Below are 50015 nucleotides of genomic sequence, written 5' to 3' on the forward strand. Positions count from 1 at the left end.
GGCTTTCCGGATAATTACACACCAACACAGGATGAACGCAATCTTTCATTGATTGTGCATCTGGTCACCTTTGTTTCTTCCTTTATTGCGCCACTGATTATTTATCTAGTAAAGAAAGATGAGTCCATGGTGCTGGCGGACTTCTCGATGGCTTCGATCACCTGATCCAGGATCTCGGTCTTGACGGCGGCTTCGATCTTCACCTTGGGCAGAAAATCGACCACGTATTCGGCACCACGGTACAGCTCGGTGTGCCCCTTCTGGCGACCAAAACCCTTGACTTCGGTCACGGTGATTCCCTGCACGCCAATGGCGGACAGTGCTTCGCGCACTTCGTCGAGCTTGAAGGGCTTGATGATGGCAGTTACGAGTTTCATGGCTGGGTTCCTCAGGCAGACGGCCGGAATTCGACCGTCCTGCGGTTGCGGGAATTAGAAGCTGCGGGTCACGGACAGAACCACACGGTCCTTGCCCAGATCCTTGCCAAGAAGGTTGGTGTACCAGGCGCTGCTGGCATTGGTGGTGATGTAGCTGAGACCCAGCACGGTGCCGCTGAAGTCCTTGGTCACGCCCAGTTTCCAGTCGGTGTAGGAGGCACCCTCGGAGGTCGAGCCGGCAACACGCTGGCGACCCACGTGACCCACCAGATTCAGGGTCGGAACCAGCTCATAGGCGGCATTGAGTTCCAGATAGCCGGAGTTCTTGCTGCCGACCCAACCGAACAGGTCGCTGAAGGAATGGGAATACTTCAGGGTCAGGAAGGAATAGCCGGCCGACACATAGCCTTCCAGGGTGTTCGGGTTGTTGCCGTAGCCGGTACCCGGGTAGAAGTACTGCAGCAGACCCACGTCGTAGCTGAAGTCACCGGCGGTGCCCTTGAAGCCACCGTAGAAGTCCATCTCGATGCTGTTGCTGACAGTGGAATTGCCATCCGTCAGCCAGGACACGTTGGAAGCCCAGGTGCCGAGGTACAGGCCGCTGGAGTGCGCGTAGTCGAAGCCACCCTGCACCGCCGGCTTGCGGTTGGTCTGACCGATGCCGCGATAGATGTACTCGGATGCCAGCGTCACGTTGCTGGTGAAGGTGTGCTCCGGCGTGGCATCGGCAGCGGTGGCCACGGACGGCAGAACAGCACTGGCAGCAATCAGGGCGGAGGCAATGACGGTCTTGCGCATGATAGGGTTTCTCCTCGTAATCAAAAGTTGGCGAAGTCCATTAAGCAACACATGTGCCAATTTGAAATATCCTTTTTTTTCAGCCCACTGCGCGAACTGACCGGGTTTTGCTGCGGCGCAGGGAAATTCCAGTGCGCACCAACTTGGTATCATGCACCAATACAGGGCGCCACTTTGGTGCATCAACCCCGCCGATCAATGGGCGGTGGCGGTGCTAGACTTTGATCACAGGGGTTTCGTACCCTACCCTTCCCAAATTCTGAGGTAGCTACCATGGCCAACCCGAAAATTCTCGACGACATCGGCTCAAAGGTTTCCGAACTCCTCGCCAGCAGTCCGGCCAAGGACATCGAGAAGAATGCCCGCGCGCTGCTTGCCAGCGGCTTCTCCAAACTGGATCTGGTGACCCGCGAGGAATTCGACATCCAGCGCGAAGTGCTCGCCCGCACCCGCGAAAAGCTGGCCGACCTGGAAACACGCGTCGCTCACCTGGAGGCGGAACTGGCTTCCCGGCCGGCGTCTCCGGCTGACTGAACCCCGCGATTTGTCCGTTGTCCCAGCGAGGGCGCCCCGGCGCCCTCGTTTGCTTCCTGCCCCTTCTGCGGAGACTCCCTTGAAGAAAGCCCTCGCCCTCCTCGCCTGCGTCGCAGCGCCCGCCCTGGCCGCACCCGTCAATTACACCATCGACGGCAACCACACCTTTCCCGTCTTCGAAACCGACCACCTGGGTTTCTCCACCCAGCGCGGGCGCTTCAACAAGACTAGCGGCAAGATCACCCTCGACGTGGCCGCCCGCAAAGGCAGCGTGGAGGTGAGCATCGACGCGGCCTCCATCGACATGGGCTTTGCCAAGTGGAACGAGAACATGCGCGGTGAAGGCTTTTTCAACACCGAGGCCTTCCCGACCATCACCTTCAAGGCCGACCGACTGCAATTCGACGGAGACAAGCCGGTTTCCGCCGAAGGCAGCCTGACCCTGCTGGGGGTGACCCGGCCTGTCTCCCTGACCCTGACCCGCTTCCACTGCGCCCCCCACCCCCTCAACAAGCGCGAAACCTGTGGCGCCGACATCACCGCCCGCCTCAAGCGCTCGGAATTCGGCATGACCAAGAACATTCCCTCGGTGGGCGATGAAGTCCGCCTGGTGATCGGTGTCGAGGCTTTTCGCGACGCGCCATGACGTAGCCATACCGCCGGAGGCTTCCTGAGGTTAGACTCGCGATTTACCCAAACCGGATAAACCGTGAGTCTGGCTACCCTGACAAGTCGCGCCCTCGTCGGCCTCCTCGCCCCTGAGGTCAAGGTGGAGGTTCATCTCGCCAACGGGCTCCCGGCCTTCACGCTGGTGGGGCTGCCCGATGTCGAGGTGCGCGAAGCCCGCGATCGGGTGCGCGCCGCGCTGCAGACCTCCCAGTTCGAATTTCCCCAGCGACGCATCACGGTCAATCTGGCCCCCGCCGATCTGCCCAAGGAAGGTGGCTGCTTTGATCTGCCCATCGCCCTCGGTATCCTCGCCGCATCCGGCCAGATCCCGGCCGAGGGCCTGGCACGCTACGAATTTGCGGGCGAGCTCTCCCTCACCGGCGAACTACGTCCGGTGCACGGCGCTCTGGCCCTGGCCCGACAGGCCGCCAGCAGCGGGCGCACCTTGATCCTCCCCGCCGCCAATGCCCCCGAAGCCGCCCTGGTGCGCAGCGTCGCCCTGCTGCCGGCCACCAGCCTGCTGGCGGTGGCCGCCCACCTGTGCGGGCACACGCTGCTCTCACCCTATGCCGGCCCGCCCCTCGTGGCGCCCCCCAACTACCCCGATCTGGCCGACGTGAAGGGCCAGACCCAGGCCCGCCGGGCCCTGGAAGTGGCGGCCAGCGGGCAGCATTCCCTGCTGCTCTTCGGGCCGCCGGGCACTGGCAAGTCCATTCTCGCCCAGCGCTTGCCCGGCCTGCTCCCGCCGATGAGTGACGACGAGGCCCTTGAGAGCGCCGCCGTGCAGTCGGTGGAGGGCAGCTTCCGGCCGGAACACTGGGGAACTCGGCCCATAAGGGCACCGCACCACTCTGCGTCGACCGCAGCCCTGGTGGGGGGCGGTGGAACCCCGCGCCCCGGCGAGATCAGCCTGGCCCACAACGGCGTGCTGTTCCTTGATGAACTGCCGGAGTTCGAGCGTCGCGTCCTCGAAGCCCTGCGCGAACCCCTGGAAAGCGGCGTGATCACCACCTCCCGCGCCGCGCGCCGGGCCGAATTCCCCGCCCGTTTTCAACTGGTGGCAGCCATGAACCCCTGCCCCTGCGGCTATCTGGGGCACCCGGACGGGCGCTGCCGGTGTTCGCCCGACCAGATCGCCCGCTATCGCAACAAGCTCTCTGGCCCACTGCTGGATCGCATCGACCTGCTCCTTGAGGTGCCCGTCCTGCCGGCCTCCGACCTGCAGTCAATCCATCCCGGCGAGTCCACCGCCACCGTGCGCGAGCGGGTTGCGCAGACCTGGGCCCGCCAGCTCACCCGCCAGGGCAAACCCAACGCACGCCTCTCCGGCAACGAGATCAACCGCTGGTGCCAACCCGATGGGAAGGGTGCACAACTGTTACAAACCGCCATCGATCGCCTCGGTCTTTCCGCCCGCGGCTACCATCGCATCCTGAAGGTCGCGCGTACAATTGCCGACATGAACGGCGCCGATACTGTGGGCGCCTCCCATGTGGCGGAAGCCATCCAGAGCCGCAGGGGCCTCTGAATCACCGTCCAATCCCTTCAGGAGTTTCTTCAAGTGGCATCCACCCCGTCAGCGGGCGCGCCCCGCGCCAAAAACTGGCTCGTCTGGTTCATCGGTTTCATTGTTCTGCTCCTGGCCCTGTTCGCCGGTTACACCTGGCTGGTGCTCAACTGGAGCTATTCGACCGGCGAACGGGCCGGTTACGTCCAGAAGTTTTCCCAGAAGGGCTGGCTGTGCAAGACCTGGGAAGGCGAGATGGCCATCGTCGCCATTCCCGGCAGCCTTCCCGAGATCTTCAAGTTCACCGTGCGTGACGACGGGGTTGCCGCGATCATCAACAGTCATATGGGCAAGCGCGTCTCCATCGCCTACGAGCAGCATGTGGGTATTCCCTCCACCTGCTTCGGCGAAACAGGCTACTACGTGGGCAAGATTCACGTCGTCGAGTAAGAACCCTCTCCCGCCGGGCGTGTCGAACCGCGCTCCCCCCCACCGGACCCTTCCATGCCCTACATCCAGCTGGCGGCACTGCTTGCAGCGCTCGCCACCGTCGGTCCGTTCTCGATCGACACCTACTTGCCAGCCCTTCACGCCATTGGCGAGGAGCTGAACGCCGCCCCCATCGAGGTGCAGCAGACCCTAACCGCCTATATGCTGCCCATGGGGGCCATGGTGCTCTGGCACGGCGCGTTTTCCGACGCCTGGGGGCGCAAGCCGGTGATCGTCGTCTCCATGCTGCTCTTCGCGCTGGCCTCCCTGGTGTGCGTGTTTGCCGGCAGCATCGAAACCTTGCTGGTGGGCCGGGCTCTCCAGGGCATCAGCGCCGGCGCGGGCATGGTGGTAGGCCGGGCGGTGGTGCGGGACATCATGGAAGGGCCCCGGGCCCAGCGCCTGATGAGCCACGTGAGCATGGCCTTCGCCCTCGGGCCGGCCATCGCCCCCATCCTCGGCGGCTGGATCCACACGGCCTTCGGCTGGCGCGCCGTGTTCGTCTTCCTGGCCCTGCTGGGGCTGGCATTGGCGGCGTTGAGCGCCTGGCGGCTCTCCGAAAGCCACCCGATCGAGGCACGCCACCCGCTCCACCTGCGCCCCCTGGCCCGCCGCTACCGGGCCGTGTTCGCCTCGCCGGGCTTCCTGCTGCTGAGCATCGCGGTGAGCCTCAACTTCAACGGCTTCTTCATTTATGTCCTGTCGGCCCCGGTGTTCCTGATGCGGCACCTTGGCCTCGGCGAAACCGAGTTCGGATGGATGTTCATCCCCGGGGTGATCGGCATGATGGCCGGATCGGCCCTGTCCGCCCGCCTCGCCGGGCGCCTGTCCCAGGCCCGCACCATCCGCCTGGGCTTCGCCCTGATGCTGGGTGCTGCCGGCCTCAACCTGGCCGTGAGCTACCTGCTCCCAGCCGGCCTGCCCCAGTCGGTACTGCCCATCATGGCCTACAACTTCGGCATGGCCATCGCCATGCCCAGCCTGACCCTGCTGGCGCTGGATCATTTTCCCACCCACCGGGGGCTGGCCTCCAGCTGCCAGAGCTTCGTGCAGATGGTGATCAGCTCGATCACCGCCGGCCTCGTGGCACCAGCCCTGTGGGGCTCGGTCGGCAGCCTCGCCTTCGGCATGACGGCCATGCTGCTGCTCGGTCTCGGCTGTTTCACCGCCTGGTGGTGGTTCTTTCACCGCCGCCCTCATGATGGAGGTCCGGCATGAACTGGGCCGAGAGCATTGACCTGTACTGTGAGCGCACCGACGCCAGCCTGTGGTCTGAGCCCCTCAACGCAATCAGCAATCTCGGCTTCCTGCTGGTCGCGGTCCTGCTCTGGAAACAGGCGAGCGGAAAAGGGCGGGATCTGCATTACCTCGCCGGGCTGGTCTTCGCCATCGGGCTGGGCAGCCTGGTCTTCCACACGGTGGCCACCCGCTGGACGGCACTGCTGGACATCGCCTTCATCGCCCTGTTCGTGCTGATATTTCACCAGCGCTTCCAGGTTCGCGTGCTGGGTACCGGCGACGGGAAGGCCTGGGCGGGGACGGCCGCGTTCGTGGCACTGGCGGCCCTCTTTGTGGCGGCCACACGAGGCCTGCCACCGCTCCCCCTCAACGGCTCGGAGATCTACCTGCCCCCCTTCGCGCTGCTGCTTTGGTGCGCGCGGGCTGCCCGGCGGACTCAACCGGCCAGTGCGCGCTGGCTGACCCGGGCCGCGGGACTGTTCGTCATCAGCCTGGTCTGCCGGACCAGTGACACCTTGCTCTGCGGCATCTGGCCCGTCGGCACCCACGTGGGCTGGCACCTGATCAATGCCGCAGTGCTGTACTGCTGCATGTGCGCCCTGCTGCTCAACCCTCTCTCAACTCCCGCTCGGCCCAGTACAGGGCGGTGATGGTCTTGGCGTCGGTGATGCGCCCGTCAAACACCGCCTCCCGCGCCTCGGCCAGGCTCAGGGTCAGGATCTCCAGGAATTCGCCCTCATCCCAGGCATGCCCCACATGCTTCAGGCCGCGGGCGATGAAGATCTCGATGCGCTCGTTGGAGTAGCCGATGCACGGGTGCATCACCCCCAGGTAACGCCAGTCCTCGGTGACATGGCCGGTCTCTTCCTGCAGCTCGCGCTGCGCGCAGCGCAGGATGTCCTCGCCCGGATCGATCTTGCCGGCCGGCAGTTCGAGAAAGGCCCGCCCCACCGGGTAGCGGAACTGGCGCTCGAAGACGAGGCGGCCATCGGGCAGAACCGGGATCACCACCACTGCGCCGGGGTGCTTGACGTACTCCCGCAGGCCTTCCTTCCCATCGGGGAGGCTGACCCGGTCCCGGAATACTTTCAGCAGGCGCCCCTCAAAAACGGCTTCCGACGACAGGGCTTCTTCATGCAAGGGGTCCTTCATCCCGTTCTCCATTCCTGATCTCGCTCAAAACACAAAGACCGCAGCATGGCATCTGCAAGCCTTGGCTGACCAGTCATAATCGCGCCACCTTGCACCGGAAAACGGACCGTGCGCGACCCCTTCCCCACCCTGCGTGACCATCTGTTCGACCCCAGCGGTGGCATGACGTACCAGTTGCGCGCCCTCCGCTACCGCCGCGGCTTGTGGGCCGGCTTCCACGCGACCGTGGCCGGCTGGCTGAGTGACTGGCAGCCAAACGCCCGCACCTTGGTGATTGTCGGCCCGAACGCCGGTCATGCCTTGCCGCCGGGCTTCCTGGAACGCTTCGACCAGGTCATCGCGCTGGAGCCGGACCCCATCGCGCGCCACCTGCTGGCACGGCGGCCCGATGCCCGCCGGCTACGCTTCGACAAGCTCGACTGCCTGAGCACCCCGGATGGCCTGGCCCTGCTGGCGGCGCGCTTTCCCGACGCCGCCTTCCTTTTTTCCAATGTACTCGGGCAGGTCGCCGCGCCAGGCGGGAGCTGGACGGCCCTGCTCTCACGCCATCTGCAGGCACGGCACTGGGCGAGCTATCACGATGTGCTGTCCACGACCCGGGCACCGGACCGTCATGCCCCGGTGCACAGCGCCGACCCCCTGAGCCTGGAAGCCCTCCTGGCGAATTTCTGGACGCTGGGCGAAGTCACCGTGACCGACCACGAAACCCTGCACCTGGGCGGGCGCGGCCCCTTCTGCTATGCCCTGTGGCCGATCACGCCGGCACGCTGGCAGGTGGTGGAGTGGGTGGTGAATCAGGCGTAGGTGTCGAGGGCCGAGCCCGTCGCCGACACATGGCCCCCGGTCTCCGCCACCCGGTAGGCCCGGGCAGGGCCGGCGGCACCTTCATCACGGGCCCGGGTGGCCAATTCGACGCGGGCCTCGGCCGCCATACTGGCGGCACGGGCGGCAATCTGGCGGTCCTGACCCGACGGGTCGACAGGCGCCAGGGCGGCAGCGCGGATCTTCTCGGCCCGGCTCAGGGTTTCTTCGGGCGTGCGCCCGGGGGACACATTGATGCCCACCTCGCCACCCACCGCATAGCGGCGGCCGTCGGGGCCGGTCTCGAAGGAATAGCTGGCGCCGCTGGTCACCACCCCCGCCCCGGCCGCCACGTGGGCCATCTCGTGGGCACGGACCTCCCGGTCACGCTGCTTGAGTTGTTCCACCTGTCGCAGGTCGGCCTCGCTCAAGCCTTGAGCGTTGCCCTGAGGCTTGCCTTGAACTTCGCCTTGCGCTTCGCCCGGACGCACCCCTGCTCCGCCGGCCCGACTGGTGGGTGCAGCGAACGACGGACTGAATGACGAGGACGAACCAACCGAGGAAACAGACATAAGCAGACACCTGCAAGCCTTGCTTTTCAGCCTAGACGCTCAAACCCCTTCCGTCAGCCCGGTTACATCACCAAATGCCAACAAGTCCTCACTCGCCCAGATAGGCGGCCCGTACCTTCGGATCGGCCAGCAGATCCGCACCCGAGCCACTGAGGGTGATCGCCCCCGACTCCATCACGTAGGCCCGGCTGGAAAATTCCAGGGCGAGGGTAGCGTTCTGCTCCACCAGCAGCACGGTGACGCCTTCGGCTGCCACCGAGGCAATGACCTCGAAGATCTTCTCCACCACCAGCGGCGCCAGGCCCATGGAGGGCTCATCCAGCAGCAGCAGCCGGGGGCGGGACAGCAGTGCCCGGCCGATGGCGACCATCTGCTGCTCACCGCCCGAGAGCGTGCCGGCCACCTGCTGCAGACGCTCCCTGACCCGCGGCAGCATGCCGAAGATGCGCTCCATGTCGGCTTCCACTGCCTCGTCGTCACGCCGGCAGTAGGCGCCCATGCGCAGGTTCTCCTCCACCGTCAGGCGGGTGAAGATGCCCCGCCCTTCCGGCACCAGGGCCAGGCCCTGGCGCAGGCGCTTGTGGGCCGGCAGCTTGTCGATGGCCTGACCGTCGTAGAGGATTTGCCCGCCGGCCGTGCCCAGGGTGCCGGCGATGGCGTTGAGGGTGGTGGTCTTGCCTGCGCCATTGGCCCCGATCAGGGACACCAGCTCGCCCGGGGCCAGTTCCAGGCTGATGCCCTTCACGGCCTCGATGGCACCGTAGGCCACCCGGGTGTCGCGCAGTTGCAGGATGGGAGCGGCGTTATCAGTCGTGCTCATGCCGCAGCTCCTGCCTTGCGGGTGCCATGGCCGCCCAGGTAGGCGGAGATCACGGCGTCGTTCTTCTGCACCTCGGCGGGCACGTCCTCGGCGATCTTCTTGCCGAAATCCAGCACCGCCAGGCGGTCGCAGAGGCCCATCACCAGCTTCACGTCGTGCTCGATGAGCAGCACGGTGACGCCGTCGTGGCGGATGGTCTGGACCAGCTCGCGCAGCTTGCCGGTCTCGGTGGCATTCATGCCCGCCGCCGGTTCGTCGAGGGCCAACAACTGGGGCTCGGTGGCCAGGGCGCGGGCAATCTCCAGACGGCGCTGATCGCCATAGGAAAGGTTCTTCGACACGGTATCGGCAAAGCGCTCGATGCCCACGTAGCGGAGCAGTTCGAAGGCGCGCTCGGTGATGAGGCGCTCCTCCTCCCGGGCATGCTTGGTCTGCAGCAGGATGGAGAAGGGGTTGGCCCGGGAGCGGATGTGATGGCCGGCCATCACGTTCTCCAGGGCGGTGAGTTCCCGGAATAGACGGATGTTCTGGAAGGTGCGGGCAATACCCGCGGCCACCACTTCGTGGGGCTTGCCGGTGGGCAGCTCGGTGCCGTTGAAGACGATCTCGCCTTCTTCGGGCACGTAGGCGCCGGTAAGCACGTTGAAGAAGGTGGTCTTGCCCGCGCCGTTGGGGCCGATCAGACCATACACCTCCCCCTTGCGGATGGTCAGGGAGACATCGGACAGGGCCGTGAGGCCGCCAAAGCGCTTGGTGACGTGCTTCGCTTCGAGCAGGGTGATCACTTGGCCGCCTCCGCCGGTGCCGGCTTGCCGACCACCAGTTCGGGGCGCGAATAGCGGCTGTGGGCCGGGATCAGGCCCGCCGGGCGCAGCAGCATCATGAAGATCATGGCCAGGGACAGCAGCAGCATGCGCAGCACTTCCGGGTCAAGAATGACCTGGTTGAACACCGCCTGCTGCACCGGCACGGCCACGTGGCGCAGGATCTCGGGCAGGGCCGTGAGGGCCAGCGCGCCCACCACCACCCCGGCCAGATTGCCCATGCCGCCGAACACCACCATGGTGAGCACGGCGATGGACTCCATCAGCGAGAAGCTCTCGGGGGACACGAAGCCCTGGAAGGCCGCAAACAGCCCGCCGGCCACGCCGCCAAAGGTGGCCCCCAGGGAGAAGGCCAGCAGCTTCATGTTGCGGGTGTTGATGCCGATGGCCTTGGCCGCCAGCTCGTCGTCACGGATCGCCGCCCAGGCCCGCCCGACCCGGGAGATCTGCAGGCGCTGGACCAGGATGATGGACAGCACCACGAAGGCCAGGAAAACGTAGTAATACAGGAACAGGGAGTTGATGGTGATGTCTTCCCCGATCTTCAGGGGCCGGGAGATGTCCCAGCCGAAAAGCTCCAGCGGGTCGATCATGTTGATGCCCTGGGGCCCGTTGGTGATGTTGATCGGGTGGTTCAGGTTGTTCAGGAAAATGCGCACGATCTCGCCGAAGCCCAGGGTCACGATGGCCAGGTAGTCACCGCGTAGGCGCAGGGTGGGCAGGCCGAGGATGATCCCCGCCACCGCCGCGAAACATGCCCCCAGGGGCAATACCAGCCAGAAGGGCAGGTGCAGTTCGAAGTGGGGCGAGGCCAGGAAGGCGAAGGTGTAGGCCCCCACGGCGTAGAAGGCGATGTAGCCCAGGTCGAGCAGGCCGGCAAAGCCCACCACCAGGTTGAGGCCGATGGCAAGCATCACGTAGAGCAGGGCGAAATCGAGGATGCGCACCCAGGTCTTGCCGAAGAGCATGGCAATGAGGGGCGCGCCGAGGGCCAGGGCCAGCACCACCCAGCGGGCCGCCGCCGGGTTGCGCTTGCCAAGCCAGGGGATGGCGAGGGCGAGTTCGTTCATGTGAGATCCCTCAAGCGCGGTCGGCGACGCGTTCACCCAGCAGCCCGGTGGGCCGGAAGATGAGCACGATGCCCAGGATGATGAAGGCGAAGATGTCCTGATAGCTGGAGTTGAGGAATCCGAAGCTCATATCCTCGATGTAGCCGGCGCCGATGGACTCCACCAGCCCCAGCAGCAGCCCGCCGAGCATGGCGCCACCCAGGTTGCCGATGCCGCCCAGAACCGCCGCGGTGAAGGCCTTGAGGCCCGGCATGAAGCCCATGGCGTAGTGGGCGATACCGTAATTGGACGAGAACATCACCCCGGCCACGGCGGCCAGGGCCGAACCGATGATGAAGGTGGCGGCGATGATCTTGTTGGTGTCCACGCCCATCAGGCTGGCCACCTTGTGGTTCTCGGCGGTGGCCCGCATGGCGCGGCCGAGGCGGGTCTTGTTAACCAGCAGCACCAGGGCCACCATCAGCACCGCCGACACCACCAGGATGACGATCTGCACCGGGGTGATGAAAACACCGGCGACGGGCTCCAGGGGCGTGGTGGACACCAGCTGCGGGAAGGTGTGGTAGTTGCGGCCCCAGATGATCATGGCGATGGTCTGGAGCAGGAAGGACACGCCGATGGCGGTGATCAGGGGCGCCAGCCGGGGCGCATTGCGCAGGCGGCGATAGGCGGTACGTTCAATGGTATAACCGAGGATCATGCACACCACCACCGAGATCGACAGTCCGGCCAGCAGGGTCGGGACGAGGCCGAGGTCCGGCGCATATATCTGGAGCAGGCGGATGGCCTCGAGGGCCACCAGGGCACCGACCATCAGGATGTCGCCGTGGGCGAAATTGATGAGGCCGAGAATGCCGTAGACCATGGTGTAACCGAGGGCGACGAGGGCATACACGCTACCCACGACGAGGCCGTTTACGGTTTGCTGGAGAAGGGTTTCCATGGAAACGACCGGAAGAGGTTAATGGGGCAGGACTGCCTGCAGGACGATGTAGGGGCGGCTTCAGCCGCCCTCGGAACTTGGAACCGTGTCACCGGTTCGGCTACCGCGGGCGGCTGAAGCCGCCCCTACAAAATCAATTACTGCAAGGCCTCCCACTTGCCGGCCTTGAACTGATAGACCGTCACGGCGCCGTCCTTGATGTCGCCCTTGGCGTCGAAGGCAACGGTGCCGATCACGCCCGGGAAGTTGACCTTGGCGATGCTGCCGGCGTACTTGGCCGGGTCGGCGCTGTTGGCGGCCTTCATGGCCTCGATGATGGCCGAGGCGGCGTCGTAGGAATACGGGGCGTAGATCTGCACGTCGGCATTGAAGCGCTTCTTGAAGCGTTCGTTGAAGTTCTTGCCGCCCGGCATCTTCTCAAGGGGCAGGCCCGGCTGGGTGCAGTAGGTGTTGCCGCTGATCGCATCACCAGCCAGCTTGATCACTTCTCCGGTACAGCCGCCGTCACCGGTGATGAACTTGGCGTTGATGCCCAGTTGCTTGATCTGCTTGAGCATGGGGCCGGCCTGGGTGTCCATGCCGCTGTAGACGATCACGTCGGGGTTCTGGGCCTTGATGCGGGTCAGGATGGCCAGGAAGTCGGTGGCCTTGTCGCTGGTAAACTCGCGCCCGGTGAGGCTGCCGCCGTTGGCCTTGACGGCCTTCTCCACCTCGTCGGCGAGACCCTGGCCGTAGGCAGTGCGGTCGTCGATCAGCGCAATCTTCTTACCCAGCTTGGTGGCTGCGTACTTGCCGATGGCCAGCCCCTGCTGCACGTCATTGGCGATGGTACGGAAGGTGGCCTTGAAGTTCTGCTGGGTCAGCTTGGGGTTGGTGGAGGCGGGAGAAACCTGGGGCAGACCCGCTTCGTTGTAGATGCGCGAGGCCGGGATGGAAGCGCCGGAGTTGAGGTGCCCGACCACGCCCTTCACGCCACTGTCGGCCAGACGCTGGGCCACGGTGGTGGCCGTCTTGGGGTCGGCCTGATCGTCCTCGGCCTGGACCTCAAACTTCACCTTCTTGCCGCCGAGGGTCACGCCCTTGGCGTTGTACTCCTCGATGGCCAGGCGGACACCGTTCTCGATGTCCTTGCCCAGGTGGGCCTGGGTTCCCGTGAGGGGCGCAGCGACGCCCAGCTTGATGACTTCCTGGGCGTGGACAGCAGATGCACCAAGACCGAGCACGGCAAGGGCGACAAGGCGGTATTTCATGCGGGTTTCTCCTCTGGTTTGTACGGTACGACGCTGACTAGCAACTTTGGGGCCGGGCTGCGCAACAGCCCTCCTGTCACGATGTGACATCCTCCCCAAGGGAGGGACGCCCTCTTCTTCAGGGCCGGGCTTCCCACTTTCCGGCATTGAACTGGTAAAGCGTCACGCCCCCCTCACGGCTGTCGCCGCTGGCATCGAAGGCGATATTGCCGGTCACACCCTTGAAACTCAGCTTCTGCATCTGGGGCAGATATTTGGCCGGGTCGGAAGAGCCAGCCGCCTTCATGGCCTCGATCAGGGCCGTGGTGGCGTCGTAGCTGTAGGGGGCGTAGAGCTGCACGGGCACGCCGAAACGCTTCTTGAAGCGCTCGTTGAACTCCTTGCCACCGGGCATCTTGTCCATGGGGATGCCAGCCTGGGTGCAGTACACATCGCTGCTCATGGCCGCGCCGGCGATCTTGATCATCTCGGCGGTGCAGGCGCCGTCGCCCCCCAGATACTTGGCGGTGATGCCGAGCTGCTTCATCTGCTTGAGCAGCGGCGCCCCCTGGGCATCCATGCCGCCATAAAAGATGGCGTCGGGCTGGGCCGCCTTGAGCTTGGTGAGGATGGCCGCAAAATCGGTGGCCTTGTCGGTGGTGAACTCGCGCCCCACCGGCGGGGTACCAAGTTTCTTCAGGCTATCCACCAATGCGTCGGCCAGGCCCTGACCGTAGGCGGTACGGTCGTCGATCACGGCGATGCGTTTGGCCTTCAGCACCTCCGTGGCAAAGCGGGCCATGGCAGCGCCCTGCTGCAGGTCGTTGGCAATGACCCGGTAAGTGGTCTTGAACTTCTGCTGGGTCAGCTTGGGGCTGGTGGAAGACGGGGTGATGGCGGGGATGCCCGACTGCTCGTAGATGCGCGAGGCCGGAATCGACGCACCCGAAGTGACATGGCCCACCACGCCCTTCACGCCGGCATCGGCCAGACGCTGGGCCACCGTGGTGGCAGTGCGCGGATCGGCCTGGTCGTCCTCGGCCTGCAGCTCGAATTTCACCTTCTGGCCACCGATGCTCACGCCCTTGGCGTTGGCGTCGTCGAGGGCCAGCTGGGCGCCGTACTGCTCATCCTTGCCCACGTGGGCAATCGGGCCGGTCAAAGGGCCGGCAAAGCCGATCTTCACCACTGCCTGGGCCAGGCTTGCAGAGCTGCCCGCCACCATCACACCGGCCAGGGCCAGCTTCATAACGCAGTGTTTCACCTGTTCATCCTCCGCAAAGGGTCTTCGTGCCAGAATGGGCACTCGACTTTTCCGCCCACAATGAGGTGGATTGTAACCAAGCCCGGCCGCTTTGGCGGGATACGGGCCCATCCGGAGAATCCCCAATGCGCAGGCTGTTGTCCCTCTTCGCGGCTACCGTCACCGTGGCCGGACTGGCCGCCTGCGACGCGGTCACCCTGAATGAACTCAAGCCGGGCATCTCCACCGGTCATGAGGTGCGCGACAAGCTGGGCAAACCCGGCATCGAGTGGCGGAATGACGACGGCAGCGTGACCTGGGAATACACCCGTCAGCCAGAAGGGACGGAGTGCTTCATGGTGACGGTGGGCCCCGACAATGTCCTGAAGAGTATCGAGAACGTGCTCACACCCCAGAACTTCGCCCGGGTTCAGCCCGGCTGGACCAAGGACCAGGTGCGTCGCCTGCTGGGCAAGCCACGTTCGGTTCAGGTCTTCGCCCTGAAGAAAGAGGAAGTCTGGGACTGGCGCCTGCCCCCCGAGGTCAGTGCCGAAGTGTTCTTCAACATCCACTTCGGTGAGAACGGGCAGGTCAGCACCACCAGCCGCACGGTCCAGCCGCAGCGCTGATCCGGGGCACCGTCCCGCGGCGTACCGGCGAGAAATCCCTCAAGCCAGACGCTCCGGGGCCGATAGATAGGGCAACGTCATGCCCTGGAAGCTGTCATGCGTCAAAATCTGCCCGTCACATCGAACGAATACCCCATCGCCGACGGCGCCGCCATCATCAGCCGCACCGATCTTGCCGGCAACATCACCTACTGCAATGAGGAGTTCGTTGCAGCCAGCGGCTTCACCCGCGAGGAGGTTATGGGCAAGCCCCACAACATCCTCCGCCATCCGGACATGCCCTCCGAAGCCTATCGGGATATGTGGGCCACCCTGCAGCGGGGCCGGCCGTGGAGCGGCATCGTCAAGAACCGGCGCAAGAACGGCGACTTCTATTGGGTCCGCGCCACGGCCACCCCCATTGCCGACCGCTCGGGCTACATGTCGGTGCGCATCAAGGCGAGCCGCGATGAGATCGCGGATGCCATTGCCCTGCATGCACGCATGCGCGAGAAGCCGGGAATCCGCCTGGCCGAGGGGCAACTGGCCCCCACCGGGCTGGCCGCCACCCTGACACGCCTGCTTCCCCCCAGCACCCTGGGAACCCGCATCGCCCTGATCAGCGGGGGCCTTGCCGCACTCTGCGTGTTTGCCGGCGTTGCCGGGCTGCATGCCGCCAGCCAGAGCCGGTACGCCATGGACGCGCTCGTGCAGGAGCAGGCTCGCCTCCTGGTGCAGATCCCCCCGGACGACCCCGCCCGCCCTTTTCTGAAACAGCTCACCGATGCGGGCAACACCTCGCTCGCCGCCCAGGATGCCGACCAGGCCCATACCCAAAGACTGCTGTTCGTCCTGATCGGGGGCGGGCTGAGCCTCGCTGCACTGGCCTCCGTTCTGCTCATCCGCCGCCTGCACCGTTCCGTCGAGGCAGGCAAGCGCGCTGCAGCCGCCATCGCAGCCGGCGACATGCTGCAGCCCCTGCCGCCCGCAAGCGAGGATGAACTGGGCAGCCTGATCGTGCATATGGCGGTGATGCGCAACAACCTGCACGAACTGATCGCCTCGATCCGGAATGAGGTCAGGATCCTTCTGGGCAACGCCAGTGGCCTGAGCGCCACGGCGGGAGAGACCCGGATGCTGGCAGAGACCCAGTCGGAGTCTGCAGCGGCAATGGCCAGTGCGATTGAGCAGCTCTCCGTTTCCATCGACCACATCAGCGACCATGCCCGGGAGTCCCGCGAACTGTCGGAGCATTCCCGCAGTCAGGCCGCCCTGGGCGCCCGGGTGATCGGCGATGCCCTCTCCGAAATGCAGGTCATTGCCGACTCGGTCAATCAGACCGCCCGGTCCGTGCGCAACTTGGAGAGCCTGTCCGGAGAGATCTCCATGATCGTCGGGGTGATCCGCGAGATCGCCGACCAGACCAACCTGCTGGCCCTGAATGCCGCCATCGAGGCCGCACGTGCCGGTGAATCGGGCCGGGGCTTCGCCGTTGTGGCCGACGAGGTGCGCAAACTGGCGGAACGCACCTCCAGCTCCACCTCGGAAATCGCCGCCATGATCGAACGCATCCAGGCTGCCACCCGCAGTGCCGCCGCGGACATGGATGGCGGCGTGGAGCGGGTGACCCGCGGACTCGCCCTCGCCGACGAGGCGGGCAGCACCATCCGGCACCTGCAGGAGGGCAGCAGTCAGGTTCTCGGCGCGGTAGAGGGCATCACCCTTGGCCTGGGCGAGCAGTCGGCCGCCGCCCGGGACATCGCCCAGCGCGTGGAGCAAGTCGCGGGCGCCTCGGAATCCAATGCGGCGAGTGCCGCACGCATCACCCGGGCGGCAGGCGAACTCGAAGACCTGGCCCGCACGCTGGAAGCCCTTTCCGCCCGCTTCCGCATCGCCTGAGAAGACTGGGCGTGGCACCCGGTGCTCCATCGTGCACTTCGCATGGAGCAACTGTTCAATTTCGATACACATCACCCAATTGGTTGCCGCAATGCACCAATCTCGAGCAGCCAGCACAAGGGATTGATAAAGATAGACTTTCTAGCGATAGATGTGACTGATCACCCTCTGGCACGCCACCTGCTGATAGGAGACAACGCTGCGCGAAGCGTTTTCAATCCAAATCCAGGAGGAGACTTCCATGCTGTATGCACTGCCCGGTTCCGCCGACGCCAAGATCCAATACAAGTCCAAGTACGACAACTTCATCGGTGGCAAGTGGGTCGCCCCGGTCAAGGGCGAGTACTTCGACGTCATCACCCCGATCACTGGCAAGGCATACACTCAGGCCGCCCGTTCCGGCGCTGAAGATGTGGAACTCGCCCTGGATGCCGCCCACGCTGCCGCCGACAAGTGGGGCCGTACCTCCGCTGGCGAGCGCGCCGGCCTGCTGCTGAAGATCGCCGACCGCCTGGAAGCCAACATCGAACTGCTCGCCTACGCCGAGACCGTCGATAACGGCAAGGCCATCCGCGAAACCCTGAACGCCGACATCCCGCTGACCGTCGACCACTTCCGCTATTTCGCCGGCTGCCTGCGTGCCCAGGAAGGCGGCATCTCCGAGATCGACGAGAACACCGTCGCCTACCACTTCCACGAGCCCCTCGGCGTGGTCGGCCAGATCATCCCCTGGAACTTCCCGATCCTGATGGCCGCCTGGAAGCTGGCCCCCGCCATCGGCGCCGGTAACTGCGTGGTGATCAAGCCCGCCGAATCCACCCCGATCTCCATCCTGATCCTGGTCGAACTGATCGCCGACCTGCTGCCGCCGGGCGTGCTCAACGTGGTCAATGGCTACGGCCGTGAAGCCGGCATGCCGCTGGCTACCAGCCGCCGCATCGCCAAGATCGCCTTCACCGGTTCCACCGCCACCGGCCGCGTCATCGCCCAGGCCGCTGCCACCAGCCTGATCCCCGCCACCCTGGAGCTGGGCGGCAAGTCCCCCAACATCTTCTTCGAAGACGTGATGGCTGCTGACGACGCCTTCCTCGACAAGGCTGTCGAAGGCATGGTGCTGTTCGCCTTCAACCAGGGCGAAGTGTGCACCTGCCCGTCCCGCGCCCTGATCCAGGAATCGATCTACGACCGTTTCATGGAAAAGGTCATGGCTCGCGTCAAGGCCATCAAGCAACTCAGCCCCCTCGACACCGACAGCATGATGGGTGCCCAGGCTTCCCAGGATCAACTCAGCAAGATCATGTCCTACATGGAAGTCGGCCGCCAGGAAGGCGCCGAGTGCCTGATCGGCGGTGATCGCACCCACATGGACGGCGAACTGGCTGGCGGTTACTACATTCAGCCGACCCTGTTCAAGGGCCATAACAAGATGCGCGTGTTCCAGGAGGAAATCTTTGGACCGGTGCTGGCCGTGACCACCTTCAAGGACGAAGCCGAAGCCCTGGCCATCGCCAACGACACCCCGTACGGCCTCGGCGCCGGCGTGTGGAGCCGTGACGGCAGCCGCGCCTACCGCATGGGCCGCAACATCAAGGCCGGCCGCGTGTGGACCAACTGCTACCACGCCTACCCGGCCCACGCCACTTTCGGCGGCTACAAGGAATCCGGCATCGGCCGCGAAACCCACAAAATGATGCTCGACCACTACCAGCAGACCAAGAACCTGCTGGTCAGCTACAGCCCGAACGCACTGGGCTTCTTCTGATCCAAGTGTCGTAGTCAGTGTAAGGCAAGGTGTTACGGGGCGAGGTCACTCGCCCCTTTTTTTCGTTTACCTCATCCGAGGACACGACCATGGTTGATCGCGTCACCGCCACCGAGGCGGCCCTGCAGTTCATCGAAGAACTGCGTGCCGAATTCGGCCCCCTGATGTTCCTCCTTTCCGGAGGCTGCTGCGACGGCAGCGTCCCCAACTGTTACAAGGTCGGCGAAGTCGTGCCCGGGCAAACGATGATCCTGCTCGGCCAGGTCGGTGGCGCCGATTTCTATCTCGGCCATCAGGAGTTCCAGTATTACGAGAACAGCCAGCTGGTTCTCGACGTCCAGCCCGGCAACGGTGGAGACTTCTCCCTTGATTGCGGGCGCGGCAAGGCCTTCACCACGCACTCCCGCCTCTTCACCGATATGGAGCAGGCCACACTCAGGCCCATCGACGTGCCTTGAGAGGTCGTGATCAAGCCTGCTGGGCCGCGCCGTCTCATACCTTTGCAGGCCGCCCGGCCCCCAGGCACCGACACTACTCGGGAACGACCACCAGAGATCCGTCGGGCAGGCGGTAGGCCGTCCCGGCACGGACCCCGCCCTCAACCGAGGTCGTTGCCCCCTCGCCCTGAAAGCGCTCGACCTTCTTCGCTTCCGCTACCCGGCGCGATGCCCCGGAGGCGGGGTCTCGCGCCACCGCCAGCAGCAGGGCAGCCACCAGGACCAGGAACACGTCGATCAGGTTGACCAGGGACAACAGGGGGTCGTCGTCCCCTTCATCGTCAAGGCGCTGGCGGATCCGGTTCATCGCGACACCTCGCCCTTTTCGAGGGTCAGCAGATCGCTGGCATACCAGCGCCGGCGCACGTTGACCACCCAATAGCCGAGTGCTGCGGCGATCAAAGCCAGGATCACTGCCGAGAAAGCCACCATCAGGCTACGCGACACATCCCCCAACTCCCCGTCCCCCAATGCCTTGAGCGCCGGCCCCATGGGAATCATGGTGGCAGCCAGACCGAGCATCGGCGCCACCCGGGTTGCAATGCGGGCGAACTCCAGGCGGGCCAGCGCGAGTGCCTCCAGGTCAACAATCCGCAGGCCGGGATCCCGGCGGCGGGCTTCGATCAACTCAAAGCCGGCCGCAAGCCCGACCCTGCGTTGTCGGGCTTGCCAGAGAAAGGCGCCGAGGGCGTAGAAGGCGTGCAGGAAGAGCACGCCGATGGCCAGCAGCACCGGTATCAAAAACAACTGACTGGCGGCGTACATCAGGCCTTCGATAACTTGGTTCATGGATCAGGCTCCAAAGGGAAGGAAGGGGGGCCGCCCGCGCTGCTGGCGCAAGGCGCCAACCAACACCAGGGTCAGCAAAAGGGCGGAGAGCGTGGCAGGCTGCGTCCAGGTCGGCGCAGAGACACGGGGAGGGGGCAGCAGGCGTTGCCCCACCACCCGTTGCGGCGACAACGGAATCGACGGCGCCGCGGGTTCGGCCGGGGGCGCCACGACGAGACGACGGGCCATCGGCGCAGGAGAAGGCGTGGCCATGGGCGGCGGGCGGCCGGGTGCGGCAGCCTCCTCCAGCAGGACACCGGGCAAGGGCACGGCACCAGCGACCGGCGGTGCCGCCCCCACCCCACGGGCCTGACCATCCCGGTCCCCCACGTGATAGCCGGTCTGCAGGAACTCGATGGCGTCAGGGTTGCCCTCTGCGGCAGCAGCCTCAAACCAGGTACGCGCCGCCGCCACGTCCCGGGGCACCCCCTTCCCCTCGTGCAGGGCACTCGCGTAGTGGAGCTTTCCGAGGGTGGCATAGGGTGAGTCGCCGGCCTCGGCTGCGCGGCGCATCAGCGCGGCGGCGGCAGGCAGGTCGGGCTTGCCTAGAGCGCCGTCCTGCAGCATCAGGGCCTTCCAGATCATGGCGCCGATGTAGCCCGCCTCGATACAACGGTCGAAGATGCGCATGGCGGTCTCGTGATCACCGCATTTCTCGAACAGATAGCCCTTGCTGCACACCATCAGGCTGGCGGGCTGATCCGCCATGTATTCGAGGGTCTGGTCACCGACCACGTGGGCCAGATCGGTAGGTTCGTCCGTCTGCGGTACAGGCCCACCGCAAAAAAGGTTGCTCGCCAGCGCCGTGCCGGATAACAGGGCCATGGTCAGCAGTGCCGCCATTGAGGGTATTCGCATGCTCGTTCCCGGTGGAAGGCGGACGGGGCCGACCGACCCGTCCTTGCACCCCACTGTAAGACGCCCACCCCATCCGTTCAGCGGCATCCTGCCCCGAAAGGCGCAGGCAATTTGCCCGACGCACGCTTCCGCTGAAAGGCGGGAGAAATGCCCGCCGCTTCGCGGGCAGCCTGACCTCGGCACGGCCTCGCCACACGGTTTCTACTGGCGTCAGCCATCCGGCTCAACCCACGGAGACACCCATGCCCCAGCACTTCGACGCCAACACCATCCCCTGGCAGCCCTTCGGCGACTTCCCCCACTTCGCCTTCACCATCCTGCAGGTGGACATGCAGCAGCGCATTGCCGACGTGCTCTTCCGGTTCGACGCAGGGCAGCAGATCGTGCTGCATCGCCACAAGGCCCTCAACCACACCTTTGTGGTGCAGGGCGAGCACCGCTTGTACGAGATGGATGGACGCCTGCGCGAAACGCGCCCCACCGGCAGCTACACAATCTCGCCCGCCAGCGAGACGCCCCATCGGGAGGGCGGCGGCGCAACGGATGCCATCGTCCTGTTCAGCATGCGGCCACAGCCGGGGGAGATCCTCTACGAAATCCTGGATGATGCCGGGCAGCCCATCGCGGAGATCACCCTGGAAACCCTTCAAGCCATCTTCGAGGCGCAGAGACAAGCGGCCTGAGCAAGCCGACGCGAATGGTGGAGACGGGGCCGGCAGCCCCGTTCCGCTGCGGGAGGCGCCGCCATGAAAGGGGCGCTGAGATCAGGCTACGCAGCGCCCCGCGCTTACCCTCAGATCAGACCCATGCGCAGGGCCAGACGGGTCAGCTCGATGTCGCTGCGCACACCCAGCTTGCTCTTGATCTGGTAGTGGCAGTTCTGCACGGTCTTGGCAGAGATGGACAGGCGCACGCCGATCTCGTCGGCGCTGCAGCCATCCAGCAGCAGGCGCAGGATCTCGAACTCCCGCGGGGCCAGTTCGGCAAGGCGCTCCCGAGGTCGGTCGATGAGCGCCAGGGCGAGTTCAGGTGCGATGTCCGGGCTGATCACCTGGCGCCTCGCCGCAACCTGGTAGACCGCATTCACCAGCACCTCCGGCGGGCTGCTCTTGGTCACATAGCCCAGGGCGCCGGCACGCAGGGCCTGGGTGGCGAAGAGCGGCTCGCGGTGCATGGTGAACACCAGGATGCGCGCGGCCGGGTCACGCTGCAGCAGGCGCCGGATCAGCTCGACACCCCCCATGTCCGGCAATCCCAGGTCGAGCACCAGCACATCGGGCACCAGGGTCTTGAACAGCTCAAGGGCATCGCGAGCGGTGGCAGCCTCCCCGACGATGAGAAGGTCCGCACGGGACTCGAGCAGGCGCCGGTAACCTTCCCGCACGATGGCATGATCATCCACCAGCACCAGGCGTGTGGCCTCAGTCATGGGTCATCTCCACAGTACGCACCGCCTCTGCCGGAAAGTCCGCCTCCACCCGCATCCCGCGGGGCGTCAGCGGAGTCAGGGCAAAGCGCCCTCCCAGGGCCTCGACCCGCTCATGCATGCCGAGAACGCCCAGGCCGCTGCCCGCCGTCGGCCCCTCGCGACCGGCGCCGTCGTCGTCCACCCGCAGACGACAGCCCGCCCCATCGCGCCGCACGTCCACCTTCACCCGTCCGGGATCCCCATGGCGCAGGGCGTTGGTCAGGCTTTCCTGGACGATCCGGTACAGACTGGTGCGCAGCGCGTCGGGCAAGGCATCAATCTCCCCATCCACTTTCAGCTCGAACACGCAATCGGCCTGCCGACGCCGCCAGCCCCCCACCAGGGCCTCGAGGGCCGCGCTCAGGCCGAACTCTTCCAGTCCCACCGGGCGCAGTTGCAGGAGGATGCCCTGCAGGCTCTCCATCATGTGGGCGGTCACCGCCGCGATCGCCCGGGCTGCCGGCAGCAAGTCCGGATCGCGTGCCTCCGCCCGGCCGCCGATGAATGCCGCTTCGGCACCGATGGAGGCCAGACATTGGCCAAACTCGTCGTGCAGTTCCCGCGCCAGACGCCGGCGCTCTTCCTCGCGCACGGCCAGCAAGCGCAGGGCGAGGTGGCGCTGGGATGCCAGGGTCTTCTGCAATTGCTCGGCGAGATGATCGAAGCCGGCGGCAATGCGGCGCAATTCGATCAGACGGGGGCGCGGCATGCGCGCCGACAGCTCCCCCGCCTCCATCCGCGCCAGCACCGCCAGTATCTGATCGGTCGGCCGCAGGGCGCGGCGCACGGGCCGGTAGATCAGCAGGTTGAGCAGCAGGATGCCCAGCGTCATGCCGAGCACCGTGCGGATCTGGTTCCATACCGCCACACTCTCGCTGTCCAGATCGGGCGTGACGACAAACTCCCCCACCTTGACACCCGGATACTGGCCGATCACACCCCGATAGTGAAGATCGGGCCCGATCAGCAAGGCCAGCAACCAGCGAACCACGCCCGGTGCTGCGCCCCCGTCATGAAAGCAGCGCTGCACCACCGCGCGCTTGTAGATGTCCTCCACCGCCACGCAGATGCCCAGCAAGGGCCCGATGCCGTCAAGGGACTTCAGCTCCATACCCTCCAGGCTGCGCCGGAAGGCATCCCGGGTCTGGTCCGCCTCGCCAGCAATCAACCGCTCGACCGTATTGCCGGTGCGCTGAATATGCGTGCCGATGCGCGCCACCGCCTGCTGCAGGACGATGGCTCCCGCAGCCAGACCAATGACCAGGGCAAACAGGCTCACCCGCAACAAGAGGTGGCGCTTGAGGTCCACTGCCGCCGAAGTGGTCTCGGGCACCTTCATCGTGTGCTCATTCATGCTTCCCCGCTTCCCCCGGAGCCCGTGGAGCCATACCATACTGAATTAGTCGGATTTACGGATGGCGCCTCCCGCGCCCCGGTCCGCAGCTTAGCCGATCCCCGACAGGCAAATTGCCCGACCCCAACAACGCCAGCCCCACGACCAGACCACCATGCACACCCTCGAAACCCTGCCCTTCGACAACGCCTTCGCGCGCCTGCCCCCCCATTTCTACACCCGCCTCCACCCCGAGCCCCTGCCCCGCCCCTACCTGGTGGCGGCCAGCACGGAAGTCGCCGGGCTGATCGGGCTTGATCCGGCCGAACTGAGCCGCCCCGAGTTCCCCCAATTCTTTGCCGGCAACCGCCCCTTACCGGGCAGCGACCCCCTCGCCGCGGTCTATTCCGGCCACCAGTTCGGCGTTTGGGCCGGGCAGCTCGGTGACGGCCGCGCCCACCTGCTGGGTGAAGTGGCAGGCCCGGCCGGCGGCTGGGAAATCCAGCTCAAGGGCGCAGGGCAGACGCCCTACTCGCGCTTCGCTGACGGCCGCGCCGTGCTGCGTTCGAGCATCCGCGAATACCTGTGTTCAGAGGCCATGGCCGGCCTCGGCATTCCCACCACCCGCGCCTTGTGCGTGGTCGGGTCGAGCGCCCCGGTGCGCCGCGAGACCATCGAAACTGCCGCCGTCGTCACCCGCCTCGCGCCCAGCTTCATCCGCTTCGGCTCCTTCGAGCACTGGCGGGTGCTGCGCCAGATGGACGAACTGCGCCAGCTCGCCGATCACGTGATCGAACGCTTCCGCCCCGAATGCCGGGACGCGGCGAATCCCTACGATGCCCTGCTGCGCGATGTGGGCCGCCGCACCGGCGAGCTGATCGCCCACTGGCAGGCGGTCGGCTTCATGCACGGGGTGATGAACACCGACAACATGTCCATCCTCGGCCTGACCCTCGACTACGGCCCCTTCGGTTTCATGGACGCCTTCGACGCCGGCCACATCTGCAACCACTCCGATGATGACGGTCGCTACAGCTACAAGTCGCAACCTCAGATCGGCCACTGGAACCTCTATGCCCTGGGCCGCGCCCTGGCCCCGCTGATCGGCGATCAGGCTGCCGTCCAGGCCGCCATCGAGGAAAGCTACGCCCCGGCCTTCGAGCGACACTTCATGGACCTGATGCGTGCCAAGCTCGGCCTTGCCCAGGCGCTCCCCGGCGATGAGGACTTCATCGGCGAGACCTTCGGCGTCCTGCAGCAGAACCACCCGGACTACACCCAGTTCTTCCGCCAGCTCGGGCGCCTGCCGGGACGGGCAGACGCAGCCGGCCCCGGCGCCACCGACGCGCCGGTGCGCGATCTCTTCATCGACCGCGCCGCCGCCGACGCGTGGATCGTGCTATGGCGTGCCCGCCTGGGCGCGGAAGGCCGAAGAGACGCCGAGCGCCAGGCCGCCATGCAGGCCGTCAATCCGAAGTACGTGCTGCGCAACTGGATCGCCGAGTCCGCGATCCGGGCGGCCCGCGCGGGCGACTACAGCGAAGTCACGGCCGTCCACGACTGCCTGTGCCATCCCTTCGACGAACAACCCGAGTACGAACGCTTCGCCGCCGCCCCTCCCGACTGGGCTGAAGGACTCGCAGTGAGCTGCTCAAGCTGATTTCCAGGCTGCGGGATGGGCGTTCGTGGCGGGCACTCGGGACGGTGCCCGGCTAGCTGACTTGCCGCTAGCCGAAGAACACCCCACCGTGGCTACCCGCCACGGCACCGACCAGCACCACCAGGCTCACGCCCAGCAAGACCGTGTGGAGGCGCTGGATGGTCGCCATGGCCCCCAATGGATCGCGCCGCGCCCGCGCTTCGAAAACGCGATGCAGCACGAAGGGCTCCAGGACGAACAACATCAGCGCGAATATCGTCCACACCGCCACCATGCCATGCATCCACCACCAGGAAAGCGGGTCGGCAAACCGCGTCCAGGCATCCAGGCGCCAGGTCAGCCACAGGCCCGACGCCCCGGCGAGCAGCACGCTCCACCGGGCAATCGCGGCAAAGCGCTGCTCCAGACGTTCGAACAGGTCAAGCTGGGCCTGGGGCTCGGCCAGCGCACGACAGGCCGGCAGCAGCACCCAGGTGACGAAAGCCACCCCGCCGATCCAGAGCAGAACGGCAAGAACGTGCAGGGCACGGGCGATGGCAAAATCATTGAAACCGCTCACGACATCTTCCTTTCCTGTTTTGGTGCCTGGAAGGCCGCCTCGTTGTCACGGGCTGCCGCATCACTCACCCATCGCAACAGCGGCCCTTGCGGATTGTCCCGCTGCGTGGTTTCGCAGGCACTGACGCATTGGGCACACTGGGTGCAGGTGAACATGGCACGCTTGATGTTGCGCGGCTTTAGGCGCATCGGGCAGACGTGGTCGCAGGCGCTGTAGCAGCTTGCGCAGTCCGCTGCCCTGTCCCGGGTGAAACCCACCACCATCGCGGCACGGTTGCCCATCCAGGCCAGACTCTGGAACAGGCCGACGGCACAGGCGTAGCGGCAGAACAGGTGACGCGCGAACAGGAACTCCGCCGACAGCACCAGGGTGCCCGCCGCGATGAAGATAAACTCGTTGCGTGTCGGCGAACCGGCCAGCAGATGGCCATAGACCTGGAAGGGCGGCAACAGGTAGGTCAGCAGGACCACGGCCCAGACAAAGGCAAAGCCCACGGCCAGGGGCACCGTCACCAGCCACCATGCCCGGCCATAGTGCACCGGCGTTCCATCCGGCTCCCGCGGCGGCAGCGGCCGCGACTCCCACAGGCTGGGCCGGCCGGTGGCGCGGCGCATGCAGGCATTGATGGTTTCAACCACCGAGAAATGCGGGCACAGCCAGCCACAGTACAGCCGCCCCCAGCGCCAGCCCACCCAGATCAGCAGCGCCCCCACGCCGAGGATGGGCAGCAGAACCCGGCCGATCACCCGCAGCACCACCCCGGGTGCGTCGATGCCCCCGCGGGAAAAATCCTCCAGGCCCGCATGCCACTCGACACCCAGCAGCCAGGCATGCCCGGCGACCAGATCAAAACGCAGCAGGTTGAACACCGGCGCCAGTACAAAGAGCACGAAAAACCCGGCCTGGGCCCAGCGCCGCAAAGCCTGACGCGGCGGTCGCCCCGAAGCGGCCACCGTCAGGATGGGAATGACCCGTGCGGAGCCCATCAGCGCGGCCCGATGAGGGGAAAGCGGAAAGGCTTGCCGGCCAGGGCCCGGGCCAACCCGATGGCCCCGCAGAAGATCAGGGTCGAATGGCAGACGGTGAAGTACAGGATCACCACGACCCAGGTAGAGGCCGCCCCGTAGCCCCCGGCGAGGAGGATCAGGCCGTTCGCCAGGATCAGCAGCACGCCTGCCCACACGCTCGCCGCCAGCGTCTGGCGCAGATGCCCGCGGGCGAGCGCAGGCGCCTTGCGGCGCTGCTGCCACCACAGCACCAGCAGGGCAACGAAGCCCAGGCCGGGGATGAGCATCAGGTTGGCCAGGTACAAGGCCTCGGCGGCCACTGCAATCTCGCGGCCGGGTATCTCGGGATCGGTTGTCAGGTCTTCCATGGGCAGCCCCAGCTTAGCCCGGGAATCCGGAACAAGACTTGACCCGGGATAAGCCCCGCCCCGGTGACGAAACCGGCCCGCAGGGGAGGGAGACCTGTTCGCGGCCCCTCAGATCACCTCAAGCAGCTTGCCTCGTAGCTGTTCCGCCTCACGGCGGCCATCCCGGGACGACACGATGGCGTGATACCACTCGTCAAACAAGGCACGCAATTCCGCCGGACTGCGTGCCGCCTCGACCCGGTCCTGCAGGGAACTGGTTCCTAGGGCACCGACGAAGGCATTGAGGGTATTGAGCATGAAATTGCGAGCTTGCTGCAGGCGCACCGGATCGTCTCCCGGAGGATGCAGGCGGAAAGCGGTGAGGGATGGCTGGGAAACGGGTGCCACCGGGATGCTCGCCGTCGCACCGCCTGCCGGACCGATCATTTCGATGAAACCGTCTTCTTCGAGCATGCCCAGGGTGTGCTGCAGGTCGTCGTACTGCAACATGCCCCGCAGATCCTCCACGCTGCGCTTTCCATCCACAAAGATCAGTACCCGGCGCACCCGGGGGCTCAAACCGCCGGAGCGGGTCTCGATCTCTTCATGCCCTTTGCGGGTCTTGGCAAATATCACACCCATGCTTCCTCCTTCATGCAAGCCGGCTCTCCTGGGTACTGCCCATCCTTCCGGTGACGGTCATTGTAACGACATGGGAATGTGGCGGGCGATTGGTGCCCCCAAGGGGCGGGATGCGTCCCGGTTCGGCCGGTCGCGGCCAGGACTGAAAGCGGCTCAGGACATGTCGGGAACTCGACGCAAGCAATTCCAGCCCGCGCCGGAAAGCGCAGCCAAACATGGATTCGGGTGAGCAGATCGGGCCGTGCAGTTTGATCTATTCAGCCCTCAATGCTCCGCGGCGAGCTGGACGGCCAGCCGGCGTGCCTGGGCCACACACTGCTCGCCCCGCTCCAGACCATCGATGAATCGGCGGGGAATACCCGCCAGACCAACCTGCGCCCCCGCCAGGGCGCCGGTGAGCATCGCCCGTGCCTGATTCTGTCCTCCGCCATTGACCGCGTGCAGCACCGCCGACTCAAAATCATCGCGGAAGCGCGCAGCCAGATAATAGGCAGCGGGAAACTGGTGGTACACCGCACAGGGCATGCCATAGACCAGTGACACCTTCCAGGCCGGCTCGATGCGGATGTCCGGATCGTGGGCCGCGCTGGCCATCGCCGACGGCCCCAGCAAGGCATCCGGCGAAGGAAAGCGCCCCGCCACGGCGGTCTCGGGCTCACCCGGACGTGGCGCCCCCAGACGGCCACGGGTGACCGTATGGAAGGGCAGCTCTCCGGTCTTGACCCGCGCCATCAGCTTGCCTGACAGGCTGGCATCCAGGGCATGCCCCTCCACCAGCATGCCCAGCACGGCGCCAAAGGCCACGGTCATGGCTACCACGGTGCCGTCGGTCTGCGTGAGCAGGGTATTGCGGGTCAGGGCAGCGGCCAGCTCGGCCGGGCGCAGGGCGTAGCGCACGGCAATGGCCAGCCCCCGCTCGGCCGCCTCGGTGGTGTCCGCGTTGCCACCACACTGACCCCAGGGCAGACCTTCGCCCACCCGGCGGCGCCAGGCCTCGCGGATCGACTGGCTGGTGTAGCCACCAGGCCCGGCCATCGGCGTGCCATCGATCAAGGGAAAGAAGTCCTCGTCGATCCGGCGGCAGAAGTCCGCCTCGTCGTAGCCTCCCGCGGCCACCAGGGAATCCAGGGTCAGGGCCAGCAGGACACCGGCCTGGGAAGCCTGGCCCGCCTTCAACCCGGCGTGATAGCGCCCGGGGCGCGGGTCGGTGTAACCGGAGATCCAGTCACCGTAGTCGGCCCGGAGTTCATCCAGGTCGTAATACCAGTGGGGGCCGAGGGCCAGGGCATCGCCGATGAAGGCGCCCATCAGGGCACCGGCGGCTCGATCCTGCAGGGATTGGGTCGGCATGGCAGGCTCCACAGTCCAAAGCTGTCAGACGGTTTTGTCCGCCGCCCGTTCCATCACCGCAGCGAAGAACTGCCAGGCCAGACGCAGGGCATCGGGGCCATCGGGATCGGAGAAGGCCTGCCCGGCCGCCCCGCCGCTCCAGGCATGCCCCATCCCATGCACGCGCAGCAGGCGCACATAGGTCTGACGCCCCACCTTCCAGTCCTGGCGGGTAATGCGACGCCGGCTGCCGCGGCGGATCTCGCCGCTGGCGACGCTCATCTTCGTGCCCTCGGGCAACAGGTCGGCCCACAAGCCGGCCGAGGTCTCGGCGTTGGCAAAGGACACCACGGGGTCGAAATCCCCATGGATCAGAAGTAGCGGTGGGGCGGCGCGCCCGTTCAAGGCCCGGGCGATGGGCTCGGCGTCGGGGGAGCGCCGGCCGCGCATGGTCTGCCCCGCCTGCAAAGGGGTGACCGCGCTGTGGGGCGCCGCCCCCGAGTGACTGCCCACAGCAACGAAACGCTCCGGATGCTCAAGGCCGAGGGTCAGCGCCATCGAGCCCCCGGCCGACAGACCAATCGCGAACAACGGCCCCCCGATGCGCGGGTGGGCACTGACCGCATGATCGACGATGGCCATCAGGATGCGGGTCTCCATCCCCACCCGGGCATCACTGCCGAACCAGTTCCAGCAGCGCTGGGGATTGGCCTCCTGGGCCTGCTCAGGCATCAGCACGGCAAAGCCCCGCTCCCGGGCCACCGCGGCGCAGCGGGTGGACGCGGCAAAGGCCGCCGTATCCTGGGCGCAGCCGTGCAGCAGCAGGAGCAGTGGAATCGGGCGGCGGGTGCTCGCCCCGGTGGGAATGAACAGCCGATAGCGACGCATGGCCAACGGGCCAAGCCCCCAGCGCCCTTCATGCCAGCGCCCCCCGGTTACCGCGGCCGGCGCATCGGCGGGGGTTGCAATGCCCGACATCACATGGCGAGCCGAGCTGGCCAGGCGCCCGCCGGCGGCGATGCCCTGACGGGTGGCGGCCTTGCCGATCTTGGTCGATTGGCGCACACCGGCCCGGGTCAGCTTGAAGAGGGCGGAGACGAGGGGTGACTTGCGACGGGCCATGCGTGACTCCTCAGAAAAGCAAAAAGGCCCCGAAGGGCCTTTTTACCTCAATCCCGAAGGATTGATTGAAACATCAGGCAACCTTGAGGGCGCTGGCAGCGGCCTTGGTGCCCTTTTCGACGTTCTCGACGGCAACCAGGGTGGCCTTCTCGACGCTGGCCTGGGCGGCAGCGGCGACTTGCTTGGCGGCCTTCTGGGCACCTTCGTAGGCGGTGCTGGCATTGGCCAGAGCGGTCTTCACGGCCTTGATGGCGGGCTCGGAGCCAGCGGGAGCGTTCTTGAAGAGGTTCTCGAGGGCGCTATCCACGTTCTTGGACAAGGCAGCGGCTTCGGCTTCGACCAGCTTGGTCAGCTCTTCCTGGGTGTCGCCACCGATCTCGGACAGGCTGCGGCCGTAGGCCACGGACTTCTCGACGGCCGGGGTCACGGCGCCCAGGTTCAGGGCGGCCAGGGCCTTCGGATCCTTGGCGGCCAGCACAGCCTTGGAGAAGGCAACGCTGTCGTCAAAGGCGCCGCGGGCGGTGGCCAGGTTCAGGCTGGAAACACGCTCGACAGCGGTGAAGAGGGTGGTGATGAAGCTGGTGGCGGTCTTCAGACCGGCTTCAGCATTGGCCTTGGAGGCGGCGACGATTTGCTCGGGGGTAACGGACATGATGATCTCCTTGAGTGGTTTAGGTTGCGATCACCGAAAGTGATTCGGTATGGCGCTATGTTGCACCGCACAAAAAAAGAATGCAAGCGTTTTCTTGTGCGGTGCACAAAATATTTTCCAAGGCCCTAATCCCCTGCCGGATCTCCCTTCCGCTCCCCCTCTCTGGGCACTTCGAATGCCTCGCCGGTGGCGAAGAATTGCCCGCCCGAAACGTAGTGGATGCTGCGCTTGCCCTGCTCCGGAAAATGCCAGCGACCATCGGAATACATGGCCGGATCGGCCCATGCCGCCACCACCTCGCCAAGGAAGAGATCATAGGTCCGCTGGATGTGGGGCTCCTCGATGACCCGGCACTCCAGCCACCCTATGCAGCCCGCCGGCAGCGGAGCCGCCACCAGACTGGCGGGCAGCACCGCCAGCCCCAGGGCCTCGAACTTGTCCCCCTCCCGCCCCGAGCAGGACCCGGCGGCAAGAGTCCGTTCGGCCAGGTCGCAGCCCGGCACAGCCAGCACGAACTCGCCGGAAGCCTCGATCAGCTCACGGGTCAGGGTGGTCTTGTCCACCACCACCGCGACCTTCGGCGGATCGAAATCCAGGGGCATGTTCCACGCCGCCGCCATCACGTTGCGACGCCCCCCGTAAGCCGACGAGACCAGCACGGTGGGGCCGTGATTGAGCAGACGATAGGCCTGGGCAAGGGGAACGGCGATGGGTGTCATGGCGATGGGCTCACTATGGACGGGGGAAGCTGGCCACGGAGCATGTCCCGGCAGCTGAAGGACGTGGGGCACAGGCCGGCTTCGATCACATCCACCGCCCGCTCCGGCCGGGCGCCGCCGCACATGAACACGTCCACCGCCGCAAAGCCGTGTTCCGGCCAGGTGTGGATGCTGATGTGGGACTCCTGCAACAGCAGCACGCCAGTGACGCCCAGACCCGGACCGAAGGGGTGGAAATTGCTGCCCACCGGCGTGGCACCGGCGGCCCGGGCGGCTTCGCGCAGCAGGGTCTCGATGGCCAGGGGGTCCGTCAGGCGCTCGGCATCGACACCGTGAAAATCGGCCAGCAGGTGCAGGCCCCGGGGCAGATGGGCGCCGCCGCTCACTTGTGGCCCCCGCCGCCGGACGACCAGCCTCCGGAACTGCTGCCGCTGCTGCCACTGTTCCAGCTACGGCTGCCGTCCCGGTCATTGACATGCCCCAGGTTGAAGAGGGTGACCACAGCCACCACGATCAAACCGAGAACAATGTAGTTCAGCCGTGACATCGCTCAGTCGTCCAGTACATCGGTGTAAACGGGGAGCCACAGGATGCCGATGGCGATGAGGATCAACACCCAGCTATACAGCCCGCCCCGGAAGGCAATGGGTACGTTGATCAGCAGCACCAGCACCGTGAAGACCCAGGCCAGGGGGCGCAGCTTGCCCCGGTCCGCCGCCATGCTCGTGGAGGCCAGGGCGGTGAGGGAGGCGACCGAAGGGGTGATGCGCCCCTTGCCGCCGAACCAGCCATCCACGGTGGCCGCCGGCACCCGCTGGGCCAGGGACCAGCCCAGCTCGGAGGGGCTGCGCTCGCTGGTGAGGGTGCCGCGACTGCCCCGATAATCGGTGATGGAGACACTGTCGCCCACCTTGACCCGCCAGTTGAAGGCGCCGGCCACCTGAACAACCCGGGAGGCGTAGGCCTGCATGCGGGTATAGGCCGCCCCTTCGTAACGCACGGCACTGGAAGAGACGGACTCCGGCCAGGTATCGAGGACCCGCACCTTGTCCCAACCGGCTGAGGACTCCACCAGCCACAGGAAACCGGCCGTCTCGTTGAACATCAGGTACTCGATCCACTCCTCCGCCTCGCCGACCTCCTGGCACTTCATCAGGCCGATCAGCGTCCAGGTCTTGCCGTCGATGCTGGCCTCCTCACCCAGGGACAGGGTGGTGACCAGTTTGGCCTCCCGGCGACCTGCATCCATGACCTCGGCCGTACCGGTGGTGGCATCGCTCTCGGTGCCGCAGGCCGGGCAATGGAGGTGGGCAGCCACCGCCGGACGCCAGGCAATGGCGCCACCACAGGCCGGGCAGGCCAGGATGGCGGCCTTGCCCTTGAGACGACCGGCGCTGCCGGCAATCTCGTCCGGCGTGCGCAGTAGCTGGCAGCGCAGATCCCCCAGGCCCACCGCTTTGCCCGCATAGCGGCGCGGCCGCGTGCCCTCGGAGTAATCGAGGGTGAGGAAGCGCACCCCCTGGCGATAATCCGCCACCTTCGCCTGCCAGCCGGGGCCGACCTGGAAGGGCAGCTCGCCCTCGCCGGCGGTACAGCGCGCGGTGCGCAGGTCGGAGGCCGTGAAGGTGGCACCGTCCCAGGTGTACTGCCCGCCCGGCACGATCTGGCCGAAGGGCGGGGCGTCGTCGGCCAGCCCGGTATCGAGGGTTACCGCGTACTGGCCGGAGGCATCCGACAGCCAGCCGGCGCTGCCATCGTCGAAGAGGATGTACCACTCGTTCCAGAAACCGTCCTCGTAACGCAACTGGATGCGCCCGACCACCCCGAAGGCCTGGCCCGCATACATGCCCGAGGTGGTGATGCGGATGGGGGAGTAGTCCTCCAGCACCACCGCCATCTTGCCCGCGTCGCGCACCGCGTCGCCCTCCCGCAGCAGGGTGCTGCGGCAGTACTCGCACACGGCCATGGCCGAGGTGGCCGAGCGGAAGACGACCTCCGCGCCGCAACTGGGGCAGGCGAGCTTGAACACCCGGTATTTATCCGATCAGCTTCTTGAGGATCTCCGCCTTGGCGGAATCGTAGTCGGCCTGGGTCACCAGCCCCTTGTCGAGCAGCGCCTTGAGCTTGCCCAGGCGGGCCTCCGGATCATCCGCAGCGGCTGCCGGGGCAGCGACCGGGGCCGCCGCGGGGGCCTGGCTGCCGCGCAGGGCGTCCATCATCACCTGCCCCATGCCTACACCGGCGGCCAGGCCGGCACCCACGCCCGCCAGCCCGCCCTCGTTCTGGGCCGCCAGGGGCACCGAGTTGGCCACCTGGTACTGGGTGTACTTGCCCAGGTCGCCCACCATGCCCATGGAGATGCGGGTGTCGATGGCCTTCTGCAGCTCTTCGGGCAGGGAGATGTTCTCGACGGCGAAGTTGTCGAGCGTCATGCCGTAACGCTCGAAGGTGGGCGTCATGGCCTCGCGCATGCGCTCGGCCAGCAGGACCTGGTTGGCGGCCATGTCGAGGAAGGGCACATCCGAACCGCCCAGGGTGGCGCTCATGGTCGCCACCACCAGGTTGCGCAGCTGCTGCTCCAGCTCATCCACGGTGTATTCGGCACGGGTGCCGCTGATCTCGGTGAAGAACTTGCGCGGGTCGGCCAGCTTGTAGGAATACATGCCGAAGGCGCGCAGGCGCACCATGCCGAAGTCCTTGTCACGAAGGGTAACCGGCTGGGGGGTGCCCCATTTGCGCCCTAGCTGCAGGCGGGTACTGAAGAAGTAGACGTCGGACTTGAAGGGCGACTCGAAGAGCTTGTCCCAATTCTTCAGGTAGGTCAGCACCGGGATGGTCTGGGTGGTCAGCTTGTACATGCCCGGCCCGAACACATCGGCCACCTTGCCCTCGTTGACGAAGACGGCCATCTGGGAGTCGCGCACGGTCAGGCTGGCCCCGTACTGGATCTCGAAATCCTCCATGGGATAGCGCCAGGCCAGGGTGCCATCGGCCTCCTCGTTCCACTGGAGGACGTCGATGAACTGTTTCTTGATGAAGGATCCGATGCTCATGCTTGCTCCCGATGTTGTCTTTCCAGGTATTCACTGACCGCCAGGCCGCTCAGGCCGAGGCTGCGGGCAATGGCGATTTCCAGTAGCTCGGTGGTCATCACCGCCCCGCAGCCAGGGCACTTGTCCCACTGTTCCGGAAAGGCCGTCATGCCATCAATCAGCCGTGGCCGTTCCCAATCGTGACCGCAGGCGGGGCAGACGCCCCGGGCCGGGGGCTTAAGCAAACGCCGGATGCCATGGACGTACATGGACACCACCATGCCCCCCACCGCGCCAGCCATGATGCGCCGGTAGGCCGGGGTCGGATCCACGCCATCAATGGCCCACCATGCGCCGCCAAGCACCAGCCCGGCCAGCGCGCCGGTGAGTAATGGTGCGCCTGCATGGTGGCGATTGCGGAAAGCACGGGACTTGGCATCGAGCGCCTTGCGCGCGTAGTCCGGGTCAATGACCGGAATCACGACATGCAGGCCGCATTCAGGATGCCAACCACCAGCGCCACCGTCCCGGCGAAGGCGCCGGCGGCCACGTTGTTGGCGGCCAGCTGCTCGGGCAGGCGCGGCACCAGGCGCCCGAGGAGGACATAGGCAAGCACCTGCACCGACAGCCCTGCCACGCTCCAGGTCAGGAACAACTGCAGGCTGTCGTTGTGGAGAATGCTCGACGCCACCGTGAGGGAGAAGCCGATGACTGCGCCCCCCAGGGACAGGGCGGGCGCGACCACGCCCTGACGGATCAGGGACAATTCGCACAAGGGCGTGACCCGCAGGTAGATGTTGGCAAACACCAGCACCATGAACAGGCCGGACAGCAGATGCACGACGTAATTGTAGAGCGGCTCCATCAGCGGAATCCTCGGGGACCGGGCCGTTATTTAGCCAGCATTCCCCGTGCCCGGCAAGCGCTTTCCGGGTAGAGTCCGCAGCCATGCACCCGCCCCAGAATGCCGCCCCGCCCCCCGCCGGGAACCGCCTGCCCGACCGCCTGCTGATCCTCTCGGTCTTCATCGTGGCCTCCTGCGGCCTCGCCTACGAGCTGATCGCCGGCGCCCTGTCGAGTTACCTGCTGGGCGACTCGGTGCTGCAGTTCTCGTCCATCATCGGCTGCTACCTGTTCGCCATGGGGGTCGGCTCCCACCTCTCGAAGTATGTGGATGACCGGGACGTGCTGGCCCGCTTCATCGACATCGAGCTGCTGGTGGGGCTGATCGGTGGCGTGTCGGCCACCCTGCTGTTCCTGCTCTTCGCCTGGATGGCGGCGCCCTTCCGCACCACCCTGTACGCGCTGGTGTTCATTCTCGGCGTACTGGTGGGCATGGAGATCCCGCTGGTAATGCGCGTCCTGCACAGCCGCCAGGCCAGCTTCAGCGAACTGGTGAGCCGGGTGCTGACCTTCGACTACCTGGGCGCCCTGGCGGTGTCCCTGCTCTTCCCCCTGGTGCTGGCGCCCAAGCTGGGCCTGTCCCGCACCGGCTTCCTGTTCGGCATGGCCAACGTGGCCGTGGCCCTGTGGACGCTCTGGTACTACCGCCACGAAATCCCCCGCCTGCGCAGCCGCCTCACCCGCGGCGCCCTGGTGATGGCCTTCCTGGCCGGTGGCCTGGTGGTCTCCGAAAAGCTCACCCACTGGGCCGAGCGCGGCCTGTTCGGCGACGAGGTGATCTTCGCCACCACCACGCCCTACCAGCGCATCGCAGTGACCCGCTGGAAGGACGACACGCGCCTGCACATCAACGGCAACCTGCAGTTCTCCAGCCGCGACGAGCACCGCTACCACGAGGCCCTGGTGCATCCGGCCCTGCAGACCCTGCCCTGGGCGCGCTCGGTGCTGGTGCTGGGCGGCGGCGACGGCCTGGCGGTGCGCGAAGTCCTGCGCCATGCCCAGGTGGAGCGGGTCACCCTGGTGGACCTGGACCCGGCCATGACCGACCTGTTCACCCGCAACGAATACCTCTCCGGGCTCAACGGGCAGGCCCTGTCCAACCTCCGGGTCACGGTCATCAACGCCGACGCCGGCCAGTGGCTGGAGACCCACAGCGAGGTCTTCGACCTGATCATCGCCGACTTCCCCGACCCCTCCAGTTTCGGCCTTGGCAAACTCTACTCCGTGCCCATGTACCGCCTGATGGGCAAGCACCTGTCGGCGCGGGGCGTGCTGGTCGTCCAGTCCACCTCCCCGTGGTTCGCGCCGCGCAGTTTCTGGTGCATCGACGCCACCCTGCGCGAGGCCGGCTTCCACACCCACCCTTACCATGCCCACGTGCCCTCCTTCGGCGAGTGGGGCTTCAACCTCGCCACCCGCCAGCCGGGCTACACGCCCCCCACCGCCTACAGCGTGCCCACCCGCTACCTGGACGCGGAAACCACCCGGCTGATGTTCCAGTTTCCCCCCGACATGCAGCGCCTTCCCGTCGATCCCAATCACCTCAACGACCAGCGCCTGGTGCACTACTTCCAGCAGGACTGGAGCAACGTGGTGCGCTGATGGAGCGACGCGGCTTTCTGCGGGCCAGCGGGGCCGCCGGGCTCGGACTGGCCCTGCCGGCCTGCCGCCCCCTGCAGGGCCTGGGCATCCCCGTACGGGTGCACCAACCCGGCCTTGTCGAAGGCCATCGCCTGCGGGATGGCACGCCCCTGCCCACCCCCACCCGCGAGCTGCGCACCGGCGTGGCCATCCTCGGCAGCGGCGTGGCCGGGCTCACGGCGGCATGGCGGCTCGCCCGGGACGGCCATGACGACTTCCTCCTCCTCGACGGCCCGGAGCCCGATGGCAATGCCGCCGGCGGGCGCTTCGACAGCCCCTCCGGCCCCCTGCTCCACCCCTGCGGCGCCCACTACCTGCCCCTGCCTTCGATGGAATCCCGGGGCGTGCGGGCGCTCCTTTTCGAACTCGGTGTGATCAAGGCCGAGCCCTTCTCCGAACACCCGCGCTTCAGCGAAACGGCCCTGGTTCATGCTCCGGACGAGCGCCTGTTCTTCGATGGCGCCTGGCACGAGGGCTTGCTGCCCACCGAGCAGGTCAACGCCGAGGAAGCCGGGCAGCATCGGCGCTTTCTCGCCGAGATGGCAGACCTGACCCGGCGCCGCGGCCGAGACGGGCTGCGCCTGTTCTGCGTGCCCAAGGCGCTTTCATCCGTGGATGCGGAATGGCGGCAGCTGGATGCCCTGCCCTTTCGCGACTGGCTGGTGGCCCGGGGCTACAGCGCGCCCAGCCTGCACACCTGGCTCGACTACGTGTGCCGGGACGAATACGGTGCCGGCCCGGAGCACGTGTCGGCCTGGGCCGGCCTGCATTATTTCGCCGGCCGCGGCGGGCACGCGGCCAATGCCGCCGACGGCACGGTGCTGACCTGGCCCGAGGGCCTGGCCTTCCTGACCCGGGGCCTGCGCGCCCGGGTGCCGACTGCCCGGCAGCAGGCCGGTCATGCCCTGCAGGTGGATGAAACCCGGGAGGGCGTGCGCATTCTCTGCCAGGACGCCGCCGGCGCCTTCCTGGTCCACGCCCGCCGCGCCATCTGCGCCATGCCCCTGCATGTGGCAGCGCGGGTCGTCCCGCATCTGCGCGACTACGGTTTCGACCCGGCCCGGCACCTGCCCGCCCAGGCGCCCTGGCTGGTGGCCAACTTCCTGCTCGACGGCTTTCCCGCCGAACCACCGGATGCCCCCCTGGCCTGGGACAACGTGATCCATGGCAGTCCGGGCCTGGGCTGGGTCGTTTCCACCCACCAGTGGCTGCGGGCCGCCAAACCGGCCCATACGGTATTCACCGCTTACCGCGCGCTGGCCGGCCAGGCGCCCGCCGAAGCCCGGCGACAGCTACTGACCCTGACCGGGGATGAACTCCTGGAACTCGCCGCCGTCGATCTGAAACAGGCCTATGGTGCCTTTGAACTATGGCGCCGCACCCGCGCCGTGCACATCACCGTGCGCGGCCACGGCATGGCCATCCCGGGCTGCGGCAGTCTGACCAACCCGGGGCTGACCGCCCTGCAGGCGGCGGACGGGCGACTGCTTTTCGCCCATGCCGACCTGTCCGGCTATTCGGTTTTCGAGGAAGCAAGCTGGTGGGGTGAGCGCGCCGCCAGGCTGGCCGCCAACAGCTAGGAGGAATCCCCATGCAACCGTCCCCCGCCCACACCCCGCCCCCGGCACGCCGGAAGCGGCCCTGGCTGATCGGCCTGCTGGCCGCCCCGGTGGTGATGTATGGGGTCGTCCTCGCCGGCATCGGCCTGAAACAGGAAGACCTGCTCTTTCACCCGGAGCCCCTGCCGGCCGGCTTCAGCTTTGCCGGCCTCTACCCGCCGGAGCAGGATTTCGAAGAGCTGCGCATCCCGGTGGACGGCGCCGAACTCAATGCCTTGCTGTTCCGCCAGCCGGCCAGCCGTGGCCTGGTCTTCTACCTGCACGGCAATGCAGGCAACCTGGTGAGCTGGACCCGCAACATCGCCTTTTACCGCCAGCTCGGTTTTGATCTCTTCATGCTCGACTACCGGGGCTTCGGCAAGAGCACCGGCCGCATCGCCAGCGAGGCACAACTCCACGCCGACGTGCGTGCCGCCTGGGCGCGGGTGGCGCCAGCCTACGTCGGCAAGCCGGTGGTGATCCTGGGCCGCTCCCTGGGCAGCGGCCTGGCCACCCGCCTTGCCGCGGACGTGACGCCGGCCCTGTTGATCCTGGTCACGCCTTACACCAGTGTGGAACGCCTGGCCACCGAGCAGTTTCCACTGGTCCCGGCGGCGCTGCTGAAATATCCCCTGCGCACCGACCAACTGATCGGCGAAGTGAAAAGCCAGATCCTGATCGTCCACGGCGATGCGGACGAGCTGATTCCCTTTGATCACGGCCGCCAGCTCGCCGCCGCCAGCGGAGGGCGGGCAGCGCTGCTACGGGTGGACGGCGCCCGCCATGGTGACATTCACCAGTTCCCGGCCTACCTGGCAGGGCTGTCGCAAAGAATGGAAGAGATCGCCAGCCGGCCGGCCAAGTAAGCCGCGCGTCAGGCGCGACTCTCGGAAGCCAGACTGGCGTCAGACGCGGCTTCGTCCGTCAAAGTACCTGCCGGAAGTATACGAGCGAGCCCGCTGACGATGACCTGAAGGTGCTCCTCGAGACTCTTCAGAAGCAGGCGGGCACGACTGTTGTCACCGGCATGGGCCGCCGTCTCCAGGCGCCCGGCCAGGGCCGACACCTCGTTCATCCCGAGCAAGCCCGCGCGGCCCTTGAGGGTATGGGCGCAGTAGGCCACCTGATCCCAGGCCCTGTCCTCCACGGCCGCCTTCAACTCCACCGGGCCGTCGGCAAACTGCAGGCGGAATTTCGTCAGAAGGCGCGGGTAAAGGGTCGGGCTGATGCCGGTATCGTTGACCGCACAACGCGCATCCAGGCCGGGGATATCGTTCAGACCGGTCAGCACGGCGGAGCTGGCGGCGGCCATGGGCAGATCGGCGAGATCGGGGGCACCCGGGTAATGCTGGCGCAACACCTTGTAGAGGTCACTCAGCTCGTAGGGCTTGTTGATGCAGCCATTCATGCCAATGGCCAGACAGCGCTCCAGCACGGCGCGGCCGCTGTGGGCCGACAGGGCGTAGATGGGCAAACCGGCGTAGGCGGGCTGGGCACGCAACTGACGCACGGCCTCGTAGCCATCCATGACCGGCATCTGCAGATCCATGAAGACCAGGGCGTAGTAATCAGGGGGCTGAGCGGCGAGCTGGCCGAGGGCATCACGGCCATCCCCGGCCGTGTCCACCTCGACCCCCCAGCGCCCCATCAGGGCGATGGCCACGTCGCGCCCCGTGGCATTGTCCTCCACCAGCAGAACACGCATGCCGTCGAGGGCACCGGTGACCACTCCGCTGCTGCCCGAGCTTGCCACCACGCGCCCCAGCACCGCATCACAGAGGCGACGCAGGGCCCCCGGGAGCACCGGCTTGTCGCAGAAATACAGGCCGTCCGGATGGATCTCCGGCGTCTCACCCTCGATGGCGCGGGGCATCGACATGAGGGCGACATGGCGGGGCGACAGATCCGGCTGCTCACGCAGGCGATCCAGTATTTCTCCTCCATCCCGATCGGGAAGCGACCCGTCGAGGAAGAGCAGATCATAGGGCAACCCATCGTTCCGGGCCGCCTCGAGGCACGCCAGCACTTCAGCACCACCACTCACCGCATCCACGTTGTCGATGCCCGCGAAGTTGAGGAGATCAATCAGGGCCAGGCGAGCCTCGGGGTAGTCATCGGCCACCAGCACACGCAAGGCGCGGCAGGCCTCGTCCACCCCGGCTTCCCCACCCGCGCCGGCCCACGCCAGAGGCAGCAGCACCTGAAAAACGCTCCCGCGCTTGGGCACGCTCTGTACGCGGATGTCGCCCCCCATCAGGTTCACGAGCCGGCGCACGATGGCCAGACCAAGCCCCGTCCCCCCGTACTGCCGGGTGGTTGCACCATCCGCCTGCACGAAATCCTCGAAAAGACGTTCGATCTGATCCGGGCGCATGCCAATCCCCGTATCCTCGACGATCAGGCTAAGCATCAGCCGCCCGTCCTCCGCAGGCTGCCCATCAACCCTGAGCGAAACGTGTCCGGCGGGCGTGAACTTGACCGCGTTCGACAGCAGGTTGCCCAGCACCTGGCCGATGCGCAGGGGGTCACCGACAAGGGTTTCGGAAAGCAGGCTGCCACTGCCCCGCCGTGCCTCGAAAAGGAGCTCGACCCCCTTCTCCAGAGCCGTCCGCTCAACCAGCAGATAGGCGTTGGCGACCACCTCCTCAAGGCGGAAAGGGACGCTTTCAAGCTCCAGACGGCCTGCTTCGATCTTGGAAAAATCGAGGATATCGTTGACCGTATCGAGCAGACTGCGCCCGGCCATGCGGATCTTTTCGGCATAGTCCCGCTGCCACGGCAACAACGGGCTATGGAGGATCACTTCGGCCATGCCGATCACGGCATTGAGCGGAGTACGGATCTCGTGGCTCATGTTGGCGAGGAACATGGACTTGGCCTGGGTCGCCAGCTCCGCCCGGGTGCCGGCCTCCTTCAGGGCGGATTCGATATCCTCCCGCTCGTGGATGTCGCGCTCGATGGCCGTGGCCATGGAATTGAACGCCTCCCGCAACACCCGCACTTCCTCGACGCCCCCCTCGCCGGTCACGCGCACGTCGTACTGGCCCCGGGCCAGACGGCCCGTCGCCGACGACATGTCCTCAAGGGGGAGAAGCACCTTGCTGCGCGTGGTACGCAGGCCGAACAACACCAGCAGGGCAGCACTCGCCATGGCCACGATCACTGCAATGATCCAGTTGCGCAGATGCTGCCGTGCCTCGTCCACCTCACGCCCCGTGCGCTGGTCCACCTGCTCCATCAGGCGGGCGACGGCCACTGCGACGCGGGCATGCTGCAGATCGTAATCCCGCCCGTGCACCAGCTTCACAGCCAGATCCGGGTGGGGCTGCCCATCCGAGACGAGGGCGCGGGTCGCCGGATCGTAGAGCCCCTGGGTCGCCGCAAAGGCCACTTGTTCGATCTGCTTGAGGGCATCCGCCTCGGCCAGCACCTCCTCCAGGGCGGCCAGCTCGGCCCCCTGAAACCCCAGGCGTACCATGCGTGAACGCATCGACACCCGCGCGCCCTCGAGCGGTGGCTCAAATTCGGTCTCGCCGGCAATCACCCGATCCCAATATCGGACCGCGCTGCCGTTCGCGATGGCCGGCTTCTCACCCTCGCGAATCGCCAGGATCGCGTGGTAGTAAGTGAGATAGCGCCTTTCCCGTGTCACCACGTAGCTGCGCACGAGGCGGGCCAGGATATCCATCTCATGTCGAAGCTCGCCCACGAGGCGCAATGCCTCAACCCGCTCATCCTGAACCGCCTGGGCCCGATCAAAGGCACCCAGAACGACCAGGGAGATCGCCCCGTTGATCGCAACCATGAGCAACAGGGCCACGGAGAAGATCAGGGATAGTTTGCTGAGTTTCATGGCCAAGCCACAGCTTACACAGACCGCCGCTTCAGCTTGCGTGGCAGGCTTTACGTCGACACACAGATTCACTCAGCAGATCAAGGACGCAATAGAACGCCCCCGCCGCCAGGGGCGGATTGGCCACCGGCCAGCCCAGCCCTGGCAAGGCTGCACGCCAGGTCCAGTTACCCAGCCAGGTGCCCCACAGCTCCATGGCCAGGGACAGCAGGAACATCGTGATGTAGAGGCGCGGAGACGGCCCCCGCCATACGCAGACCAGGAACACGGCCAAAAGGGCCGGCCCCATCCAGTCGATACCGGCCACGGCCAGGGCGCTGACGCCCGCCAGGGCCAGCCACGGCGTCAGGGCAATCACCCGTCCGGGCATCCGCCCGGCCCACTGGAGACCCAGCCAGTAAAGGAGCGCGTGCCCCGGCGGCACGAACAGAGGCAGGTTGCCGAGTTGATAGTCGTAAAGCCCCCAAACCAGGGACAGCACCAGTTCACCTGCTGTTGCGATGAGCAGGCAAGCCAGCAGGCGCAGACGCAAAGCCGCGGCCTGGAACATCAGCACACCGAAAAGCAGCCACACCCACAGGCTGACCAGCGGCTGCCCCCAGGTGCCGCCATGCCGATCCACCACCAGCCCCACCAGGATGGTGAGAACAACGAGAGTGGGCTGGATGACGGGCTTCACGGTGGCATGGGTGCCGCATTCCAGGAGCGCGGATCAGCGCGGCCCCGCTGACGGGGCCGCCCGGGCGCTTACTGGATGCCCTGGCTGGACAGGTATTCCTCGTAGGTGCCGCGATAGTCCACGATGTCGCCCGGGCCGCGGATCTCGAGGATGCGGGTGGCGATGGACGAAACGAAGGCCCGGTCATGGGACACGAAGAACAGGGTGCCACTAAAGTCGGCAATGCCCGAGTTGAGGGATTCGATGGACTCCATGTCCATGTGGTTGGTCGGCTCATCCATCAGCAGCACGTTCTTGCGCTGGAGCATGAGCTTGCCGAACAGCATGCGGCCCTGCTCGCCTCCGGAGATCACCTTGACCGACTTCTTCACATCGTCGCCCTTGAACAGCAGGCGGCCGAGAGTGCCACGGATCAGGGTCTCGGCGTCGTCGCCTTCATAACCGCCTTCACGCACATAGCCGCTGATCCAGTCGGTGAGGTTCTCGCCACTGGCGAAGTCATCGGCGTGATCCTGGGCGTAGTAGCCGAGTTTGGCCTTCTCGGCCCACTTGACCGTGCCGAACTGGGGCGCCAGACCATGCAGCCCCGGCCCGACCAGCAGCTTCAGCAGCGTTGTCTTGCCGATGCCGTTTTCGCCGATGATGGCGATACGGTCGTTGGCGTCGGCGGTGAAGGTGAAGTTCTTGATGATCGGGTTGGCCGGATCGTAGCCGAAGGTGAGGTTCTCGATCTCGACGGCCTGGCGGTGCAGCTTTTCCTTCTCGTCGTAGTCGAAGCGGATCCACGGGTACTGGCGGCTCGAGGGCTTGAACTCCTCGATCTTGATCTTCTCGATCTGCTTGGCACGACTGGTGGCCTGGCGGGCCTTGGACTTGTTGGCCGAGAAGCGGCGCACGAACTCCTGCAGCTCCTGGACCTTCTCCTTGGCCTTCTGGTTGGCGTTGGACTGGCGCTCGCGGGCCTGGGTGGAGGCTTCGATGTAGTCGTCCCAGTTACCGGGCCACACCTGGATGCGGCCGTAGTCCAGATCGGCCATGTGGGTACACACCTGGTTCAGGAAGTGGCGATCGTGGGAGATGATGATCATGGTGGAATTGCGCTCGTTGAGCACATCTTCCAGCCAGCGGATGGTGTTGATATCGAGGTTGTTGGTGGGTTCGTCCAGCAGCAGGATGTCCGGGTTGGCAAACAGGGCCTGGGCCAGCAGCACCCGCAGCTTCCAGCCCGGCGCCACCTCACGCATCGGGCCATTGTGCTGCTCGGTGGGGATGCCCACCCCATGCAGCAGCTCACCGGCCCGGGCCTCGGCGGTGTAGCCGTCGTATTCGGCAAAGTGCCCCTCCAGCTCGGCGGCCTTCATGTAGTCCTCTTCGGTGGCCTCCGGGTTGGCGTAGATGGCGTCCTTCTGCTGCATGCATTCCCACATCTGGGTATGTCCCTGCATGACCACGTCGAGCACCCGTACATCTTCATAGGCGAACTGATCCTGCTTCAGGAAGGCCATGCGCTCGCCGCTGTCGAGGGCCACGTTGCCCGCCGAGGGTTCGAGCACACCGGCCAGGATCTTCATGAAAGTGGACTTACCGGCCCCGTTGGCACCGATCAGGCCATAGCGGTTGCCGTCACCGAACTTGACGGAAACGTTCTCGAAGAGGGGCTTGGCCCCGAACTGCATGGTGATGTTGTTGGCGATGAGCACGGCACGAATTCCTCAGGTTCCGGCAAGCGGAACGGCAAAGCGGATCAATCATGGAAAACGCCGGCTCGTGGCCGGCGAAGCTGATGCAGAATTTATCATATCTTTCAAGCACCTGGGCAGATTAAACCGTAAAACCCCAGTTAGCCGCCTGCGGCTCCTTGATCAGCCGGATGAACAGAGCGGGTGTGAAGAAATCGTAGCGAGCGCTTCGAGATCTCCCCGGGGAAGCGCAGCCGTACAAGGGTGCGGTGAGCATTCCAGGGGCAAACTCGGGTCGCGCAGCAGATTTATTCACACCCTCGGAGGCCTTGGTGCCATCAAGGCGACCACCTGATGGGTGACGGCGCTAGATCAGGGAAGGCCCCGTGACGATCGCCGCCGCCTCCTTCTCGGAGATGCGGATGGTCGCCGTGGCGATCACATGAACCGTCAGCCAGTCGTGCAATCGGGCAGCCCCCTCGCCCTCGAACGAAAGGAAACGGCAGCCGAACAATCCGCCCTCCGCCCCAAGCACGAAATTCATGCCTTCAGCCAGCCCCCGCACCTCGTCCGGCACGCCGTCAATCTGCAGCACAAACGGAAACGCCCCGCTCCCGAGGGGCGGCACCCCGGCAGGCAGGCTGAAGCCTTCCAGGGACAGATCGTTCAGCGGGAGACGCTGCCCATCAATCACGATCCAGAAGCAGACACTCCCCCAACGCTTCGCCACAAAGCGCTGACGCCGCCGCCGCTCCCTGTGATCAGCGCCACCGTTCCCCAGATCCTCAGCCATTCGCCCTCCTCAGTAACGACAAATCCGGATATTCTTTCCGGATATTCGACAAAACAACAATAAATCTCTATTTTCGTTACAAACAACCTGCCGCCATTGATCCGGAAGCACATTCCGGCAATTCAACCAGAATCAACACTGTCAATTCAACATTAATTTACATTTGGGTGTCGGCCAATTTGACACTCCTTAACTGTGATTTTTTTAACAGTTTGCAACTCATTGATTTACAAAAAAAATCCCGATTCGGGCACGGGTCTTGCTGAATAGCCATCAGGCAGCGCCGTCATCACCAAGCTGCCACTGCTTTTCTCAAATTTCTCACTGGAGCTTCATTCATGAAAAAGATCCTCGCCGCTGCCGTTCTGGCTGCCCTGTCCGTTGGCTCCGCCAACGCTGCCCTGTCCTTCAGCAACGCCGAGCAGACCACCGAGATCAGCCAGACCGGCTTCCTTGATCTGTTCGATGCCAACTTGGGCACCCTGACCGGTGTGACCCTGACCCTCACCGGCTCCGAAACCACCACCATCACCCTTACCAACAACGCCGCGCAATCGGCCAACGTTCGTGCTAACGGCACGGTCGACCTGTTCTTCTCCAGCAACCTCGCCGGTCTGACCTTCGCGAGCCCGCTGATTAGCCTCTCCGCCACCACTGGCTTCGTGTCCCTGACCCCCGGCGTCCCCCAGTCCTTTGGCCCCCTGACCGACACCGACACCATCGCCCTGACCCCGCTGGCCAGCTTGTTCAGCGTTAGCGGCGGCGGCCAGTTCTCCATCACCTGCGAATCGCTCAGCGGTATCGGCCTGACGGGCGGCGGCGGCAACGTGGCTGCCAGCCAGACCACCACCGCCGGCTGCGGCGCTTCCATCGTTTACGACTACACCCCGACCACCCAGCGCGTGCCCGAACCCGCCTCCATGGCGCTGGTCGGCCTCGGCATGATGGGTCTGGCTGCCATCCGTCGTCGCAAGTAATCCTCTTCGTCTCCCGGACTCCGGGAGACATGGAAGGATGGAAAAAAGGCTGCCGCAGGGCAGCCTTTTTTTGCTTACGCGCCTTGCAGCCTGACACCCCCGCGCCACCGACACGGCATTTTCACCCAAAGCGCAAACCGACGCCCTTTGTAAGTGATAAATTTCCTCAAAAAGATCAAAATTAACTCAAACGAGAAATACAATGCAGGCTTTGGGAATTCAGGCCGTCTAGCCTCCACAGTGTCAATCGCTGTTCCCGACTCCGGCCGCCTCCCAAGTGACCGTGCATCGCATCCGGAGAGGATGCCTTAATCAAGATGAGGTGCTCCGTGATCAAACCTGTTCTGACACTGGCCCTGATGGCCGGTATCGCGGCCGTCCCGGCGCACGGGGCGAGCCTGAGTTTCAGCAACGCCGAGTCCCTGACGCCGATCTCGCAGGATGGGCTGCTCGCGCTGTTCGATGCCAACATCGGCATCCTGCAGGGTGTTCGACTGACCCTTTTCGGCACCGGCAGCAGCAGCTTCACCCTCACCAACAACGCGGGGAGCAGCCAGGATGTCACGGCGACATCCCGCATCCAGATGTATTTCAGCAGCTCGCGGCCGGGCATCAGCGCCGCCCTTGATGCCCTCGTGCCCGCGCTGCTGCTCGAAGCATCCACCGGGCCGCTACTGCTCGCCCCCGGCACCACTTCCACCTTCGGCCCCATCGTCAGCAGCCAGTCCCTGGTACTGGATACCCTGGCGACCAGCCCGTTCTCCCAGTCTGGCGGCGGCAGCTTCTCCCTGTATTGCGAGAACTCCGACGAGAAGCGGCTGGACGGGGGCAACACCGCCGTCAGCCTCAGTCTGGTCACCCAGGCCGGTTGTGGTGCCACCGTGGTCTATGACTACACGCCCTATCCGGTATCGGAACCCGCCACCGTGGCACTCATCGGACTGGGGGTGATGGGACTGCTGGCCAGTCTCCGCCGAACCCGCCGGATCACCCGGTCCGCACCCTGAAAAAATGGCCACCTCACCGGTGGCCATCGTCGGGACGCTTGTGACTGTCGCCGGAGAGGGTGTGAAGAAATCGTAGCGAGCGGTTCGAGTTCGCCTCGAGAGGCGCAGCCGTACAAGGGTACGGTGAGCATCGCAGGGGCGAAATCGGATCGCGCAGCAGATGTATTCACACCCTCGGAGATCATTCCTCGTCCATGGCCGCAGACGTATACACCGCCTGCACATCGTCCAGGGACTCCAGCGCATCGAGCAGCTTTTGCATGCGCGTCGCGTCTTCACCGGCGAGTTCGGTCTCGTTGAGGGGCTTCATGGTGACTTCACCGAATTCGGCCTTGAAGCCGGCCTTCTCGAGGGCTTCGCGCACCTCGCCGAACTGGTAGGGGTCGGTCAGCACCTCGATGGAGCCGTCGTCGTTGGTGGCCACATCATCGGCACCGGCTTCGAGGGCGGCTTCCATCAGCGCGTCTTCCGAGGTGCCCGGCGCAAACAGCAATTGCCCGCAGTGCTTGAACTGGAAGGCCACGCAGCCATCCGTGCCCATGTTGCCGCCGTACTTGTTGAAGGCGTGGCGCACATCGGCCACCGTGCGGGTCTTGTTGTCAGTCAGGCAGTCCACCATCACCGCGGCGCCGGCAATGCCATAACCCTCGTAGCGTGCCTCTTCATAGGTCACGCCTTCCAGCTCGCCGGTGCCTTTCTTGACCGCACGGTCGATGTTGTCGGCGGGCATGTTGACAGCCTTGGCCTTGTCCACCGCCAGGCGCAGGCGCGGGTTGAAGGCGGCATCGCCCCCACCCATGCGGGCGGCCACGGTGATTTCCTTGGCCAGCCGGGAAAAGACCCGACCGCGCTTCTCGTCCTGCCGGCCCTTGCGGTGCTGGATATTGGCCCACTTGGAATGACCCGCCATGATTCTGTGTCCTTGCTTCGCGACGTAAAGGCGCGATTTTACCCCGTCGCCTGTTTTTCGCGCACCCTCGGGGCGGATCCGCGTCAATTTCACCCGAACGCCAGCGGAATTCATGCCCGGAGCGGATCCTTGCCCGATAATCCCGTTCACCGTTTTTTCGCCCCGTCTGTCAGGAGAGACCCATGATCGCGCCGCTGCTCATCGCCAAGTCCAAGGACAAGGAAATCCATCTGCTGCCCCAGCTGGCCAACCGCCACGGCCTCATCACCGGCGCCACCGGCACCGGCAAGACCGTCACCCTGCAGAAGATGGCCGAGGCCTTCGCCAGCATCGGCGTCCCCGTTTTCATGGCCGACGTGAAGGGTGACCTGTCGGGTGCCGGCGCAGCGGGGGTCGAGTCGCCCAAGCTCAAGGAGCGTCTGGCCGCCCTGGGCATCACCGAATTCACGCCCCGGGCCAACACCACCGTGTTCTGGGACGTCTTCGGCGAGGCCGGCCACCCGGTGCGGGCCACCGTCTCCGACATGGGGCCGCTGCTGCTGGCGCGCCTGCTCAACCTCAACGACACCCAGGCCGGCGTGCTCCAGCTGGTCTTCAAGATCGCCGACGACCAGGGCCTGCTGATCATCGACCTGAAAGACCTGCGCGCCACCATCCAGTACGTGGGTGACAACGCCAAGGAGTTCACCACCCAGTACGGCAACATCTCCGCCGCCTCCATCGGCGCCATCCAGCGCGGCCTGCTCGGCATCGAAACCCAGGGCGGCGACAAGTTCTTCGGCGAGCCCATGCTCGACATCGCCGACCTGATGCAGACCGACGCCGACGGCCGCGGGGTGATCAACATCCTGGCCGCGGACAAGCTCTACAACGCCCCCAAGCTGTACTCCACCTTCCTGCTGTGGATGCTCGCCGAGCTCTTCGAGCAACTGCCGGAGGTGGGCGACGTGGACAAGCCCAAGCTGGTGTTCTTCTTCGACGAGGCCCACCTGCTCTTCAACGAGGCCCCCAAGGCCCTGCTCGAGAAGATCGAACAGGTGGTGCGCCTGATCCGCTCCAAGGGCGTCGGCGTGTACTTCGTCACCCAGAACCCGCTGGATGTGCCCGAGACCGTCCTCGGCCAGCTCGGCAACCGCGTCCAGCACGCCCTGCGCGCCTTCACCCCGCGCGACCAGAAAGCCGTCAAGACCGCCGCCGAGACCATGCGCGCCAACCCCGAGTTCGACGCCGCCACGGTCATCACCGAGCTCGGCGTGGGTGAGGCCCTGATCTCCTTCCTCGATGAAAAGGGCCGTCCCCATATCGTCGAGCGCGCCGCCATCATCGCCCCGGCTTCACGCCTCGGCCCCCTGACCCCCAGCGAACGCAAGGCTGCCATCGAAGGCT

At 65.8% G+C, this 50015-nt stretch carries 53 protein-coding genes and 1 pseudogene; 20 read left to right on the forward strand and 34 right to left on the reverse strand.

Going from position 1 to position 50015, the window contains the following annotated elements; all coding sequences use genetic code 11:
- Positions 1–54 precede the first annotated feature (54 nt).
- Positions 55–165 (forward strand): hypothetical protein, encoded by a 111-nt coding sequence (locus J0L98_RS21590; RefSeq protein WP_365954515.1) that lies wholly within the window; start codon positions 55–57, stop codon positions 163–165.
- Here the strand turns inward: J0L98_RS21590 and J0L98_RS08880 are convergent.
- Both J0L98_RS08880 and J0L98_RS08885 read right to left on the reverse strand, forming a co-directional pair.
- Positions 129–377: pseudogene (locus J0L98_RS08880) on the reverse strand (P-II family nitrogen regulator); the annotation flags it as partial. The gene J0L98_RS21590 and the pseudogene J0L98_RS08880 overlap by 37 nt on opposite strands.
- A 54-nt stretch (positions 378–431) precedes the next feature.
- Positions 432–1175: a TorF family putative porin gene (locus J0L98_RS08885; protein ID WP_296411335.1), complete on the reverse strand. Its 744-nt coding sequence runs from the start codon at positions 1173–1175 to the stop codon at positions 432–434.
- Between the two features lie 273 nt (positions 1176–1448).
- Here J0L98_RS08885 and J0L98_RS08890 point away from each other — a divergent pair, with 273 nt between their 5' ends.
- The 6 genes from J0L98_RS08890 to J0L98_RS08915 all read left to right on the forward strand — a co-directional run bounded on the left by J0L98_RS08890 (position 1449) and on the right by J0L98_RS08915 (position 6263).
- Positions 1449–1709 (forward strand): accessory factor UbiK family protein, encoded by a 261-nt coding sequence (locus J0L98_RS08890; RefSeq protein WP_296406420.1) that lies wholly within the window; start codon positions 1449–1451, stop codon positions 1707–1709.
- A gap of 79 nt (positions 1710–1788) precedes the next feature.
- Positions 1789–2355, forward strand: a complete 567-nt coding sequence (locus J0L98_RS08895; protein WP_296411336.1) for a YceI family protein — start codon at positions 1789–1791, stop codon at positions 2353–2355.
- 63 nt (positions 2356–2418) lie between these two features.
- A complete protein-coding gene (locus J0L98_RS08900) occupies positions 2419–3906 on the forward strand; it encodes a YifB family Mg chelatase-like AAA ATPase (RefSeq protein WP_296411338.1) in 1488 nt (495 codons plus the stop codon).
- A 33-nt stretch (positions 3907–3939) separates the two neighbouring features.
- Positions 3940–4335: a hypothetical protein gene (locus J0L98_RS08905; protein WP_296411339.1), complete on the forward strand. Its 396-nt coding sequence runs from the start codon at positions 3940–3942 to the stop codon at positions 4333–4335.
- A 54-nt stretch (positions 4336–4389) separates the two neighbouring features.
- Positions 4390–5592, forward strand: coding sequence for a multidrug effflux MFS transporter (locus J0L98_RS08910; RefSeq protein ID WP_296411340.1), 1203 nt, complete (start codon positions 4390–4392; stop codon positions 5590–5592).
- A complete protein-coding gene (locus J0L98_RS08915) occupies positions 5589–6263 on the forward strand; it encodes a hypothetical protein (protein ID WP_296411341.1) in 675 nt (224 codons plus the stop codon). The genes J0L98_RS08910 and J0L98_RS08915 overlap by 4 nt, the downstream gene beginning before the upstream one ends.
- Here the strand turns inward: J0L98_RS08915 and J0L98_RS08920 are convergent.
- Entirely contained in the window at positions 6220–6765 is a 546-nt protein-coding gene (locus J0L98_RS08920) for an NUDIX hydrolase (RefSeq protein ID WP_296406439.1), read from the reverse strand. The two genes, J0L98_RS08915 and J0L98_RS08920, sit on opposite strands and share 44 nt — an antisense overlap.
- A 108-nt stretch (positions 6766–6873) precedes the next feature.
- Between J0L98_RS08920 and J0L98_RS08925 the strand changes: the two genes are divergently transcribed.
- On the forward strand, positions 6874–7569 hold the full coding sequence (locus tag J0L98_RS08925; protein ID WP_296411343.1) for a hypothetical protein: 696 nt from the start codon (positions 6874–6876) through the stop codon (positions 7567–7569).
- Here J0L98_RS08925 and J0L98_RS08930 read toward each other — a convergent pair.
- The 7 genes from J0L98_RS08930 to J0L98_RS08960 all read right to left on the reverse strand — a co-directional run bounded on the left by J0L98_RS08930 (position 7560) and on the right by J0L98_RS08960 (position 14288).
- Complete coding sequence (locus J0L98_RS08930) at positions 7560–8138, reverse strand: putative metalloprotease CJM1_0395 family protein (protein WP_296411345.1); 579 nt, start codon at positions 8136–8138, stop codon at positions 7560–7562. The two genes, J0L98_RS08925 and J0L98_RS08930, sit on opposite strands and share 10 nt — an antisense overlap.
- 88 nt (positions 8139–8226) lie before the next feature.
- Positions 8227–8958 carry an ABC transporter ATP-binding protein gene (locus tag J0L98_RS08935; RefSeq protein WP_296411346.1) on the reverse strand — a complete coding sequence of 244 codons (732 nt, stop codon included), beginning with the start codon at positions 8956–8958 and terminating at the stop codon, positions 8227–8229.
- A complete protein-coding gene (locus tag J0L98_RS08940; RefSeq protein WP_296411347.1) occupies positions 8955–9743 on the reverse strand; it encodes an ABC transporter ATP-binding protein in 789 nt (262 codons plus the stop codon). The genes J0L98_RS08935 and J0L98_RS08940 overlap by 4 nt, the downstream gene beginning before the upstream one ends.
- On the reverse strand, positions 9740–10852 hold the full coding sequence (locus J0L98_RS08945) for an ABC transporter ATP-binding protein (protein WP_296411348.1): 1113 nt from the start codon (positions 10850–10852) through the stop codon (positions 9740–9742). Before J0L98_RS08945 ends, J0L98_RS08940 begins: the two co-directional genes overlap by 4 nt.
- A gap of 10 nt (positions 10853–10862) precedes the next feature.
- A complete protein-coding gene (locus tag J0L98_RS08950; protein WP_296411349.1) occupies positions 10863–11795 on the reverse strand; it encodes a branched-chain amino acid ABC transporter permease in 933 nt (310 codons plus the stop codon).
- Between the two features lie 137 nt (positions 11796–11932).
- Positions 11933–13045 carry a branched-chain amino acid ABC transporter substrate-binding protein gene (locus J0L98_RS08955; RefSeq protein ID WP_296411350.1) on the reverse strand — a complete coding sequence of 371 codons (1113 nt, stop codon included), beginning with the start codon at positions 13043–13045 and terminating at the stop codon, positions 11933–11935.
- A 118-nt stretch (positions 13046–13163) separates the two neighbouring features.
- The gene (locus tag J0L98_RS08960) at positions 13164–14288 is read right to left on the reverse strand and encodes a branched-chain amino acid ABC transporter substrate-binding protein (protein WP_296411351.1); all 1125 of its coding nucleotides are present in this window, start codon (positions 14286–14288) and stop codon (positions 13164–13166) included.
- Positions 14289–14413: 125 nt separating this feature from the next.
- On the opposite strand from J0L98_RS08960, the gene bamE reads away from it, so the two are divergent.
- The 4 genes from bamE to J0L98_RS08980 all read left to right on the forward strand — a co-directional run bounded on the left by bamE (position 14414) and on the right by J0L98_RS08980 (position 18994).
- Positions 14414–14896 (forward strand): outer membrane protein assembly factor BamE, encoded by a 483-nt coding sequence (gene bamE, locus J0L98_RS08965; RefSeq protein ID WP_296411353.1) that lies wholly within the window; start codon positions 14414–14416, stop codon positions 14894–14896.
- 96 nt (positions 14897–14992) lie between these two features.
- Entirely contained in the window at positions 14993–16774 is a 1782-nt protein-coding gene (locus J0L98_RS08970) for a methyl-accepting chemotaxis protein (protein WP_296411354.1), read from the forward strand.
- A 241-nt stretch (positions 16775–17015) separates the two neighbouring features.
- Positions 17016–18536, forward strand: a complete 1521-nt coding sequence (locus tag J0L98_RS08975; protein ID WP_296411355.1) for an aldehyde dehydrogenase family protein — start codon at positions 17016–17018, stop codon at positions 18534–18536.
- 89 nt (positions 18537–18625) lie between these two features.
- Positions 18626–18994: a DUF779 domain-containing protein gene (locus J0L98_RS08980; RefSeq protein ID WP_296411357.1), complete on the forward strand. Its 369-nt coding sequence runs from the start codon at positions 18626–18628 to the stop codon at positions 18992–18994.
- Positions 18995–19067: 73 nt separating this feature from the next.
- Here the strand turns inward: J0L98_RS08980 and J0L98_RS08985 are convergent, their stop codons facing one another.
- From J0L98_RS08985 to J0L98_RS08995, 3 genes are read right to left on the reverse strand one after another with little or no spacing between them, the layout of a single operon-like run.
- Positions 19068–19340: a DUF2149 domain-containing protein gene (locus J0L98_RS08985; RefSeq protein ID WP_296411359.1), complete on the reverse strand. Its 273-nt coding sequence runs from the start codon at positions 19338–19340 to the stop codon at positions 19068–19070.
- Positions 19337–19822: a MotA/TolQ/ExbB proton channel family protein gene (locus tag J0L98_RS08990; protein WP_296411360.1), complete on the reverse strand. Its 486-nt coding sequence runs from the start codon at positions 19820–19822 to the stop codon at positions 19337–19339. The genes J0L98_RS08985 and J0L98_RS08990 overlap by 4 nt, the downstream gene beginning before the upstream one ends.
- Before the next feature lie 3 nt (positions 19823–19825).
- Positions 19826–20686: an SEL1-like repeat protein gene (locus J0L98_RS08995; protein WP_296411362.1), complete on the reverse strand. Its 861-nt coding sequence runs from the start codon at positions 20684–20686 to the stop codon at positions 19826–19828.
- A 275-nt stretch (positions 20687–20961) separates the two neighbouring features.
- Between J0L98_RS08995 and J0L98_RS09000 the strand changes: the two genes are divergently transcribed.
- Entirely contained in the window at positions 20962–21402 is a 441-nt protein-coding gene (locus J0L98_RS09000; RefSeq protein ID WP_296411363.1) for a regulator, read from the forward strand.
- A gap of 110 nt (positions 21403–21512) precedes the next feature.
- On the opposite strand, the gene J0L98_RS09005 is transcribed toward J0L98_RS09000, so the two are convergent.
- Positions 21513–22148 carry a response regulator transcription factor gene (locus tag J0L98_RS09005; protein ID WP_296411364.1) on the reverse strand — a complete coding sequence of 212 codons (636 nt, stop codon included), beginning with the start codon at positions 22146–22148 and terminating at the stop codon, positions 21513–21515.
- Positions 22141–23541 (reverse strand): ATP-binding protein, encoded by a 1401-nt coding sequence (locus J0L98_RS09010; RefSeq protein ID WP_296411366.1) that lies wholly within the window; start codon positions 23539–23541, stop codon positions 22141–22143. The genes J0L98_RS09005 and J0L98_RS09010 overlap by 8 nt, the downstream gene beginning before the upstream one ends.
- A 154-nt stretch (positions 23542–23695) precedes the next feature.
- Between J0L98_RS09010 and J0L98_RS09015 the strand changes: the two genes are divergently transcribed.
- Positions 23696–25180, forward strand: coding sequence for a protein adenylyltransferase SelO (locus J0L98_RS09015; RefSeq protein WP_296411367.1), 1485 nt, complete (start codon positions 23696–23698; stop codon positions 25178–25180).
- Between the two features lie 67 nt (positions 25181–25247).
- Here the strand turns inward: J0L98_RS09015 and J0L98_RS09020 are convergent, their stop codons facing one another.
- From J0L98_RS09020 to J0L98_RS09085, 14 genes are all read right to left on the reverse strand, one after another.
- On the reverse strand, positions 25248–25739 hold the full coding sequence (locus J0L98_RS09020; protein ID WP_296411368.1) for a hypothetical protein: 492 nt from the start codon (positions 25737–25739) through the stop codon (positions 25248–25250).
- Complete coding sequence (locus J0L98_RS09025; RefSeq protein ID WP_296411369.1) at positions 25736–26725, reverse strand: 4Fe-4S binding protein; 990 nt, start codon at positions 26723–26725, stop codon at positions 25736–25738. The genes J0L98_RS09020 and J0L98_RS09025 overlap by 4 nt, the downstream gene beginning before the upstream one ends.
- Positions 26725–27114, reverse strand: coding sequence for a hypothetical protein (locus tag J0L98_RS09030; protein ID WP_296411370.1), 390 nt, complete (start codon positions 27112–27114; stop codon positions 26725–26727). Before J0L98_RS09030 ends, J0L98_RS09025 begins: the two co-directional genes overlap by 1 nt.
- A gap of 108 nt (positions 27115–27222) precedes the next feature.
- Complete coding sequence (locus tag J0L98_RS09035; protein ID WP_296411371.1) at positions 27223–27735, reverse strand: hypothetical protein; 513 nt, start codon at positions 27733–27735, stop codon at positions 27223–27225.
- 264 nt (positions 27736–27999) lie between these two features.
- Positions 28000–29085: an ADP-ribosylglycohydrolase family protein gene (locus tag J0L98_RS09040; protein WP_296411372.1), complete on the reverse strand. Its 1086-nt coding sequence runs from the start codon at positions 29083–29085 to the stop codon at positions 28000–28002.
- A 24-nt stretch (positions 29086–29109) separates the two neighbouring features.
- Positions 29110–30186, reverse strand: coding sequence for a PHB depolymerase family esterase (locus J0L98_RS09045; RefSeq protein WP_296411373.1), 1077 nt, complete (start codon positions 30184–30186; stop codon positions 29110–29112).
- A gap of 73 nt (positions 30187–30259) precedes the next feature.
- Complete coding sequence (locus J0L98_RS09050; protein ID WP_296411376.1) at positions 30260–30838, reverse strand: phasin family protein; 579 nt, start codon at positions 30836–30838, stop codon at positions 30260–30262.
- 125 nt (positions 30839–30963) lie between these two features.
- Complete coding sequence (locus J0L98_RS09055) at positions 30964–31557, reverse strand: flavin reductase family protein (protein ID WP_296411377.1); 594 nt, start codon at positions 31555–31557, stop codon at positions 30964–30966.
- The gene (speD, locus tag J0L98_RS09060) at positions 31554–31943 is read right to left on the reverse strand and encodes an adenosylmethionine decarboxylase (RefSeq protein WP_296411378.1); all 390 of its coding nucleotides are present in this window, start codon (positions 31941–31943) and stop codon (positions 31554–31556) included. Before speD ends, J0L98_RS09055 begins: the two co-directional genes overlap by 4 nt.
- Positions 31940–32104 carry a hypothetical protein gene (locus J0L98_RS09065; protein ID WP_296411379.1) on the reverse strand — a complete coding sequence of 55 codons (165 nt, stop codon included), beginning with the start codon at positions 32102–32104 and terminating at the stop codon, positions 31940–31942. The genes speD and J0L98_RS09065 overlap by 4 nt, the downstream gene beginning before the upstream one ends.
- A gap of 3 nt (positions 32105–32107) precedes the next feature.
- The gene (locus tag J0L98_RS09070; protein WP_296411389.1) at positions 32108–33586 is read right to left on the reverse strand and encodes a DUF4178 domain-containing protein; all 1479 of its coding nucleotides are present in this window, start codon (positions 33584–33586) and stop codon (positions 32108–32110) included.
- 7 nt (positions 33587–33593) lie between these two features.
- Positions 33594–34610, reverse strand: a complete 1017-nt coding sequence (locus tag J0L98_RS09075; RefSeq protein WP_296411390.1) for an SPFH domain-containing protein — start codon at positions 34608–34610, stop codon at positions 33594–33596.
- Positions 34607–35071: a hypothetical protein gene (locus J0L98_RS09080; RefSeq protein ID WP_296411391.1), complete on the reverse strand. Its 465-nt coding sequence runs from the start codon at positions 35069–35071 to the stop codon at positions 34607–34609. The genes J0L98_RS09075 and J0L98_RS09080 overlap by 4 nt, the downstream gene beginning before the upstream one ends.
- Positions 35068–35454, reverse strand: a complete 387-nt coding sequence (locus J0L98_RS09085) for a DUF350 domain-containing protein (protein ID WP_296411392.1) — start codon at positions 35452–35454, stop codon at positions 35068–35070. Before J0L98_RS09085 ends, J0L98_RS09080 begins: the two co-directional genes overlap by 4 nt.
- Positions 35455–35537: 83 nt before the next feature.
- Here J0L98_RS09085 and J0L98_RS09090 point away from each other — a divergent pair, with 83 nt between their 5' ends.
- The 3 genes from J0L98_RS09090 to J0L98_RS09100 are packed head-to-tail and all read left to right on the forward strand — an operon-like array spanning position 35538 to position 39597.
- The gene (locus J0L98_RS09090) at positions 35538–37094 is read left to right on the forward strand and encodes a polyamine aminopropyltransferase (RefSeq protein WP_296411393.1); all 1557 of its coding nucleotides are present in this window, start codon (positions 35538–35540) and stop codon (positions 37092–37094) included.
- Entirely contained in the window at positions 37094–38713 is a 1620-nt protein-coding gene (locus J0L98_RS09095; protein WP_296411395.1) for an NAD(P)/FAD-dependent oxidoreductase, read from the forward strand. The genes J0L98_RS09090 and J0L98_RS09095 overlap by 1 nt, the downstream gene beginning before the upstream one ends.
- An 11-nt stretch (positions 38714–38724) precedes the next feature.
- Positions 38725–39597 carry an alpha/beta fold hydrolase gene (locus J0L98_RS09100; protein WP_296411397.1) on the forward strand — a complete coding sequence of 291 codons (873 nt, stop codon included), beginning with the start codon at positions 38725–38727 and terminating at the stop codon, positions 39595–39597.
- Between the two features lie 8 nt (positions 39598–39605).
- On the opposite strand, the gene J0L98_RS09105 is transcribed toward J0L98_RS09100, so the two are convergent.
- From J0L98_RS09105 to J0L98_RS09120, 4 genes are all read right to left on the reverse strand, one after another.
- On the reverse strand, positions 39606–42584 hold the full coding sequence (locus J0L98_RS09105) for a response regulator (RefSeq protein ID WP_296411398.1): 2979 nt from the start codon (positions 42582–42584) through the stop codon (positions 39606–39608).
- 31 nt (positions 42585–42615) lie between these two features.
- Entirely contained in the window at positions 42616–43263 is a 648-nt protein-coding gene (locus J0L98_RS09110) for a hypothetical protein (RefSeq protein WP_296411400.1), read from the reverse strand.
- A 68-nt stretch (positions 43264–43331) separates the two neighbouring features.
- The gene (locus tag J0L98_RS09115; protein ID WP_296406522.1) at positions 43332–44963 is read right to left on the reverse strand and encodes an ABC-F family ATPase; all 1632 of its coding nucleotides are present in this window, start codon (positions 44961–44963) and stop codon (positions 43332–43334) included.
- A gap of 346 nt (positions 44964–45309) precedes the next feature.
- Positions 45310–45735: a PilZ domain-containing protein gene (locus tag J0L98_RS09120; protein ID WP_296411402.1), complete on the reverse strand. Its 426-nt coding sequence runs from the start codon at positions 45733–45735 to the stop codon at positions 45310–45312.
- A 338-nt stretch (positions 45736–46073) separates the two neighbouring features.
- On the opposite strand from J0L98_RS09120, the gene J0L98_RS09125 reads away from it, so the two are divergent.
- Together J0L98_RS09125 and J0L98_RS09130 are read left to right on the forward strand one after the other, a co-directional pair.
- The gene (locus J0L98_RS09125) at positions 46074–46712 is read left to right on the forward strand and encodes a choice-of-anchor E domain-containing protein (RefSeq protein ID WP_296411403.1); all 639 of its coding nucleotides are present in this window, start codon (positions 46074–46076) and stop codon (positions 46710–46712) included.
- A 329-nt stretch (positions 46713–47041) separates the two neighbouring features.
- Positions 47042–47719, forward strand: a complete 678-nt coding sequence (locus J0L98_RS09130; protein ID WP_296411404.1) for a choice-of-anchor E domain-containing protein — start codon at positions 47042–47044, stop codon at positions 47717–47719.
- A 181-nt stretch (positions 47720–47900) separates the two neighbouring features.
- Here J0L98_RS09130 and J0L98_RS09135 read toward each other — a convergent pair whose 3' ends face one another.
- Entirely contained in the window at positions 47901–48629 is a 729-nt protein-coding gene (locus tag J0L98_RS09135; protein ID WP_296411405.1) for a YebC/PmpR family DNA-binding transcriptional regulator, read from the reverse strand.
- 182 nt (positions 48630–48811) lie between these two features.
- Here J0L98_RS09135 and J0L98_RS09140 point away from each other — a divergent pair.
- Positions 48812–50015: helicase HerA-like domain-containing protein (locus tag J0L98_RS09140; RefSeq protein ID WP_296411406.1), on the forward strand; the 1204-nt coding region annotated here is incomplete at its 3' end.

The organism is Zoogloea sp., assembly GCF_017302315.1.
Taxonomy (GTDB): Bacteria; Pseudomonadota; Gammaproteobacteria; order Burkholderiales; family Rhodocyclaceae; genus Zoogloea.

Coding starts and splice junctions, on each gene's coding strand:
- J0L98_RS08890 (WP_296406420.1), top strand. CDS start 1,449: ATGGCCAACCCGAAAATTCTCGACGACATCGGCTCAAAGGTTTCCGAA.
- J0L98_RS09000 (WP_296411363.1), top strand. CDS start 20,962: ATGCCCCAGCACTTCGACGCCAACACCATCCCCTGGCAGCCCTTCGGC.
- J0L98_RS08985 (WP_296411359.1), bottom strand. CDS start 19,340: ATGAACCGGATCCGCCAGCGCCTTGACGATGAAGGGGACGACGACCCC.
- J0L98_RS08885 (WP_296411335.1), bottom strand. CDS start 1,175: ATGCGCAAGACCGTCATTGCCTCCGCCCTGATTGCTGCCAGTGCTGTT.
- J0L98_RS08945 (WP_296411348.1), bottom strand. CDS start 10,852: ATGAACGAACTCGCCCTCGCCATCCCCTGGCTTGGCAAGCGCAACCCG.
- J0L98_RS09055 (WP_296411377.1), bottom strand. CDS start 31,557: ATGACACCCATCGCCGTTCCCCTTGCCCAGGCCTATCGTCTGCTCAAT.
- J0L98_RS09045 (WP_296411373.1), bottom strand. CDS start 30,186: ATGGCCCGTCGCAAGTCACCCCTCGTCTCCGCCCTCTTCAAGCTGACC.
- J0L98_RS08970 (WP_296411354.1), top strand. CDS start 14,993: ATGCGTCAAAATCTGCCCGTCACATCGAACGAATACCCCATCGCCGAC.
- J0L98_RS09105 (WP_296411398.1), bottom strand. CDS start 42,584: ATGAAACTCAGCAAACTATCCCTGATCTTCTCCGTGGCCCTGTTGCTC.
- bamE (WP_296411353.1), top strand. CDS start 14,414: ATGCGCAGGCTGTTGTCCCTCTTCGCGGCTACCGTCACCGTGGCCGGA.
- J0L98_RS09095 (WP_296411395.1), top strand. CDS start 37,094: ATGGAGCGACGCGGCTTTCTGCGGGCCAGCGGGGCCGCCGGGCTCGGA.
- J0L98_RS09125 (WP_296411403.1), top strand. CDS start 46,074: ATGAAAAAGATCCTCGCCGCTGCCGTTCTGGCTGCCCTGTCCGTTGGC.
- J0L98_RS09135 (WP_296411405.1), bottom strand. CDS start 48,629: ATGGCGGGTCATTCCAAGTGGGCCAATATCCAGCACCGCAAGGGCCGG.
- J0L98_RS09010 (WP_296411366.1), bottom strand. CDS start 23,541: ATGAATGAGCACACGATGAAGGTGCCCGAGACCACTTCGGCGGCAGTG.
- J0L98_RS08975 (WP_296411355.1), top strand. CDS start 17,016: ATGCTGTATGCACTGCCCGGTTCCGCCGACGCCAAGATCCAATACAAG.
- J0L98_RS08910 (WP_296411340.1), top strand. CDS start 4,390: ATGCCCTACATCCAGCTGGCGGCACTGCTTGCAGCGCTCGCCACCGTC.
- J0L98_RS09005 (WP_296411364.1), bottom strand. CDS start 22,148: ATGACTGAGGCCACACGCCTGGTGCTGGTGGATGATCATGCCATCGTG.
- J0L98_RS09100 (WP_296411397.1), top strand. CDS start 38,725: ATGCAACCGTCCCCCGCCCACACCCCGCCCCCGGCACGCCGGAAGCGG.
- J0L98_RS09040 (WP_296411372.1), bottom strand. CDS start 29,085: ATGCCGACCCAATCCCTGCAGGATCGAGCCGCCGGTGCCCTGATGGGC.
- J0L98_RS08995 (WP_296411362.1), bottom strand. CDS start 20,686: ATGGCCCTGTTATCCGGCACGGCGCTGGCGAGCAACCTTTTTTGCGGT.
- J0L98_RS08950 (WP_296411349.1), bottom strand. CDS start 11,795: ATGGAAACCCTTCTCCAGCAAACCGTAAACGGCCTCGTCGTGGGTAGC.
- J0L98_RS09075 (WP_296411390.1), bottom strand. CDS start 34,610: ATGAGCATCGGATCCTTCATCAAGAAACAGTTCATCGACGTCCTCCAG.
- J0L98_RS08930 (WP_296411345.1), bottom strand. CDS start 8,138: ATGTCTGTTTCCTCGGTTGGTTCGTCCTCGTCATTCAGTCCGTCGTTC.
- J0L98_RS09065 (WP_296411379.1), bottom strand. CDS start 32,104: ATGTCACGGCTGAACTACATTGTTCTCGGTTTGATCGTGGTGGCTGTG.
- J0L98_RS08955 (WP_296411350.1), bottom strand. CDS start 13,045: ATGAAATACCGCCTTGTCGCCCTTGCCGTGCTCGGTCTTGGTGCATCT.
- J0L98_RS09030 (WP_296411370.1), bottom strand. CDS start 27,114: ATGGAAGACCTGACAACCGATCCCGAGATACCCGGCCGCGAGATTGCA.
- J0L98_RS09015 (WP_296411367.1), top strand. CDS start 23,696: ATGCACACCCTCGAAACCCTGCCCTTCGACAACGCCTTCGCGCGCCTG.
- J0L98_RS09050 (WP_296411376.1), bottom strand. CDS start 30,838: ATGTCCGTTACCCCCGAGCAAATCGTCGCCGCCTCCAAGGCCAATGCT.
- J0L98_RS08990 (WP_296411360.1), bottom strand. CDS start 19,822: ATGAACCAAGTTATCGAAGGCCTGATGTACGCCGCCAGTCAGTTGTTT.
- J0L98_RS09035 (WP_296411371.1), bottom strand. CDS start 27,735: ATGGGTGTGATATTTGCCAAGACCCGCAAAGGGCATGAAGAGATCGAG.
- J0L98_RS09025 (WP_296411369.1), bottom strand. CDS start 26,725: ATGGGCTCCGCACGGGTCATTCCCATCCTGACGGTGGCCGCTTCGGGG.
- J0L98_RS08935 (WP_296411346.1), bottom strand. CDS start 8,958: ATGAGCACGACTGATAACGCCGCTCCCATCCTGCAACTGCGCGACACC.
- J0L98_RS08915 (WP_296411341.1), top strand. CDS start 5,589: ATGAACTGGGCCGAGAGCATTGACCTGTACTGTGAGCGCACCGACGCC.
- J0L98_RS09090 (WP_296411393.1), top strand. CDS start 35,538: ATGCACCCGCCCCAGAATGCCGCCCCGCCCCCCGCCGGGAACCGCCTG.
- J0L98_RS09120 (WP_296411402.1), bottom strand. CDS start 45,735: ATGGCTGAGGATCTGGGGAACGGTGGCGCTGATCACAGGGAGCGGCGG.
- J0L98_RS09085 (WP_296411392.1), bottom strand. CDS start 35,454: ATGGAGCCGCTCTACAATTACGTCGTGCATCTGCTGTCCGGCCTGTTC.
- J0L98_RS08980 (WP_296411357.1), top strand. CDS start 18,626: ATGGTTGATCGCGTCACCGCCACCGAGGCGGCCCTGCAGTTCATCGAA.
- J0L98_RS08920 (WP_296406439.1), bottom strand. CDS start 6,765: ATGAAGGACCCCTTGCATGAAGAAGCCCTGTCGTCGGAAGCCGTTTTT.